Annotated in this window: 44 protein-coding genes and 1 tRNA gene; 15 read left to right on the top strand and 30 right to left on the bottom strand. The window is 40.4% G+C overall.

The genetic code is table 11. The features are described from left to right. Positions 1 to 210: 210 nt before the first annotated feature. The 4 genes from pgm (at position 211) to ACJAZP_RS14670 (ending at position 7,375) form a co-directional block, all read left to right on the top strand. The gene (pgm, locus tag ACJAZP_RS14685; RefSeq protein ID WP_415231493.1) at positions 211 to 1,863 is read left to right on the top strand and encodes a phosphoglucomutase (alpha-D-glucose-1,6-bisphosphate-dependent); all 1,653 of its coding nucleotides are present in this window, start codon (positions 211 to 213) and stop codon (positions 1,861 to 1,863) included. Between the two features lie 1,039 nt (positions 1,864 to 2,902). Beyond that, positions 2,903 to 5,434, top strand: coding sequence for a glycogen/starch/alpha-glucan phosphorylase (locus ACJAZP_RS14680; RefSeq protein WP_415231492.1), 2,532 nt, complete (start codon positions 2,903 to 2,905; stop codon positions 5,432 to 5,434). Between the two features lie 147 nt (positions 5,435 to 5,581). Beyond that, entirely contained in the window at positions 5,582 to 5,878 is a 297-nt protein-coding gene (locus ACJAZP_RS14675) for a YfcZ/YiiS family protein (protein ID WP_415231491.1), read from the top strand. Between the two features lie 177 nt (positions 5,879 to 6,055). After that, on the top strand, positions 6,056 to 7,375 hold the full coding sequence (locus ACJAZP_RS14670; RefSeq protein ID WP_415231490.1) for a DEAD/DEAH box helicase: 1,320 nt from the start codon (positions 6,056 to 6,058) through the stop codon (positions 7,373 to 7,375). A gap of 323 nt (positions 7,376 to 7,698) precedes the next feature. On the opposite strand, the gene ACJAZP_RS14665 is transcribed toward ACJAZP_RS14670, so the two are convergent. After that, positions 7,699 to 7,774, bottom strand: a tRNA-Arg gene (locus tag ACJAZP_RS14665). A gap of 283 nt (positions 7,775 to 8,057) precedes the next feature. Between ACJAZP_RS14665 and ACJAZP_RS14660 the strand changes: the two genes are divergently transcribed. Then, positions 8,058 to 9,008 (top strand): AEC family transporter, encoded by a 951-nt coding sequence (locus tag ACJAZP_RS14660; RefSeq protein ID WP_415231489.1) that lies wholly within the window; start codon positions 8,058 to 8,060, stop codon positions 9,006 to 9,008. 320 nt (positions 9,009 to 9,328) lie between these two features. On the opposite strand, the gene ACJAZP_RS14655 is transcribed toward ACJAZP_RS14660, so the two are convergent. From ACJAZP_RS14655 to ACJAZP_RS14645, 3 genes are read right to left on the bottom strand one after another with little or no spacing between them, the layout of a single operon-like run. After that, positions 9,329 to 9,958 carry a bifunctional 4-hydroxy-2-oxoglutarate aldolase/2-dehydro-3-deoxy-phosphogluconate aldolase gene (locus ACJAZP_RS14655; RefSeq protein WP_415231488.1) on the bottom strand — a complete coding sequence of 210 codons (630 nt, stop codon included), beginning with the start codon at positions 9,956 to 9,958 and terminating at the stop codon, positions 9,329 to 9,331. 31 nt (positions 9,959 to 9,989) lie between these two features. Beyond that, positions 9,990 to 10,919: a sugar kinase gene (locus tag ACJAZP_RS14650; protein ID WP_415231487.1), complete on the bottom strand. Its 930-nt coding sequence runs from the start codon at positions 10,917 to 10,919 to the stop codon at positions 9,990 to 9,992. 54 nt (positions 10,920 to 10,973) lie between these two features. Continuing rightward, positions 10,974 to 11,303: a cupin domain-containing protein gene (locus ACJAZP_RS14645; RefSeq protein ID WP_415231486.1), complete on the bottom strand. Its 330-nt coding sequence runs from the start codon at positions 11,301 to 11,303 to the stop codon at positions 10,974 to 10,976. Positions 11,304 to 12,333: 1,030 nt separating this feature from the next. Between ACJAZP_RS14645 and ACJAZP_RS14640 the strand changes: the two genes are divergently transcribed. Next, positions 12,334 to 13,041, top strand: a complete 708-nt coding sequence (locus ACJAZP_RS14640; protein WP_415231485.1) for a FadR/GntR family transcriptional regulator — start codon at positions 12,334 to 12,336, stop codon at positions 13,039 to 13,041. Positions 13,042 to 13,337: 296 nt separating this feature from the next. Here the strand turns inward: ACJAZP_RS14640 and ACJAZP_RS14635 are convergent, their stop codons facing one another. The 3 genes from ACJAZP_RS14635 to rrtA all read right to left on the bottom strand — a co-directional run bounded on the left by ACJAZP_RS14635 (position 13,338) and on the right by rrtA (position 16,726). Then, a complete protein-coding gene (locus tag ACJAZP_RS14635) occupies positions 13,338 to 14,675 on the bottom strand; it encodes a Na+/H+ antiporter family protein (protein ID WP_415231494.1) in 1,338 nt (445 codons plus the stop codon). Positions 14,676 to 14,786: 111 nt separating this feature from the next. After that, positions 14,787 to 15,896 carry a GGDEF domain-containing protein gene (locus tag ACJAZP_RS14630; protein WP_415231484.1) on the bottom strand — a complete coding sequence of 370 codons (1,110 nt, stop codon included), beginning with the start codon at positions 15,894 to 15,896 and terminating at the stop codon, positions 14,787 to 14,789. 251 nt (positions 15,897 to 16,147) lie between these two features. After that, positions 16,148 to 16,726 carry a rhombosortase gene (gene rrtA, locus ACJAZP_RS14625; RefSeq protein ID WP_415231483.1) on the bottom strand — a complete coding sequence of 193 codons (579 nt, stop codon included), beginning with the start codon at positions 16,724 to 16,726 and terminating at the stop codon, positions 16,148 to 16,150. Between the two features lie 29 nt (positions 16,727 to 16,755). Here rrtA and ACJAZP_RS14620 point away from each other — a divergent pair, with 29 nt between their 5' ends. Together ACJAZP_RS14620 and arfB are read left to right on the top strand one after the other, a co-directional pair. After that, on the top strand, positions 16,756 to 17,379 hold the full coding sequence (locus tag ACJAZP_RS14620) for a tRNA-uridine aminocarboxypropyltransferase (RefSeq protein ID WP_415231482.1): 624 nt from the start codon (positions 16,756 to 16,758) through the stop codon (positions 17,377 to 17,379). A 487-nt stretch (positions 17,380 to 17,866) separates the two neighbouring features. Then, entirely contained in the window at positions 17,867 to 18,280 is a 414-nt protein-coding gene (gene arfB, locus ACJAZP_RS14615) for an alternative ribosome rescue aminoacyl-tRNA hydrolase ArfB (protein WP_415231481.1), read from the top strand. Positions 18,281 to 18,648: 368 nt separating this feature from the next. Here arfB and nifB read toward each other — a convergent pair whose 3' ends face one another. Continuing rightward, on the bottom strand, positions 18,649 to 20,172 hold the full coding sequence (gene nifB / locus ACJAZP_RS14610; protein WP_415231480.1) for a nitrogenase cofactor biosynthesis protein NifB: 1,524 nt from the start codon (positions 20,170 to 20,172) through the stop codon (positions 18,649 to 18,651). A 364-nt stretch (positions 20,173 to 20,536) separates the two neighbouring features. Between nifB and nifU the strand changes: the two genes are divergently transcribed. From nifU to nifM, 5 genes are read left to right on the top strand one after another with little or no spacing between them, the layout of a single operon-like run. Beyond that, positions 20,537 to 21,481, top strand: a complete 945-nt coding sequence (gene nifU, locus ACJAZP_RS14605) for a Fe-S cluster assembly protein NifU (RefSeq protein ID WP_415231479.1) — start codon at positions 20,537 to 20,539, stop codon at positions 21,479 to 21,481. Positions 21,482 to 21,495: 14 nt separating this feature from the next. Next, positions 21,496 to 22,698 (top strand): cysteine desulfurase NifS, encoded by a 1,203-nt coding sequence (nifS, locus tag ACJAZP_RS14600; protein ID WP_415231478.1) that lies wholly within the window; start codon positions 21,496 to 21,498, stop codon positions 22,696 to 22,698. A 12-nt stretch (positions 22,699 to 22,710) separates the two neighbouring features. Then, positions 22,711 to 23,832 carry a homocitrate synthase gene (nifV, locus tag ACJAZP_RS14595; RefSeq protein ID WP_415231477.1) on the top strand — a complete coding sequence of 374 codons (1,122 nt, stop codon included), beginning with the start codon at positions 22,711 to 22,713 and terminating at the stop codon, positions 23,830 to 23,832. 16 nt (positions 23,833 to 23,848) lie between these two features. Further along, positions 23,849 to 24,340, top strand: a complete 492-nt coding sequence (locus ACJAZP_RS14590) for a nitrogen fixation protein NifZ (protein ID WP_415231476.1) — start codon at positions 23,849 to 23,851, stop codon at positions 24,338 to 24,340. Next, the gene (gene nifM / locus ACJAZP_RS14585) at positions 24,334 to 25,194 is read left to right on the top strand and encodes a nitrogen fixation protein NifM (RefSeq protein WP_415231475.1); all 861 of its coding nucleotides are present in this window, start codon (positions 24,334 to 24,336) and stop codon (positions 25,192 to 25,194) included. Before ACJAZP_RS14590 ends, nifM begins: the two co-directional genes overlap by 7 nt. 601 nt (positions 25,195 to 25,795) lie before the next feature. On the opposite strand, the gene ACJAZP_RS14580 is transcribed toward nifM, so the two are convergent. From ACJAZP_RS14580 to ACJAZP_RS14570, 3 genes are all read right to left on the bottom strand, one after another. Continuing rightward, positions 25,796 to 26,164: a 2Fe-2S iron-sulfur cluster-binding protein gene (locus ACJAZP_RS14580; RefSeq protein WP_415231474.1), complete on the bottom strand. Its 369-nt coding sequence runs from the start codon at positions 26,162 to 26,164 to the stop codon at positions 25,796 to 25,798. 891 nt (positions 26,165 to 27,055) lie between these two features. Beyond that, the gene (cowN, locus tag ACJAZP_RS14575; protein ID WP_415231473.1) at positions 27,056 to 27,337 is read right to left on the bottom strand and encodes a N(2)-fixation sustaining protein CowN; all 282 of its coding nucleotides are present in this window, start codon (positions 27,335 to 27,337) and stop codon (positions 27,056 to 27,058) included. 122 nt (positions 27,338 to 27,459) lie between these two features. Further along, the gene (locus tag ACJAZP_RS14570) at positions 27,460 to 27,996 is read right to left on the bottom strand and encodes a flavodoxin (protein ID WP_415231472.1); all 537 of its coding nucleotides are present in this window, start codon (positions 27,994 to 27,996) and stop codon (positions 27,460 to 27,462) included. A 499-nt stretch (positions 27,997 to 28,495) separates the two neighbouring features. Here ACJAZP_RS14570 and ACJAZP_RS14565 point away from each other — a divergent pair, with 499 nt between their 5' ends. Continuing rightward, positions 28,496 to 28,999, top strand: a complete 504-nt coding sequence (locus ACJAZP_RS14565) for a nitrogen fixation protein NifQ (protein WP_415231471.1) — start codon at positions 28,496 to 28,498, stop codon at positions 28,997 to 28,999. Between the two features lie 105 nt (positions 29,000 to 29,104). Here the strand turns inward: ACJAZP_RS14565 and modC are convergent, their stop codons facing one another. The 11 genes from modC to rsxA all read right to left on the bottom strand — a co-directional run bounded on the left by modC (position 29,105) and on the right by rsxA (position 38,126). Next, the gene (gene modC, locus ACJAZP_RS14560) at positions 29,105 to 30,181 is read right to left on the bottom strand and encodes a molybdenum ABC transporter ATP-binding protein (RefSeq protein ID WP_415231470.1); all 1,077 of its coding nucleotides are present in this window, start codon (positions 30,179 to 30,181) and stop codon (positions 29,105 to 29,107) included. Positions 30,182 to 30,190: 9 nt separating this feature from the next. Beyond that, the gene (gene modB, locus ACJAZP_RS14555; RefSeq protein ID WP_415231469.1) at positions 30,191 to 30,865 is read right to left on the bottom strand and encodes a molybdate ABC transporter permease subunit; all 675 of its coding nucleotides are present in this window, start codon (positions 30,863 to 30,865) and stop codon (positions 30,191 to 30,193) included. Positions 30,866 to 30,876: 11 nt separating this feature from the next. After that, positions 30,877 to 31,614 carry a molybdate ABC transporter substrate-binding protein gene (gene modA, locus ACJAZP_RS14550; protein WP_415231468.1) on the bottom strand — a complete coding sequence of 246 codons (738 nt, stop codon included), beginning with the start codon at positions 31,612 to 31,614 and terminating at the stop codon, positions 30,877 to 30,879. 371 nt (positions 31,615 to 31,985) lie between these two features. Further along, positions 31,986 to 32,825, bottom strand: a complete 840-nt coding sequence (locus ACJAZP_RS14545) for an ATP-binding protein (protein WP_415231467.1) — start codon at positions 32,823 to 32,825, stop codon at positions 31,986 to 31,988. Between the two features lie 9 nt (positions 32,826 to 32,834). Continuing rightward, on the bottom strand, positions 32,835 to 33,110 hold the full coding sequence (locus ACJAZP_RS14540) for an RnfH family protein (protein WP_415231466.1): 276 nt from the start codon (positions 33,108 to 33,110) through the stop codon (positions 32,835 to 32,837). 16 nt (positions 33,111 to 33,126) lie between these two features. Then, positions 33,127 to 33,807: an electron transport complex subunit E gene (locus ACJAZP_RS14535; RefSeq protein ID WP_415231465.1), complete on the bottom strand. Its 681-nt coding sequence runs from the start codon at positions 33,805 to 33,807 to the stop codon at positions 33,127 to 33,129. Positions 33,808 to 33,857: 50 nt separating this feature from the next. Beyond that, positions 33,858 to 34,547, bottom strand: coding sequence for an electron transport complex subunit RsxG (gene rsxG, locus ACJAZP_RS14530; RefSeq protein ID WP_415231464.1), 690 nt, complete (start codon positions 34,545 to 34,547; stop codon positions 33,858 to 33,860). Continuing rightward, positions 34,547 to 35,521: an RnfABCDGE type electron transport complex subunit D gene (locus ACJAZP_RS14525; protein WP_415231463.1), complete on the bottom strand. Its 975-nt coding sequence runs from the start codon at positions 35,519 to 35,521 to the stop codon at positions 34,547 to 34,549. Before ACJAZP_RS14525 ends, rsxG begins: the two co-directional genes overlap by 1 nt. Before the next feature lie 2 nt (positions 35,522 to 35,523). Then, on the bottom strand, positions 35,524 to 36,990 hold the full coding sequence (gene rsxC / locus ACJAZP_RS14520; RefSeq protein WP_415231462.1) for an electron transport complex subunit RsxC: 1,467 nt from the start codon (positions 36,988 to 36,990) through the stop codon (positions 35,524 to 35,526). Then, entirely contained in the window at positions 36,987 to 37,538 is a 552-nt protein-coding gene (locus ACJAZP_RS14515; RefSeq protein WP_415231461.1) for an RnfABCDGE type electron transport complex subunit B, read from the bottom strand. Before ACJAZP_RS14515 ends, rsxC begins: the two co-directional genes overlap by 4 nt. 12 nt (positions 37,539 to 37,550) lie before the next feature. Continuing rightward, positions 37,551 to 38,126 (bottom strand): electron transport complex subunit RsxA, encoded by a 576-nt coding sequence (rsxA, locus tag ACJAZP_RS14510; protein WP_415231460.1) that lies wholly within the window; start codon positions 38,124 to 38,126, stop codon positions 37,551 to 37,553. Positions 38,127 to 38,583: 457 nt separating this feature from the next. On the opposite strand from rsxA, the gene nifA reads away from it, so the two are divergent. Further along, positions 38,584 to 40,167 (top strand): nif-specific transcriptional activator NifA, encoded by a 1,584-nt coding sequence (nifA, locus tag ACJAZP_RS14505; RefSeq protein WP_415231459.1) that lies wholly within the window; start codon positions 38,584 to 38,586, stop codon positions 40,165 to 40,167. A 93-nt stretch (positions 40,168 to 40,260) separates the two neighbouring features. Here nifA and fdxB read toward each other — a convergent pair whose 3' ends face one another. The 8 genes from fdxB to ACJAZP_RS14465 form a co-directional block, all read right to left on the bottom strand. Next, the gene (gene fdxB, locus ACJAZP_RS14500; RefSeq protein WP_415231458.1) at positions 40,261 to 40,548 is read right to left on the bottom strand and encodes a ferredoxin III, nif-specific; all 288 of its coding nucleotides are present in this window, start codon (positions 40,546 to 40,548) and stop codon (positions 40,261 to 40,263) included. Between the two features lie 32 nt (positions 40,549 to 40,580). Then, positions 40,581 to 41,021 carry a NifB/NifX family molybdenum-iron cluster-binding protein gene (locus ACJAZP_RS14495; RefSeq protein ID WP_415231457.1) on the bottom strand — a complete coding sequence of 147 codons (441 nt, stop codon included), beginning with the start codon at positions 41,019 to 41,021 and terminating at the stop codon, positions 40,581 to 40,583. Continuing rightward, complete coding sequence (locus ACJAZP_RS14490; RefSeq protein WP_415231456.1) at positions 41,018 to 41,161, bottom strand: hypothetical protein; 144 nt, start codon at positions 41,159 to 41,161, stop codon at positions 41,018 to 41,020. Before ACJAZP_RS14490 ends, ACJAZP_RS14495 begins: the two co-directional genes overlap by 4 nt. Position 41,162: 1 nt before the next feature. After that, positions 41,163 to 42,533 (bottom strand): nitrogenase iron-molybdenum cofactor biosynthesis protein NifN, encoded by a 1,371-nt coding sequence (gene nifN, locus ACJAZP_RS14485; protein ID WP_415231455.1) that lies wholly within the window; start codon positions 42,531 to 42,533, stop codon positions 41,163 to 41,165. A gap of 50 nt (positions 42,534 to 42,583) precedes the next feature. Further along, the gene (gene nifE / locus ACJAZP_RS14480) at positions 42,584 to 43,948 is read right to left on the bottom strand and encodes a nitrogenase iron-molybdenum cofactor biosynthesis protein NifE (protein WP_415231454.1); all 1,365 of its coding nucleotides are present in this window, start codon (positions 43,946 to 43,948) and stop codon (positions 42,584 to 42,586) included. A 135-nt stretch (positions 43,949 to 44,083) separates the two neighbouring features. Next, entirely contained in the window at positions 44,084 to 44,497 is a 414-nt protein-coding gene (locus tag ACJAZP_RS14475; RefSeq protein ID WP_415231453.1) for a NifB/NifX family molybdenum-iron cluster-binding protein, read from the bottom strand. A gap of 21 nt (positions 44,498 to 44,518) precedes the next feature. Then, a complete protein-coding gene (nifT, locus tag ACJAZP_RS14470; protein WP_415231452.1) occupies positions 44,519 to 44,728 on the bottom strand; it encodes a putative nitrogen fixation protein NifT in 210 nt (69 codons plus the stop codon). A gap of 125 nt (positions 44,729 to 44,853) precedes the next feature. After that, positions 44,854 to 45,087 (bottom strand): nitrogenase component 1 (locus ACJAZP_RS14465; RefSeq protein ID WP_415231451.1); only part of this gene is annotated, 234 nt, incomplete at its 5' end.

The following is a 45,087-nucleotide window of genomic DNA, read 5'->3' as shown; positions in this document are numbered from 1 at the left end:
CCGTGTTTGACGAATGCTTTGAATATATTTACAAATCTGTAACCACATTTTTATTTAAACTAGTACCGTGTTTGACGAATGCTTTGAATATATTTACAAATCTGTAACCACATTTTTATTTAAACTAGTACCGTGTTTGACGAATGCTTTGAATATATTTACAAATCTGTAACCACATTTTTATTTAAACTAATCGAGGTAGACATTATTATGGCAATTCATCCCCGCGCAGGACTGCCTGCACAGGCTCAAGATTTAGTCAATATTCCGAAATTGATTTCAGCATATTATATTAACCTTCCCGATGTGAGTGTAGCAAGTGAGCAAGTTGCCTTTGGTACATCAGGGCATCGCGGCAGTTCATTTAATAATGCATTCACAGAGCTGCATATCTTGGCGATTAGCCAGGCATTAGCAGAATACCGCACAGAGCAGGGTTACACCGGACCTATGTTTATCGGTAAAGATACCCATGCGTTATCTGAACCGGCTTTTATATCTTCGGTGCAGGTTCTAGTTGCAAACGGTATTAAAGTGATTGTGCAAGCGGGTGGTGGTTACACGCCAACACCGGTTATTTCACATGCTATTCTGCAATATAATAAAGCCAATCCGGACAATTTGGCGGATGGTATTGTTATCACTCCTTCTCATAATCCACCTGAAGATGGTGGTTTTAAGTACAATCCACCCAATGGCGGCCCCGCAGACAGTGATGTCACAAAAATTATCCAAGACAGAGCCAATGAAATATTAAATGACAATTTTGATGATATTGAGCAGTGGGATTTCACCGAGGCAATGGAATCAGAGTTGGTTGAAGAATACGATTATATTCAACCCTATGTTGATGATTTAATAAATGTACTTGATTTGGATGCGATTGCAAAAGCGGGCATTAAAATTGGTGTTGATACCTTAGGCGGCTCCGGTGTTGCATACTGGCCTGTGATTGCTAAAACCTATGGTTTGAATATTGAAGTTGTTAACGATCGTGTTGATCCTACTTTTTCTTTTATGACCTTAGATAAAGATGGGAAAATCCGTATGGATTGTTCTTCTCCTTATGCCATGGCAGGTTTAATCAAATTAAAAGATCATTTTGATGTTGCCATCGCTAACGATCCTGACTACGACCGTCACGGTATTGTGACTAAAAGCTCCGGTTTATTAAACCCGAATCATTACCTTGCAGTGGCAATTAATTACCTGTTCACTCACCGCAGTGGCTGGTCTGAGAATGCCAAAGTAGGTAAAACATTAGTATCGAGCTCAATGATTGACCGTGTTGTTGCGCAATTGGGTCGTCAGATGTCTGAAGTACCCGTCGGTTTCAAATGGTTTGTTGACGGTTTATTCGATGGTTCATTTGGTTTTGGCGGCGAAGAGAGTGCCGGTGCATCTTTTTTACGTAAAGATGGTACGGTATGGAGCACCGATAAAGACGGTATTATTTTAGCGTTATTAGCCGCTGAAATTATTGCGGTGACTGGCCGTGATCCCGGTGAACATTATGCTGAATTTACAGAAAAATTCGGATCTCCTATTTATACACGTTTTGATGCTCCGGCAAGTCCTGAACAGAAGAAAGTATTAGCTAACTTAACTGCGGATATGGTTGAAGCTGAAACATTAGCCGGTGAAAAAATTACCGCTAAATTAACCCACGCTTCGGGTAATGGCGCAGCCATTGGCGGTTTAAAAGTGACCACTGAAAACGGTTGGTTTGCCGCGCGTCCATCGGGCACTGAAAACATCTATAAAATTTACTCCGAGTCATTTATTGGGGAAGAGCATATAGCATTGATCCAAAAAGAAGCTCAGGAAATAGTTGCTCAAGCCTTTGCTAAAGCAGGCTTATAATCCACTTTCTAAGAGTGAATTATAAACTTAAATAAAGTGCAGCTTTTCAAAAACGAGGGTGATAACCCTCGTTTTTTTTAATTATTTATCTCGAATAACCAACTGCTCCCGATTCTTTTTAACCTGTCTATGATCTCTCTCCTTCCCGCTTAACTGCTCTGCGTGCGAATGTCTGATACTGATCTGCTTACTATTATCGGCTATGCAATAAAAATACAAATTCATCCCTAGATTAAAAAAAGCTAAATGATGCATTAATACCAAAATAACTAAAAAGTGATCACCCTTGCTGGTTAAAATCGCCCCTAACTGCGTTGTGAATTTTATTCAGAACGTCCTGTTTTTCACCACTACGTGGTCAGCTAAAGCAGTTCAAAATTGTTCCATACGAATTTGTGAAGTGAGAACAACGCTCGAATACAACTCACGCCTTATTAGTACTGATTTTTCCTTCGCAATCATTGCTCATTTCATTGATTTTTTTGCTATAACCCTGCATTTGAAGTGATATATCGTGCTTTTTGCTGTCGCGAAATATTGTTCCATTAAATTAAAATTTAGTGAATTGCATCTGCATTCTCTATTAAAGCAAATTTTCAATGCCACTTTTTATGGGAGTAGGTGCACAAAAAAGGCTAAATAACAGCTTGACTTGTTGATTTTAATCACCGCGCGAGGTAAAAATAATTATGTGAAATTTTGAGGTCAAAGTGTTTTTTATCATCGTATCTAAAATGAAACTGATTTGATGATTCTGTCACCGTCTTTAAGGTGAAAATGCAGTCTCCATAATCAGATTCATTTTTAGGGGGCGCAAAAACAAGGAGAGCAACACTTTTAGACAACCATATTATTGTTGTTTTAGCTTTAAAGTGCATAAATCCATCACTTAAAAAATAAACAATTAAAGTAAAATCAAAAAATGAAGTAAAATTAACCAATTGAAAGTTGACTTGGTTTGTTTTTCAATTTTTAAGCTGCGTATGATTATCTTTTATAGAAATCACGCAATTATTTATAAGAAATCTAGGAATATTATATGTCGACTAAAACGAGTAAGAAAAAACACACAGCAAAAGTGGATAAAAAAGCGGCGGAAGGAAAAAAAACAATGACTAAAATAGCGCCAGCAATCGACTGCACAACAGAACAGATGCAACAAGCTATTCTGGATCGTCTGCATAAAACATTAGCAACAGAAGAAAGTAAAGCAAATAACAAAGCGTGGTGGAATGCAACTTGTTACGCCGTGAATGAATTGGTTTTCCAGAAATTAACGGACACTCAAAAGAGTCATTCCGGGCATGATACTCGAGCTGTCAATTACCTGTCACTTGAATTTTTGATGGGCCGTTTACTTTCAAATAACCTGCATAACCTGGAACTGTTCAACGTAGCACAGGATGCATTAAAAGGTTTAGGCAAAGATTTATATGAAATTTGCGAAGAAGAGCCTGATATGGCGCTCGGTAATGGTGGCCTTGGCCGCTTAGCTGCCTGTTTTATTGATTCTTTAGCAACATTAGGCTACCCGGCAATTGGCTACGGGATCCATTATGAAAATGGTCTGTTTGCTCAATCATTCCAGGATGGCCGTCAAATTGAACGTCCTGACACATGGCGTGAATACGGTAATCCTTGGGAAATTTGTCGTCCTGAATCTATTCAACATGTACCGTTATACGGTTATGTTGAAACCGTTATTGATGAACACGGTGTATCACATAAAGTCTGGCATGCGGGTCAAAAACTTAAGGGTGTGCCATGGGATGTGCCAATTGTTGGTTATGGTGCTAAAACAGTTAATATTCTGCGTTTATGGGAAAGCCGTGCCGATGAAGCCTTTGACTGGGATGTATTTAATGCCGGTGGTTATGTTGATGCGCAAATTGAAAAATCAAAAGCTGAGACTATCTCAAAAGTATTGTATCCAAATGACTCAACAGATGAAGGCAAAGAGTTACGCTTAATTCAACAATACTTTTTCTGTGCATGTTCAGTTAAAGATATTTTACGTCGCTTCAGACGTGCAGAAAATGATTGGTCAATATTGGCTGAAAAAGTGGCAATTCAATTAAATGATACCCACCCAACCATCGCCATTCCCGAGTTAATGCGTATTTTAGTTGATGAAGAACGCCTTGAGTGGGATTTTGCATGGTCACTTTGTCAGAATATTTTTGCCTACACAAATCATACTTTATTGCCAGAAGCCTTAGAAAAATGGTCTGTTCCATTATTTGAAAAAGTATTACCCCGTCATTTAGAAATTATCTATGAAATAAACCGTCGTTTCCTTGATCTGGTTGAACAGCAGTGGCCTGGAGATAACGATAAAAAAGCGACATTATCGATTATTGAAGAAAACGGTCAACGTATGGTGCGCATGGCTAATCTATGTGTAGTGACATCTCACAAAGTAAATGGTGTTGCCGCGGTTCACTCTGCATTGGTGAAAACAGATTTATTCCCTGAATTTAATGAACTGTACCCAACTAAATTAATTAATGTCACCAACGGCATCACACCACGTCGCTGGTTAAAAGCCTGTAATCCTGCACTTGCTGAATTATACGATGAAACGGTCGGTGCCGATTGGGTGGTAAACCTGGATAAATTAAAAGACGCGTTACCAAAAGCGACTGATACGGTTTTCCAAAAACGCTTTATGGATATCAAACACGACAACAAAGTTGAGTTAGTCAATATTATTAAAGAATTGACCGGTGTTGAAGTATCTGCGGATGCTATTTTTGATATTCAAATTAAACGTCTGCACGAATACAAACGTCAGCAGTTAAACCTGATTCATATTTTAACCTTGTACAAACGTTTATTGGAGAATCCGGATTACGATATGGTCCCACGGGTTTTCTTATTTGGTGCAAAAGCGGCTCCTGGTTACCATATGGCTAAACAGATCATTTATGCGCTGAACAAAGTTGCAGATAAAGTAAACGGTGATAAACGCATCAAAGATAAATTGAAAGTTGTGTTCTTGCCAAACTACCGTGTATCCCTTGCTGAAAAAATGTTCCCTGCAGCCGATATCTCTGAACAGATTTCAACAGCAGGATTAGAAGCTTCGGGTACAGGTAACATGAAGTTTGCGCTTAATGGTGCCTTAACCGTCGGTACTATGGATGGTGCAAATATCGAAATGGCCGAGGAAATCGGTGCTGAGCACATGTTCATCTTTGGTTTAAGTGTTGCTGAAGTTAAAGAGCTGAAAACAGCGGGTTATAACCCTTACGATTATTATTACAATAATCCAGAGCTGAAATCTGTATTGGATTGGTTAGACTCGGATTTCTTTACACCGGGACAACCGGGTGCGTTATCCGATATCAAACGCAGCTTGCTTGAATACGGTGATGAGTACCTTTGTTTAGCTGATTATGACTCTTACTGTCAAGCGCACGATGCAATTGATGCAACCTACAGAAATAAATCCCTATGGGCTGAGAAAGCGATTCGAAACTCCGCTGCAATGGGTAAATTTAACTCTGACAGATCCATTGAGGACTATGTAGCAAACGTTTGGCATTTGAAAAAATATCCGTTAGCGTAATCTATAAGCTTAATTAACTAAAAGGCGATATTTTTATATCGCCTTTTTTTTGCCTCTAAACAGAGGGTATTGCTCGTCAAATTTGTTGGGATTATCATTAAAGCGCGTTACAATACCCGTACAAATTATATTAGATAAGGGGTTGTTATGTCTCAAGATAAAAATGCCGATGACGTATGCGAAGCATGTGGATCATTTGTTGAATTAGGCAGTGTGATTGCCGAAGGCGATACCGTCTTAGTATTGCCATTTACCGGAAAAGACAGTGATGCGGTTAAAGCACTGGCAAAAAAATATGTTGATGCGGCAAAAACACGTTTTGAAAGCGTTATTGTTAGCGAACAGGAAACAATAGCTGCTGACGGGGTTACCTTAGAAGTGTCGCTTAATTTTGACTGTACAGCTGAAAAACTTATTTTTGAAATGGGTTTAAGCGCAATTTAAGCAATTGCTCTTGTCACCGTTCTGTTTTATAAAAAGCCAATTAGTTTGGCTTTTTTTGTATTTGTGTTTTGACATTAAAGAGATTAATTGCAGCACAATGTAAATTTTTTTTCTTCTTTTGGTGCTTAATCGTTATACTACTCAGATTATTACTAATATTGCCTTTTGGAGAGTACTTTGCTGATCGATGATTTACCCATTGACCGCCGTTTAATCATATCGTTATCCCATCTTGGATTCACTGAAACAACACAAATTCAAGCTGAAGCCGTTCCCATTGCCGTTGCGGGGAAAGATTTACTGGCATCATCAAAAACCGGGTCGGGTAAAACATTAGCGTATTTGCTGCCTGCGATGCAGCGTGTTTTAAAAACACGTGCATTAACCAAACGTGATCCGCGCGTTTTAATATTAACGCCAACACGAGAGCTTGCAAAACAGGTTTATTCGCAACTGCGTTTATTAGTTTCAAATACCAGTTTGAAATCGACCTTAGTCCTAGGAGGGGAAAACTTCAACGATCAAGTTAAAGCCTTAGATAAAGACCCACATTTTGTCGTTGGTACGCCGGGACGAATCGTCGATCATTTAAAAAAAGGGTTATTGCATTTACAAGGCTTAGAGTTGTTAATTCTGGATGAAGCCGATCGCATGTTGGATTTAGGCTTTGCCGAGCAATTAAAAGCAGTTAACTCAGCAGCGAACCACCGTTTGCGCCAAACCTTGTTATTTTCAGCCACATTAGGTCATGCCGAAGTGAATGAATTTGCCGCTGAATTATTAAAAGCGCCGGTACGTATTGCGATTGGTGAAGAAAATCAGCAGCACAGTGAAATTTCACAGCGTTTTTACCTGGCGGATAACTTAAATCAAAAAGAAAAATTGCTCTTCCATTTTATAAAAAATGAAGAAATTAAACAGGCCATCATCTTCACCGCAACGCGTCTCGATGCGCAGCGTCTCAGTACTGCACTCAGTGAAAGAGGTTATAGTACGCTGGCCTTACATGGCGATTTAACGCAAAACAACCGCAATAGCATTATGGACAGTTTTTCCCGTGGTAAAGCGCAGCTGTTAGTGACCACCGATATTGCTTCTCGCGGATTAGATTTACTCAATGTCAGCCATGTGATTAATTTCGATATCCCTAAACATACCGAAGAGTATATTCACCGCATAGGCCGGACAGGACGCGCGGGTGAGAAAGGGGATGCAATTTCAATCATTGGTCCTAAAGACTGGGTAAACTTTAAAAAAGTTGAAGAATTTGTCCAGCAACAAATAAGTTTTGACCGTGTTGATGGTATTAAACCCAAATTTAAAGGTGTTGTTGAGAAAGTTGTTAAGGCCGTAGAAATCAACCCAGTCAATCATAAAGCTGCAAAGAAACAGAGCAGTAAAACGCGTAAACCTAAAGCGGCACCTAATAAGATTTTCCATGAAGCGGAAGAGGCCGGTTTTGCGCCGATGCGTCGAAAAAAGAAAATTGAGGAATAGCGACATATTGTAAATCATTAAAAGAGTTAAATTGGAGTAATATAATGACTTCAATGCTTAGTGGTTTCTTGAACTACAAAAAAGTCAGCACACAAGCTGACTTTTTACTTTTTAAAAAGTACCGAAAATTTATCGCTGCCTTAACCTTATCGCAATCCCTCTAATTAGATTCCGAAGAAACCCATAAAAGTAAGCTGCTTATTGCAGTAAGTGGAGTTGTTAACCGATCGCCCTTAAAAATATCAACCGGGCGTGGTTGAACTTTAAATAGTTGAACTTTAAATAGGCTGGTGGGCTTTGTTGAACTTTCTTGAAAGAGAAAGTGGTGTCCCCTGCGAGATTTGAACTCACGTCTAAGACTTAGGAGGTCCTTGTTCTATCCAGCTGAACTAAGGGGACTAAATGCTAACTTTATATCTATTTTATTAACAGCTTACCTTTTCATTATCAGACTCCGTGAGAAGTGCAGTAAACTAATTGAATTATATACAATAATTAGGATAAAAAAAATCCCTAATGACAGATCATTGTAGTAAAGTCGAGTATTAGTGATGATTATTAACAGGCAACGGCCATTATTAAATGTTCTCGCTCGCTCTCGTTGAAATAAAACCGAAATATTCTGCCGATAGCTCAGAATTCAGGCATCTACTTAAAAACAGAAAATAACCAAGGAAAGCTTATGTTTTTAGAGTCGCTTATGTTCTCTTTATCCGTGACCGGGCCAATCTGCTTGCTACTTTTTCTGGGGTGGTTTCTCAGACGAATAAATTTTATTAATGAACCATTCATTGAGATCGCATCAAAATTGGTTTTTACCGTCACTTTACCAACCCTTCTTTTTCTAAACATTGTAAAATCGGAGCATGGCACAGACATTGATTTTTCATTGATTGCTTATTCTTTATTGGCGAATATTTTATTTTTTCTACTGGTCGTTCTTTTAACCAAGCTGTTTGCTCGAAACCGGGATGATCATGGTGCTATTATTCAAGGTGCTTTTCGAGCCAACCTCGCTATTATTGGCTTAGCCTACGTTGATAATATTTATGGGGACGCAGGTCTTGCGTTAGCCGCTGTTTATGTGGCATTTCATGTTGTTTTATATAATGTTTTATCGGTGTTAATACTGACCCCTAAACAGCATAAAATAACGCCCAAGATGTTCTTCGGGTTATTTAAAGCAATTTTTAAAAATCCATTAATTATTGGCATTTTATCGGGGGTTTTATTCTTTTTCTTCACCATACCGGTGCCCAAGGTAATGCTCGATGCCGGACAATATTTTGCAGATATGAGCCTGCCAATGGCGTTATTATGTGCCGGTGGTAGCCTGCATTTAAAGTCCTTGAATTCAGATGGTGTTATTATCTGGTTTGCCACTGTTTTAAAAATCATTGTGGCTCCGATATTAATGACAGGAGGGGCTTATCTGCTTGGCTTTAGAGGATTACAGTTAGGTTTGATTTTTCTGATGACAGCGGCCCCAACCGCGGCTGCAAGTTATGTTATGGCCAGAGCGATGGGCGCTAATGCAAAGCTGGCTGCGAATGTCATTGCCTGTACGACAGTCGGTTCGCTGCTCACTTATAGTATTGGTCTTTTAATACTTTATCGTTTTAATTTAATGTAATAGCAAATCTATTTTTTATATACCTTTATGGCTGTTAAAACAGATCCTAGCTAAACATTAAACCAAGTTTTAGTTTTTGCTGTTTATTTTGTAATTATAACGGCAAGAAGGCGTCGATGCTATTTAACTTTATCTAGGGGGGAAACGATACAGCCCCGTCATTTTTGCGTTAAATCATCGTATTGCGTATTGCGTATTGCATATTGTACATTGCATATTGCACGAGGACTTGTCTGAACTACGCAAAACTAACGGCACTGTTTAATATAAAAATTTAATATAAAAATCTGTTCTTAATGAAGATTACGCTGTCATTAATTCTAATCGGGGTTAACAATTGCAACGGCAGCTTTAACTAATGCCGCCAACTCATCCCATTGTTTATTATCAACTAGATTAGTCGGAACCATCCACGTTCCACCACAGGCAAGGACCGCCGGGATGGAAAGATATTGGTCAACATTATTTGCCGTAACACCACCTGTCGGCATAAATTTTACCGGATATACAGCGGTTAATGCTTTCAACATTGAAACACCACCCGATGGTTCAGCAGGAAAAAATTTTAATGTCTGCAGACCCATTTCCATTGCTTGTTCCACTAAACTTGGCGAGTTTACACCAGGAATAATTGTTACGCCGCGTTGCTGACAGTATTTAACTGTGGTTGGATTAAAGCCGGGGCTCACTATAAAATCAACACCAGCAGCAATCGACTGATCAACTTGCTCCGTTGTTAAAACCGTACCGGAGCCAATTAGCATTTTTGGGTATGCATCACGCATATTCCGAATAGCCTGTGCAGCCGCTGGAGTACGGAAAGTGATTTCCGCACAGGGCATACCATTTTCAACCAATACTTTTGCAAGCGGCGCAGCATCATTGGCATCATTGATAGCGATAACAGGGATGACCTTAAGTGCAGCTAGTTGTTCGTTTAATTTGCTCATTGAAACCTCAACGTTAATTTACTTATGTTTTTTAGAATATTTTTGGCATTGCTTCAGTTGGAATGATAGCACCACGATATTGGATAACTTGTGAGGCTACTTTATGTCCTGCTAAAGCAGATTCAGTTGCAGATCCGCCCGTTAAGCGTTTTGCTAAATAACCGCCACTAAATGAATCACCAGCCGCGGTAGTATCAACAACATTGGTGGTTACAATACAAGGCACTGAGGTTATGTTGTCACCAATAACCACTAAACATGCATCTGAGCCCATTTTTATTGCGATCTCTTTAACGCCGGCGGCTTGGGTGCGTTTAATACAGTCCTGCTTATCGATATCACCATAAAGCATTTGCTCATCATCAAATGTGAGCAGGGCGATATCTGTTAATGACAATATTTTTAAATAATTAGTAATAGCTTGCTCTTTTGAAGGCCACAGTTTGGGGCGAAAGTTATTGTCAAACATAAGCTGTCCGCCTTTAGCCTTAAAAGCTTTTAAGAAAACGAATAATTTGTCACGGCTTTGCTGCGTTAAAATTGCAAGGCTGATGCCACTGAGATAAATCGCATCAAATTCTAATAAATTGTTTAATAGTTTTTCACTTTGCGCCTGCTCTAGCAGATATTTTGCCGCGGCGTCATTTCTCCAATAATAGAAGCTACGCTCACCGGAATCATCTGTTTCTATATAATATAATCCTGGGTTTTTATCTTCTAACCGCAGTACTTTACTGGTATCAATGCCTTCTGCCTGCCAGGCATTGAGCATTTCAGTACTGAAAGAATCACAGCCTAACGCGGTAACATAAGTCGTTTGAATGTTTTTATCATTGCTCAGACGCGCTAGGTAAACTGCAGTATTTAATGTATCTCCACCAAAACTACGTTTAAGCGCTTCACCATTTTGTTGAAGCTCGATCATGCATTCGCCAATAATTGCGATTTTAAATTTAGCCATATCATTCTCAATAAAATAAGGAAAAGGTTATTGTTAAACCTTTTATAAGAGAAATTACTTAAGAAAATCTTCACGCGCAGGAGAGAAAACATCAATTAGAATACTATTATCTTCTAAAGCGATAGCCCCATGTGTGATCATTTTTTTAACAATGTAAGCATCACCTTTGTTCAATATTTTTTTAATACCGTTAACTTCTGCTTCAAAACTTCCTTCGGCAACAAAACCTATTTGGTCATGAATATCATGAGCATGCGGATGGCCTATAGCGCCTTTGTCAAAGTTTAGGTAAACAAGCATAAGGTCATCAGTGTGACCAACGATTTTACGTTTGATGCCATCGCCTAAAACTTCCCATTCTTTTTCATCGAAATTAAAGAACATATTTTTTCTCCAAATAATTATGTTTTATAAATAATTGTCCTTAAGGATAAGTTTGTAACTTTAGCTAATTCCAATTTAATGTTACTCGTCATTTTTAAGTATTTACTGGGACTGATTTATGCGCAGTACTCATTAGTTTGAAATTTGCGGTCAAAGCCAAAGTATCTATCTTTCTAATTAAAAGCTTTTACTGCATATAAAGATAAACTTACCACATAATAAACAATAGTTATATTATATGACTATTGTTTTGTTGTGACCTAGATATTTTATTTTTTTTGCTAAAGGTTTTTTTGTAATAAAGGGATTGATCACAATAAAAACCAATATTATTTGACGCTATTTCTTGGGAAAACAGTTTCACTCTTTTTTATATTAAATATTTTATCAACACCAGACTCTTAATGTTGCCTTTAAAAAGGGAACCGGGTGTCCGGTTATATCGCTTAAATAAGGAAGATGATGGTTAATAAATACTTTAAAAAAAGATGACAAAGTGATATTTACCACATTAATTGCATAAGAATATTGTATTAAAATTAGACAACCGTGTTAATGATAATACGGAAATTTGACTAAAAATACCTACTTAGTATCAAAAGTTGCATACAAGGGGCCTTTTAACGATAAGAATTAAATATGCTAAAACAGCCTATGGTGGATCGTTAAGTTTAAATAACCAATCTTGCTTCTTCTTACGTTCATGTCTTACCGGTTAGCCAAGTTTGATTGTTTTCAGAAAATTGCGGACAATTTATTAAGGAAGGCGGTTATTTTCTGTCTAGTTAACAATGAAAAATAAAAAAACAACCGGACAAGTGGAAACGCTTTATAAAAAATAAATTTTTAAAAGCTGTGATATTTAATTACCTTCTGTTCATAAAAAAAATAATGTATTATTGTCTTACATAATAAAATAATTTAACTAATAAAGTCCCGTAAAATAACACTAATATATACAATGGTAGCTGGTCTTCTCATTGATAGTAGTCGCATTTTTTGTTGTTCGATATTTCAATTAAGGGTGCCAATGTCTTCTGTTTTTACTACCATATCGGGCTCAACGCGCAGTCTGCATATGCAAGTTGCTCGAACAATTGCCCGCAGTATTTTATCCGGTGATTTAGCTCAGGGATCAACGATTCCGAATGAAATAACTTTATGTAAACAATTTGGCATTAGTCGTACAGCCTTACGAGAAGCGGTTAAATTACTCTCTTCAAAAGGTTTACTGCGATCTAAACCGAAAATTGGTACCACTGTTATTGAAAAAAATAATTGGAATTTTCTCGATCCGCAATTACTTGAGTGGATGGATGGCCTTGAAAATTCAAAAGTGTTTTACCAGCAATTTCTTGGTCTGCGCAAAGCCATTGAACCAGAAGCCTGCGCATTAGCTGCAAAAAATGCTTCGGCAGAACAGCGTATTGAACTATCAGATACTTTTCAAATAATGGAAGAAATTGCTAAAGACTTTGACCATGACCGTTGGGCAGAAGCAGACATGCATTTCCATCGTTTAATTTTCTTATCAACAGGAAATGACTTTTATATACCTTTTGGTAATGTATTAGCCACTATTTTTATGAGTTTTATTACCTACTCGTCAAAAGATGGAGGGGTATGTATTAAAGAACATCGCGCAATTTATAAGGCGATAATGGCAGGCAAAGAAGAGCAGGCACTCGAAGCATCTCGTTCTTTGCTTATAGCAGAAAAACATCGCTTACCGGTTTAAAAGAGCTGCTGATGATTTTTAGTTAATTATCTTAAAGGTGTCAGTTTGTAAATTATGACTTTAAACCATAAAAATTAAATAACAAAAATGAAATTAGAATATCGGGCTGTTTTAATTGATCTCTCTGTAGCATTGTCACCGTAGCATTGTCAGCGGAGTATTGTTTTGTCGAGGGAAACGCTATTATACTGATATCATTTTACCCTAAAAAACAATGAGATAAAAAAAGGAAAACAGCTAAGCTGCTTTCCTTTTTTTTAGTTCAATTGCGGTCAGTTTTGCTTTCTTTTAAGGCGTTACAAACTCATCGCCGCAATCCAGCCAAATACCATTAAGGGTAGGTTATAGTGGATGAATGTCGGCACCACAGTATCCCAAATATGATCATGTTGGCCATCGGCGTTTAGACCGGCTGTCGGTCCCAGAGTCGAGTCTGAAGCCGGTGAACCGGCATCACCTAAGGCCGCTGCAGTTCCGACTAATGCGATGATAGCCATCGGTGAAAAACCAAAGGAGAGGGCAAGGGGGACGTAAATAGTGGCAATAATTGGAATCGTTGAAAAAGAAGAGCCGATCCCCATGGTCACTAATAATCCCACCACCAGCATTAATATTGCTGCAAGCGGTTTATTTTGGCCAATATTTGTAGATAACATTTCAACTAAGGTGTCCACGCTGCCAGTGGCTTTCATCACCGCAGCAAAACCTGCTGCAGCAATCATAATAAAGCCTATCATGGCCATCATATGTACACCTTTGGTAAAAACATCCTGTGTTTCTTTCCAAGCGATAACCCCACCGATAGTAAATACCATAAAACCGGCTAAGCCCCCGACAATCATCGAACCGGATGAAAGCTGTACTGCTAATGTTGCCGTAATGGCAACGACTGCAATGCCGATATGGCGCTTATTTATTTGTTTTTCTACGGGGTGTTTATGTTCTTCGATCGTCACCGGCAGCTCGTCCTGAGGATAATCACGCGGTTTGCGGTAACTGAAAAATACCGCAATCAATAAACCGGTAACCATACCAAGCGCAGGTAAAATCATGGCGGTTGGTACCTGATCGGCGGTGACCTGCAGACCATTATCATGTAAATTTTTTAATAAAATATTATTTAAAAAGATACCGCCAAAACCAATCGGTAAAACCATATAGGGAGTAACCAAACCAAAGGTCAATACGCATGCAACCAAACGTCGGTCTAAACGTAATTTTCTAAATACCGTTAATAATGGCGGAATTAAAATGGGGATAAAGGCGATATGCACTGGGATTATATTCTGCGATGAAATAGTCATTAATAAAATTAAAGTTAACACCACATATTTGATCACGTAGGTTAAATGATCCGGGTGCCTGCCATGCACTTTATTAATAACTGTTTGCGCTAATAAATCGGTAATGCCTGATTTGGAAATTGCTACGGCAAAGGCACCGAGCATGGCGTAACTTAATGCGATGGTTGCACCGCCGCCAAGTCCTCCTTCAAAAGCACTGACGGTATCAGCGAGTGACAGACCGGCACTTAACCCACCAATTAATGCACTTAATGTTAAGGCCACCACTACATTAATACGCATTAATGACAAAGCCAGCATCGCGCAGACTGAGAGTACAACGGGGTTGATCATAAATTGTCCTAACTTGTTAAATAAAGTCGGCATCTTACGCGAGTATTTATTGATGGCAAATTTAATTAATGATATTAGACGCTTTTTTGTAATGGTTATTAAGAGAGATTATTTAACTATCTGTAACTTATTGTAATTTAATAGTTTTAGGTTGCATGAGTGGGAGGTTCTATTACGCCCTGCATGTTTTGCTTTGTATAAAAGCTCATCACAACTTTTATACATTTGTTTCTCTGTTAAATTGTGTTCCGCGGTGATCACTTCTAATCCGCAAGAGACGGTCAAAAAGCGGGACATTTCACTGTTGGCATGCGGGATTTTTAACTCTTCAACGGCATTGAGGATATCATCAACAATATACACTGCTTCTTTTTCATTCTGCACCTTAAATAACAGGGCAAATTCTTCACCTCCAAGTCTGAAAATAGCGTCATTTGAACGTTTTAATTTACTTTTTAACAGATTGGATACGGTGATTAAAGCCTGATCACCGATTTGATGTCCGTATGTATCATTAAAAGGTTTAAAATAATCAATATCAAGCATCGCAAAGGCCAACAAGGTGTGCGCCCGTTTCGTGGTATTAATTTCTTTTGTAAATACGTCATCAAAATGACCGCGGTTATAAAGTCCGGTTAATGCATCGATTTTATTGGTTTTTTCGAGTTCTTTTTGCGTTTCAGTTAATTGATTAAATATTTTAAATATTAAATACTCTGAAAGATAAGAGATGACAACACTTAATAGTGCCACTGAAGTAAAACGAATATAACTGATGATATTAAGAGAATGGCCAGTCCAGCTATATAACATTGATAAAACGACAAAGTAATAAACGATCGCCAGTAATAATCCTTTTTGATGACCATAGAGGATCATTGATACATAAATATAAATAAATGACCAGATTGGCAGGTAATGCTGGCCTTCGTTAATATGAATAATATACAAAAGGCAGATGCCCATAATTTGTAAGGCAATATGAGCGAGGGTATTTTTTTTTCTTCTAAATAAAAGTAAAAAAAGCGGAAAAAGCATGAATAATACACCATCGGTATAAAATAGCGGAGCTTCACCGTTGTAAAAATAGACTGCAGTATAAAAACATAACATTAAAAAAGCGAAACAAAGAATCAAATTTGCAGTGACATTTTTTCTGTAATTAATACCGTCTTTCTGTATTCCAAATTGCAGCTGGGTAGATAACCATTTACGCATTCAACATTCCATTTTCCGGTAAACATTGCATCTTTTACTGTCTGAAAGTTCTTGTCTCTGCAGAGAGTAAACTCATGATCATGTTTTTGAATTAACAACTTATAATACCCATTCCACAAGCCGGCGTTTTCAATATTGAAAGCAGATTAATTTTTTTTATAACATATTGAAATTTTGATAATTACAACAATAAAATGGAACAGAGCTAGTATTGATGAATATTAACAGATGCCAATATTATTTATTAGTAATCAATCACTTTTTTCAAGTTTATATCTTTTATATCTATAAAAGATATAAAAGATATAACCCGCGATTGCGCCGTAAAGATGCGCATTTACCAATACTTCTGCCGCAATTAAATGGACCGTACTTTGCGATGCGCCAAAAATTTGCTCATAGATAATTTTAATCACCAGACCCGCCCCGAGCAGATAACCCCAGGAATCTTTATTCTCAATATCTTTGGCAACCCCAAAGCTAAATAAACCGTGTAAAACCCCCGATAAACCGACATACCAAATTACCTCGGTATCAAAGATAAACAGGCATAAGCCAATAAATAAACTGCAGAAAATAATGATGGGGAAAATTTTTATAGTTTTAAACAGATCAACAAATAACGCTAAAGTGACAATTAATCCGACAATATTCAATACCAGGTGATTAAAATTAGTATGGCAAAATGTCGCACTAATCAGTCTCCAAATTTCTCCTTCTGCTATGCCATTATGATAATATGCGAGTTGGTTACTGGCTTCCGGGTCAAACCAATACACCATCAGAGTCAGTAATATTATCAATGACGTTTCGATAATAAGAGCGCGCATCTGTTTCCTTTATTGAGAGGTCTTTATAAATGAGTAAAAGAGCTGTTTGCAAACGCTGCTTAAAAGCTCAATCGGCGTGTATCTGCTCAGCGATACAGTTGATTGATAATCAACACTTTGTACATGTATTGCAAGATCCCGGTGAAGAAAAAAATGCGATTGGCACTGCACGGATTTTGGGGTTGTCATTAAAGCGCTCAAAAATCAGCGTGGGAACCTTGTTTGATCCTAGCTTATTTGATTTACAGAACAGCTATTTAGTTTTTCCCGATCCCTCGGCAGTGCCGGCGGAGCAGCTTAGTAGCACACAACTGAATGACCGCAGCGTTTTTATTTTACTCGATGGCAGTTGGAAAAAGGCCTACAAATTATTGATGAGTAATCCTTTTTTGCAGAACTTACCGAAGATATCAATTAATATAGATAAAAAAAGCGAATATCGTATTCGCAAATCACCACGAGCTGATGGTTTGTCAACGGTTGAAGCGGGTTATTATTTGCTTTCTCAGCTGGAAAAAAATCAACAAAAATTTATCCCCTTATTAACTACTTTTAATAAGATGATCGATTATCAAATCGCATCCATGCCGGCGGAAATATATAAAAAGCACTATCTGGATAAAAAACCAAAATCCGAAGAAATGCTTAAGTGATGTCGCAAGTTAAAAGATAATTTATAAGTGAAAGGACCGCAATGTTAAAAATATCATTAATCTTATTAAAATTTTAATTTAACTTTGTCAGTATTGTTCCTATTGAAAACAATTAGGGTGAATAAGTTCAAGCGCAGCATCAACAACGAAAGCGCTCGTATTGCTCCATTCAAAAACGCAGCGTTAGGGAAAATAATACCTTTAATTTTTAGATTTTCATAATTCTAACTTATAGATAAATCTCATTATATACACTCAGAATTCCACTATCGAGACGCGCTAAGTATTAAAATGTATAATCACGTAAAGAGTAAGGAATTTAATAATAAGTGTGGTAGTAAATACAGATGACTGAATTAGTCATCTCAAACTACGTATCAATAGCTGATTGGCAAATAGATGTTAATAATATCAGGGGTACTGGCAATGGAGGCCAACGAGTTGATCAGGTTACTTGTCAAGTAGCACCTCCGAAAGGAAAATAGTAATGATTAGAATATCAAACGCCATTATTATAGCTGAATGGCAAATAGAACTCACGGCCATCAGGGCGATGGGAGCTGGCGGTCAGAAGGTAAATAAAACTTCGTCTGCGATACATTTACGTTTTGATATTAAGCGTTCTACATTGCCAGATTTTTACAAAAATAGGTTGTTAGCTTTATCTGATAGTCGGGTTACTAAAGATGGAGTGGTTATTATCAAGGCCCAAAGTTATCGTGTTCAAGAGCAAAATAGAGATGATGCGCTTAACCGTCTAAAAGAATTAATCCTATCTGCTACTGCTATTCAGAAAGCGCGAAGAGCTACGAAGCCAACACGTAACTCACAAAGACGCAGAATGGATTCTAAGAAGAGGCAAGGCAATATCAAGGTGTTGAGAGGGAAGGTGCACGATTAAGTATTTTTTCCCATTGACTCGAATGACATGAAGTAAACTAAAGAAATCAGTATTCATGATTTTTTACCTATTCATTATATGCACTAACTTAGCCTGAATTATAGGTTTTTTAACCGAGCGAGAGCAAAGGGGCACTTCAAAAAAAAGATCACAAGATTAAGCAAATTGATACTAATCAATTTGCTTAATTACATTAGGCTCGGGACAAATTGCCATACACCTGGGAGTATCAATATCACTGCATTCGCTGCACAGGTTGGGATTAATCGTAAAGGTATGCCCTTTGACAATGATCGCACCTTCAGGGCAAACAGTCTCACAGGCATAACAACAAAAACAATTAGTTCCGATGGTTAAGGCCATTGTGTTTACGGCTCCATATTCTGTTGTTTACGCCATTTAGCACCTGCCAGTTCAGCATAGCGAGGGAATAACTCCGGCAGAACGGTATTTACTTCACGGTAGGCATAATCTACATTCGGCAAAATCCCGGCCTCTTCCAATGCTTCCCAGGGCGTGGTACCAAGACGGCAGCACAATAACAGGTCGACACCATGCAGTGCTTTTATTGTTTTGCTTAAACTTGACTCCTGATTTGAGTGTTGAGCCTCGTCAAGATCGCTTTGCTCATCACAGTCACTTGCGCCAGAGCAATAACGTTTTATTCTTCTCTCACCAATATAATGTTGCTCATTACGAATGATCAGATATAACTTAAAGCAATCGGCATGTCCAAAATGCAGATCTATTTGATCATTCATTCCGCTAGCGATAGCAACCACTAAAGAAGCTTGAGTTTCGGAGCTACCTTTACTAATAACGGCTGACTGAAAGCGGCTTCGGCCTAACATGGTTTGCGAGTAATCAACGACTGCCGGGTCAATACCTTTGATAGAAAACTCGGCATTTCTATCTTCGCCAAGCATACCTACGGCATCAGCTCGACATTGTTGGCAATGTTTCATTTGACTGACATTACCACCCGATAATTCCCGTACTTGTTCAAGCTCATCACTGCTAGGCTCTCTTTGTCCTGCCAGACCAAAAAAGGTGCCATGCTCAGGTTGGCTTATTAGGGGCATAATATTATGTAAAAACACATTATTGCGTCTGAGTTCTCGACTAAGCTCAGGTAAATGCCCGTCGTTTATTCCCGGGATCAATACCGAATTAATTTTGGTTAATATTCCCGCCATGGAAAGTGCTTTAATACCTGCTATTTGACGCTCAATTAATATTCTTCCCGCTTGCACTCCGCTATATCGTTTACCTTGATAATAAATCCATTTATAAATTTGTGCCGCAATCACTTCATCGAGTGTATTAATAGTAACAGTGACATGATCAACCCCAAGGCTCACTAATTTATCCACATGCTCTGATAGGGTTAATCCATTGGTCGAGATACAAAGTTTTATATCCGGCATTGCTTCGCGTATTAACTCTAATGTCTCAAACGTCCGTACCGGGTTAGCTAAAGGATCACCAGGCCCTGCAATGCCTATTACCGAAAGTTGTGGTATTGCTTTGGCAACGGTTTGCGCTTTAAGTAATGCCTGCGTTGGGGTAAGTAACTCCGAGACAACCCCGGGCCGAGATTCGCTGGCACAGTCGTACTTGCGATTGCAGTAATTACATTGAATATTACAAGCGGGTGCAACGGGCAGATGCATACGCGCATATTTATGATGTGCGTCACTAGAATAACAGGGGTGCTGCGCAACTTTTTGCAATTGTGACCGAGCAATGGTAACGGCTGATGGGGATACTTTGTTGAGATTAATTGCCGGAGTTAAGGTGTCGCTTTCGCATTTAGATTTGCAACTAGGGCGAGTTGCCTGTTGTTCAGCGAAATCGTTTAAGTGAGTACTGCTAGTGCTGTTTTTGTTCATAATTATCTACCTGGAAAGAATGACTTATGATCAAGAATGCAATCTTTATACCAGATACCTTATTATCTATAACATATTGATAAAAAAATACTTAAATAGTAATTCCGACATTTTAGTTGAAGTTTTTTAAAGCCTGATTAGTGGTATAGAAGACAATTGTAGCAAAATTAACACAGGACAATTTTGCGCAAAGATAAGGCCTTTGACTAATGTATCATTTGCGACAAAGCGCACATTCTACTGTGGCACAAACCGACTACCTCCACTGATAAATATCATAACCTCATGAATACAAAGGGTATTCATAATTGGTCTAAGTTTTGCAAAATACCAATCACAAGGTCAATTGATTAATGAGGCGCATATGTGGAACTATTCGGAAACAGTAAAAGATCATTTTTTTAATCCAAGAAATGCGAAAGCATTAGCCGATGCGAATGGCATTGGTGATGTGGGCTCAATTAGTTGTGGTGATGCCTTACGTTTAACCTTAAAGGTAAATGAGCAGACAGATATTATCGAAGAGGCGGGTTTTCAAACATTTGGTTGCGGTAGCGCCATTGCATCATCATCAGCATTAACAGAACTGATTATCGGTAAAACGGTTGATCAGGCTGCGCAACTGACCAACCAGGAAATTGTTGATTACCTTGGTGGTTTGCCACCCGAAAAAATGCATTGTTCGGTGATGGGGCAAGAAGCGTTAGAAGCCGCTATTGCCAATTATCGGGGCATTGAATTAACAGCCGATGACCACGAAGAAGGTAAACTTATTTGTCGTTGTTTTGCTGTTGATGAGGGCAAAATAACCCGTGCAGTTGAAAAAAATGCGTTAACAAACATTGAAGATGTTATTAACTATACCAAAGCAGGTGGCGCCTGTACGAGTTGCCATGAAAAAATAGAAAGAGTGATTGATGCCGTAATAAGCAAGAAAAAGGCTTGTGCATCGGCGACCTCTTTGGCAACTGCGTCCGTGGCGGAAATGGAGTTGAGCCGTGAAAATTCTGAAGAGTCGTCCGAGAGTCAGCAACTTACCCAAAAAGTGACGGAAATTATTGACAATTTAAGACCTTATTTGCAGGTTGACGGCGGTGATGTGAGTTTAGTTCAAGCAGGTGAAAATTTAATCATTGTCAGTTTGTCGGGTGCTTGTACGGGTTGCATGATGACAGATGTCACTCTGGGCTGGCTGCAGGATCAAATCAGTGAAAAATTGGGTAGACCGATCCCGGTTGTCAACCAGGAGCCTGCAAGTTATGAACCGGAAGAATTAAAAAACCTATCACATTTAGCGAATGTCGTTTAGCTGAGGAGACCGATATGAGAACAATTTATCTAGATAATAATGCGACAACTAAGGTTGATACCATGGCGCTTGAGGCTATGTTACCTTTTTTTAGTGAGCAGTTTGGGAATCCCTCCTCTATTCACAGTTTTGGCGATAAAGTCGGTGCGCAAATAAAGTTGGCCCGTAAACGTGTTGCCGATTTAATTGGTGCATTGCATGAAAGTGAAATTATTTTTACATCCTGTGCAACGGAATCAACCACCACCGCAATTTATTCGGCGCTAAAAGTTAACCCTAATAAAAAAGAGATTATTACCACCACGGTTGAACATCCTGCTACCTTGGAAGTCTGTGAACAACTGGCGCTGGAGGGATACAAGATCCATTATCTGGCAGTGGATAAGCAGGGGCGATTAGATGTCGAAAGCTATCGCAAGCTATTATCGGATCAGACCGCATTAGTGACCATTATGTGGGCAAATAATGAAACCGGTACGCTATTCCCGATTCCCGAGATGGCCAAATTAGCCCGTGAAAAAGGTGTTTTGTTTCACACTGATGCAGTACAGGCTGTGGGTAAAATTCCCTTAGATATTCAAGACACCGAGATTGATATGCTGTCTTTTTCCGGACATAAACTGCATGCGCCCAAAGGGATAGGTGCTTTATATGTACGTCGAGGGGTACGCTACCGCCCGTTACTTCGAGGGGGTCATCAGGAGCGTGGCCGTCGAGCGGGGACTGAAAATAGCCCCGCTATTGTCGCTTTTGGTGTTGCCGCTGAGCAGGCCGAACTGCATTTGACGACTATGTCCGGAAGGGTCAAAACCTTACGCGACAAGTTAGAAAAAGGGATTTTAGCTCAGGTTGAACATGCCTTTGTGACCGGCGATCCACAAAACCGTACTGCTAATACCTGCAATATCGCCTTTGAATATGTCGAAGGTGAAGCGATTTTAATGCTGCTTAATCAATTTGGAATTGCGGCATCAAGTGGCAGTGCCTGCACTTCAGGATCTCTCGAACCATCCCATGTAATGAAGGCGATGCAAATTCCCTATACTGCAGCGCATGGCACCATTCGTTTCTCCCTTTCCCGTTACACCAAAGAGAAAGAGATAGATAAAGTGATTGAAGTTATTCCGCAAATTATCGACAAGTTGAGATTGTTGTCTCCCTATTGGCAGGATGGCAAACCCGTTGAATTGGATTGTTTTGAGCCTGCATTTGCTTAAAAGGTTGCAGTTATGGTGATTATTAACGATACAACGCTCAGGGATGGCGAACAGACGGCCGGAGTGGCTTTCACCCGCAAAGAAAAAGTGAAGTTGGCAATCATGCTCTTTCAAGCGGGGGTGACGGATTTAGAGATTGGTATTCCGGCAATGGGCACTGAGGAGTGTTTAACCATTGCTGCGATTCGAAAAGCATTACCCAAAGCTATATTAATGGCTTGGTGTCGCGCTAAAAACGATGAAATAGCACTTGCTGCTGAGTTAAAGCTTGATTGGGTGGATATTTCTATTCCAACTTCACAACAGATGATCACTCACAAGCTCAAATGTGAACCCGCTACAATTTTGAAAAAACTAGAAGAATCAATTTATTATGCAGTTTCATTGGGGTTAAAAGTGTGTATTGGTTGTGAGGATGCATCACGGGCTGAACTTGATTTTTTAATCGCAATTGGTCAATTAGGGGAACGAGCAGGTGCGCAACGATTACGTTACGCAGATACTTTAGGTTTGCTTGAACCCTTTACAACCTATGAGAAAATTAAAATATTAAGCACCGGGCAACCTTTAGCAATTGAGATCCACTGTCATGATGATTTGGGTTTGGCGACGGCGAATACCCTCGCGGCCATTAAAGCCGGCGCAGCTTATGCGAATACCACTGTCATTGGTTTAGGCGAACGTGCGGGTAACGCACCTTTAGAAGAGGTGGTTATCGCGCTGCATCAATGTTATCAGCAGCAAACGGGCATTCGCCTAAACAGTTTTCCAGCGCTTTGTTTAGCCGTTTCCAAGGCGGCAGGTCAACCTGTCCCAAGGCAAAAAAGTTTGGTGGGTGCGCGAGTATTTACCCATGAATCCGGTATTCATATTGATGGTTTAATCAAAGATATACGTAATTATCAAGGTCTGGATCCTGGATTATTGGGACGCACTCATACCCTGGTTTTAGGTAAACACTCGGGCATGGCCGCTGTGAAAGCGGTTTTTGCCCGGTTTGGAATTGTATTAGATCAAGTGCAAACCGGAAAAATATTGTCCGCGGTGCAGGAGTTTGCTATTAACCGCAAACGCAGTCCTTCGGGGAAAGAGTTACTTAAAATAAGCAGCCGGATATTAGGCGCTATTAGCTGAATAAGGATATTTTACAATGGAAGCAATATTTGATTTTGGTGATCAGGTCAGAGTGATTAAAAATATCAGAAATGACGGCACTTTTATGGGCAGTACGCGCGGCGCCCTATTAATCCGTCGAGGTAACCTGGGGTATATTAAAGGGGTGGGCAAGTTCCTGCAGGATCAGGTTATCTATGAAGTTGATTTTATCGATCAAGGCGTTACCGTAGGTTGCCGAGAGTCGGAATTGATCGATCTAACAACACCATGGATTGATAGACTGTTTGAGCGAGGTGATCGCGTAACGGTACAGCAATCCCTTAGTAGCTGCGGAAAAATAGTGGTTACCCGCGGCGCAAGCGGGCAAGTATTAGGGATAGAGAGCAAAAAAGCACCTTTGTCCTACCGCATTTTATTTGAGCAGCAAAATGGCCTGGATAATAATTCATGGATAGTCCCGGAATCGGCACTAAAAATAGAGCAAGCAGCCGCATCGCTATTATCCGTAGGGAGAAAATCATGTTAGCAAACTACCCAATTAACTTAGCTGTCTGCCGGCAGTACCAATTAATAAAATTAGCCTGGAATGGGTACCAATGTGCTCCAGAATCACTTGATGCAGTTATATTAGATAAACTGGAAGGGCAAGTTGAAGTGGCGCAGAGATTAATGACGGTGGTACTGGCGAGTCCTGAATCAGTGGATCAGAAAGTGGCGGTACAAGAAGTTGATGTTGCCATTGAGCAGTTACAAAGTCAGTTTGATAACTCGGATGATTTTAACCTCTGCCTTGAAAAACAGAAAATGAGCAAGAAACAATTACAGCAAGTTATCTATCGGGACCTTCTCTGCGAAAAAACAATCGAAGCGCAGAGTCTGCATGTCCCTGCGGTGAAAACAAAAGAAGCGTTGGATTATTACCAAAAAAACAAAGGCAGATTTTCTCACCCTGAGCGACGTAAGGTAAGCCATATATTAATTACTATTAACGATCAATATCCTGAAAATAAAAGCACGGCGGCTAAAAAAAGAATCAATACGATACGGGATAAATTACGGGATAATATTGATGACTTTTCAAAACTTGCAATGCAAAATTCTGAATGCCCAAGCGCATTAAATAATGGCTTAATTGGCACTGTTACGCGCGGTCAGCTTTATCCGGAATTAGATAACCTTTTGTTTTTAATGCCAATACAGACGGTAAGCTCAGTTGTTGAAAGCGAAATTGGCTTACATCTATTATTATGTCATGAAATTTACCCTCCTAGTGAATTAAACCAGGCTGAAGCACTGCAGGAGATAAGCCTGCAACTTTATGAGCATCGTAAGAAAAAACAGCAAAAAAAATGGATAAGCAGTTTACTCTCGGTGAGTTAATGGTTTTATATTATGGTCTCCTCAAACTCCGGGCATAGTGAACAACCAGACTGGTTTTAAGATAAATACATTTACCGATGTTCCGGACTTCACCGTAAACCAGTCCCATTTTAATCTTCTCGATTATCTGTTTTTGCATCTCCATGTTATCTGCCAATAGCCTTCTGTGCTGCTATTCAGTATTTGCAATGATGAGCAGAATCGTAGATTGAATGTGCGTCTTTAGTCTCTGTCAAAAAACCTAAAAGAATCCCCTTTATGCTGCCGCAACTATTTTATCGATTAAAATTTATAATGACTTCTTTGCCAAAATTATAAAAACAAGCTCTACTTTTAATATTAGGATCAGCAAGCGTGCAGGCTATCCGCCTGAATAAAAACCAACCTTTTAAGCTTAAAAGGCTGGTAATTAAACTGATAAGCTATAAATCAGCATGCTAATGTATTTCACTCCGACTGTGTCGTTTCTTTGCCTTTTTTGGTAAAAAGGCAGTTTAAAATAGATGAACTTCCCAATTAACAGCATAAAAAATCTATAAACAAATATCTCTGCCCATTTTCAACTATTAATCTGAGTAATATGCAAAGGCATGCAAATTAGTTATGCGCCACCAGGTTCGCCGGTGAACTTAACCAGCAGATCTTCATCGGTGACAATCGCTTGGCAAGCTAATCGGTATTTTGGCGGCAGGTCATACACTGAAGCACGCTCAGCATCTTTCTCCGAAAGTTTACCAATGTTTTTAAGTCCTTCGCGTTCTTTATCGGTTAACATTGTCCCTTTAATATGATCACCATCAAGATGGGTAACTTCCACTAAGCAGGAGCCACAGCGACCATCCTTGCACTCATGTGGTATCTTAATGCCGTTTTCTTGTGCGAGACCTAATAGCGCGCTGCGCTTACCCGCAACAGCTATCACTTTTTTATTTTTTCTCATAATGGGTGATGAAAAATAGACAGTAGCCATATAACATTTCCTTTTGGTTGTAAAAAGTTATACCAATTTGACCCCTTGATAACAGATACAGCAAAACGTGGATCGTCTTGGCAGTTAAAATCAACGCTATTAAGCTCAACAATTTATTGCACAAGATTCGTGTTTATTGCAACGGTGAGCAGCTAAAGAACCGTCTCTGACGATTTTGTCACGTTGAAATAACACAACCCTGTAACTCATGCCCTGTTAGTGATGATTTTCCTGCCAAGAAAAAGCACCTAATGAATGCACTTGTTATAAGTTTATTGATAGGTACGTTAGTTTTTAGTTTTAGCCACACCGTATTCACAAATATTATTGGTGCTTAGAATGGATGTGGCAAATAAACGCAACTCCTATTGATCTGATTTGAATGCCAGACAAGAGGTATCAATTAAGCCAAATTGATGATGAAAATAGTTGCAATTCATAAGCCATAAATAGCAACTAATTTGCAGGTTAGATTGTTAACACTTTAAGCGGCTTAATAGCGGGATAAACAATGCCTTTATATTTTTTTATGTATATAAAACATTTGGTTATGATGTTTCATAGTCGCTGTTGGTTATTTTTATGAGGGTATTAAATGCTGCTGGTCAGTCGAGGGAAAGTAAAATATTATCGTTAAAACAACAATTTGCTTTAAAGGTTACAATTATAAAACTAAAAATGACAATATTCGCTTGTGCTGATTGTCATCTGAAAAATAATAACCGCACTTTTTCATCTCAATAGTACTTATTTAATCGAGCGCATTACGCTATTTATTTTCCCTCAAACAATTTCAGGCGATTTAATTAACTGCAACAGTGGAGGGTGAAGGGTGAAGAGGTAAGTTAAAAATATTATTATATTATTTTTAACTTAAATACTGTCTCATAACTAACAACATTCTTGCTCTATTTTATAAAGTAATACGAGTGCAGATTGATCTTCACAAAGTTCAAAGTATTCATATAAGGTATTTGTTTGATTGCCAACAAAATGTAAATCATCATGTTGTGATTTGAGCTGTTGTTGCCTTTTTATCGCAAAGTAGGTGTGCCATTCTTTGCTGCCATTACCGGCATTAATATTCATTTCTAACATCTCTATCAACTGAGCGGCGTTGGTATCACACGTGTTACCAGAAAACGACAGATAACGGTTGTTAATTTGATTCATTAGTAATTCCTTTTTGATATCCACCAGATGAATCAGAAACTTGATTCATCTGGTGGATAATTTTTATAGGAAAAAGAGCCCTGTAAAATACAGCGCTCTTTTATGCTTAAGCGAATATAAGGTTATAAACCGAGATCTGGTTTGATAATTTCCAGCCATTGTGCCAAGCGTTGCTCCGTTAAATCAGACTGGTTATCTAAATCTAAGGCAAGACCAACAAAATGATCGCCGTCTAAAGCTGTTGAGCTGTTAAATTTATATCCGCTATTTGGCCAGCGGCCAATCATAGTGGCACCTGCACCTGAAAATATATCGTGCAATTCACCCAAAGCATCGACAAATTCATCCGGGTAACCTTCCTGATCGCCGAGTCCATAAAGGGCGATGGTTTTTCCGCTAAAATCCGCCTCTTCAAGCTCAGCAGCTATCTCTTCCCAACTTTCACTTTCACACTCCACCGATAACCCGGGCAGTTCTCCCTCTCCAAGTGTAGGGGTGCCGATAATAAGGTTGTCATATTCCAACAGGTCTTCAATTGAAATACGGTTGATATTAACCGGTTTAGCGACATTGTCACTGCTCAGCATCTTATAAATTTGTTTTGCTACTTTGCGTGTTTTACCTGTATCTGTGCCGAAAATAATGCCTGTATTAGCCATGGTCATTCTCCTGTAGGTAGAGGGGGTATATTCTGCTAGTTATGTTCTTGCAGGATTTATGCCTGATTACTTTTGGCCTGATTTTCTCTAAAATCATGATTTATAAGTTTTATTTTTCGTATGGCGTTATTTTTCATGTGATCTTTGGCACAACAAAAAGAATAATTGTATGGGTTACAACAAAATGAGTTATCTGCATTTTCAGTAAACTGCCAATATGGCGGTTAGATATTATTCACTTTGGCACGGGTCCTGCTGTTGTTTTGAGGATTAACAATTGGATATATGCGCTTACAGACTTTAATGGGAGATAAATGAACAATAGGAATGATTCTTGTATATTAATTATGGATAACAGCTTAAATCCTAGCAAATAACATGACTTAGATTCAAACAATAAGTGCCGTGAAATAACAAAATAAGCTAAGGGAAAATAATGTCGCAGCCTAAAAATATAATGCAGCAGAAGAGGCTCCCATCCTTTTATTGGGACTGCATCGTGAAGACTTATTGGTCAGGTCAAAGCTCTTTTCCGACCGCATTAGGTCTGATGTCGCAAAATTATACGCAATTAAAAGAGCATTTTAAGCTGTTTAATCAACAAAAATTGAACCCGGAGGAGATTGTTCAGCGGCAACGTAAACGAGATATTTATCAGGAGCTTTTACAAATTCGCCTTCAAGAAAGGAATGAAATAAGCGCTTTACTGAGTGATTATGCCAATTCCGATATGAATTTCGCAGCGCAGATGGCGGTGGTGGTTGCAACGGCCTGCCTTGGCTCTGAACACCTCTGGAAAGATTTGGGATTGCCTGAGCGCGGAGCATTAACTTTATTAATGTCGGTGTATTTTCCCGAGTTTGCTAAAAAAAACACTCAGAATATGCGCTGGAAAAGATTTATTTATAAGCAGCTTTGTGAATTGGGCGGGGATTATATGTGCCGTGCTCCTAGTTGTGATACTTGCCGAAGTTTTGATGAATGCTTCGCTCCTGAAGATTAATCCGTTTTTATGATTAATTTCTTCGTTGAAACTAGTGCAGGATAGTCTGAAAGACCACAAATTGTTGGGATTTCTGTGCGAATAATGTCTAGAAAATATCTCTTCTTAACAAATAGCGACGGCTTTAATTTGTGCCCAAACCTGCTGTCCTATTTTAAGATTTAGTTTTTCAACGGATTTTTGGGTCACTTGTGACAAAATACGTTGTTTATTCTGCAACTGTAATACCAGTAATAGTTCAGACATTTCCGTTGCTGCTTCAATCTGCAGGATGGTGGCACTGACTTCATTCAAAATGGAAGAGTCCTTAGGTTTAGATAAACACAGGCTCACATCCGAGGCTAATATTCGGCAACGGTAACGACTCCCGACGGGCATCGGGCATCTGCTTACCCATAACTGAACCCCGTCGGCATCCAATAATGTCAGGTAGTTACTACTGTGTTTGGCGATCGTTGTTTCAATAATACTGCTCATTCCTTTAGCAAATAACTTTTGCAGTTTAACCTCCGTCATAATGGATTTTGCCTGTCCATCGGCAATCACTTTTCCCTTCTCTAATATAACAATGTGATCGGCCAGACGGGCGACTTCATCAACACTGTGGCTGACGTAGATAATTGGAATTGCAAGCTCGCTATGTAAGCGTTCTAAATAAGGTAAAATTTCAGCCTTTAAAACATTATCCAATGCCGATAAAGGTTCATCCATCAGCAATAATTTAGGTGAGGTTAATAATGCTCGCGCAATCGACACGCGTTGTTTTTCACCACCCGATAATTTGTTTGGCATACGATTTAATAAATGCGCTATTCCAAGCAGGTTGATAACCGTAGCGATGGTTATTTTACGTTTGTGCGCCGCAATCCTGTGATAACCGAAGTGTAAATTTTTAAGCACCGTTAAGTGAGAAAACAATCCCGCCTCTTGAAAAACATAACCAATTTCACGTTGATGTGGAGGAACAAAAATACCCTTTGATTCGTCTTGCCATACTTCTCCTGCAACTGAAAAAAACCCATCTTTTAAACGTTCAAGCCCGGCCATTGCCCGTAAACAGGTTGTTTTCCCTGAGCCGGAATGACCAAATAAAACACTCACCCCCTGAGCGGGTAAATGCAGATCTACCCGCAGGCGGAAATCATCGTATTGAACATTAAATTTTGCTTGTAGGTTTTGCATTTATCGTCCTTAAATTCTTGCCTGGTGTTTGTAATTAAGGGCATATATTGCCAGTAAAGCCATAAATGAAAAAACCACCATACCACCGGCAAGTAAGTGTGCTTTTCCATATTCTAGCGCTTCAACATAATTATAAATTTCAACGGATACCACTCGGGTTTTCCCCGGAATATTACCGCCAATCATCAAAACCACACCAAATTCGCCAAGCGTATGACAAAACCCCATAATTGCCGCAGCAAAAACACCTGGCCAGGCGAGCGGCATGGCCACATACCAAAAAGCATTCCAGGGTGAGGCGCGTAACGTTGCTGCCACCTCTAAAGGACGAGTCCCAATCGCGGTAAACGAATTTTGTAAGGGTTGGATTACAAAAGGCAGGGAGTGCACAATACAAGCGATAGCAATTCCGGAAAAGGTGAAGGGTAATCTGTCCAGCCCTAATGGCGTAAAAAATTGGCCTAAGGGGCCATTGGGACCTAAAGCCACCAACAGATAAAAGCCCAAGACGGTAGGGGGCAGGACTAAAGGCAGAGAAGATAGCGCACCAACAACCCCTTTCCATTTAGATTTAGTTTGAGATAACCACCACGCTAGCGGAATGGCGATCAACAATAACCACAGGGTCACCACTGAAGCTAATTTTAAGGTGGTGAAAATAACGCTGACGTCGATATCTGCCATCATATTTTCCTCTATTGATAACCGAAACCCGCAATTAAACGCTTGGCGCTATTGCTTGCTAAATATTGGATAAAAGCTTTGGCGGCCGGGTTGTCTTTAGCGGTGCGCAGCAAAACAGCATCCTGCAAAATTGGAGAATATAAATCAGTGGGAATCAGCCAATGTGATCCGCTTTGGTATTGCCCATTTTTAAAAATTTGCGATAACGCGATAAAACCTAATTCAGCATTACTGGTCGCAATAAATTGATAAGTGGCATTTAATCCTTTACCCATAACCATTTTAGATTTAAGACGTTGGTATTGACCTAATTTTTGCATTGTTTGTTGCGCTGCAAAACCATAGGGTGCAAGTCTGGGATCGGGCATCGCAAGGTAATGGAACCTATCCGAGGTTAATATCTGCCCGCTTGAATCAATAAGATCCTCCTGTGCTGACCATAAAACCAGCAGGCCTTTTGCATAGGTAAATGGTTGACTTGCTAAATTGGCCTCCACTAATTTTTTAGGATGTTTTGTATCAGCAGATAGAAATATATCAAAGGGTGCTCCGTTGACTATTTGTGCATAGAGTTGCCCGGTGCTGCCGGTGCTGAGCTGTATTTCATGTGTTGTCGCTTGTTTAAAATCGAGCGCAATACTTTTCATCGGCTTATAAAAATTATTGGCAACGGCAATCATTACATTATCCGCATAACAAAGATTCGAAAATACCATTGTCAATAGCACTGCATATTGTGAAAATTTCATCTTTAACCTCACTTCGGGATTTTGAGAAATGCTGTAAACTATAAATACTGTAAACTATAAATACTGTAAACTATAAATGCAGGATATATGCCTGTTTTATCGCCGCATAAAAATATATTTAACATATTGATTTAAATTACTTTTTTTATATTTAATTTAAGACGAAAGAGGGGATTGTAGGGGTTGTAACAAAAAGGTTTATGCGGGTTGTAAATCAGTAAATAAAATGCGCCTAAAAGCGATACTAGGCATGCTATGACGGGCTTGAGTTTGTTGAAATTTAATGGCGCAGGTGACTGGTTAGGTACCTGCTTTATCTGGGATTATGATAGCCATTGAGATTTTTTTCTTCGCTCTCTCAACTTTATCAACTACAGAGGATAACCCTGTTTGTTGATGGTGATGGTTTCAATGGGGATTTTTCTTTTAGCCTGCAATACCGCTTTATCAACCAGAGAGGATAATCCTGCGCAGCAGGGGACATCCATTCTTAATACGGTGATGCTGTTTAGCTTGCCGTAGCGGATCATTATACTGAGTTTTTCAATATAACTTTCCTGATTAGGATCGAGTTTGGGGCAGGCCATGGCTAATTTTTTACCCGTAAGATAGCGCTGATGAAAATCCGCTGCGCTAAAAGCACAACAATCAGCCGCGAGCAGCAAATCTGTATTATAAAATTCGCTGTTTGTTGGATTAATCAGATGTAACTGTATTGGCCAGTTACTTAGTTGACTGCTTGTTGCGTCACTTGGAGCCGGGCTTTTTTCAGCTACACTTTTTTCAGTCAAACTAAGAGACTCAGTGCCAGGGCATGCAGCGGTTTTTTTACTTTTTGGTTTTAAATTACCTAGCGGTACAGGAATATTTTCCTCCTGTAATACCTGCAGTGCGATTCCGTGATATTTTAGTTCATTATGTTCCAGCAGATGTTGCAGATGTTGCAGATGTGCCTGTATCACATTTTTACCACCTTTGATGATATTAATCATCACCTGCCGTTCATCATAGGGAGTTGCTTCACGCAGTATGACTTTTAGTGCGCCAGTAGGGCAGTGACCCAGGCAGGCGCCTAGACCATCGCACATAAGATCGCTAATAAGATGCGCCTTATTATCAATAATTTGCAAAGCTCCCTCATGGCATGTTGGTACGCAGTCACCACAGCCGTTGCAGGATGCCTGGTCTATTTCAATAATGTGTCTTAACATAGCTTACTCCTAATCATCATCATCATCATCATCGTCGTCATCGTCATCAGATATTTGAGAACTTATCGGTTGATAAATTTCGACCCGATTACCCTCTTCTAAGGTTTTGTTTTTCGGACATACTTTACCAAAAATGCCTATTTTTAGCGTGCTTAGGTCGAGATCACTGAATGTCTCTGGTAGTCTTGACTGCTGCACTGCTTGTTCTGCAGTGACGGGCGCGGTTAAATCCAGTTCCTGCCAGAAACTGTCACTACCGGCTGCGTAGGCGATACTTATTTTCATTTTGTTACTCCTGCGATTAACTTGTTGTGCATGAAAAGTCACTCTGAACCGCTTTCGGGTCATGCGCTTGATCTAAGATACGTTTACCAGCAAGTATCAGGCCAAGCACGATAAATCCACCAGATGGCAGCAGCACTAATAACAGACCACGGTATTCAGGTAATAGCGTTAGTTCGATAACAGAAAAATGTTCACCCAGTAATAAACTGGCATTAGCAAACAAAGTACCGCTGCCAACAATTTCTCTAATTCCGCCAAGTATCACCAAGGCAAGAGTGAAACCGGCACCGGTTGCCAAGCCATCAACCATAGCGGGCAAGCTGGGGTTTTTTGATGCGTAGGATTCAGCCCGGCCCAAAATGGCACAGTTAGTAACAATCAACGGAATAAATAATCCGAGGACTTTGTGCAATTCATGAAACCAGGCATTCATTGCAAGATCTGCAACTGTTACTAAGCTGGCAATTAACAACACAAAAATGGGGATACGTACTTTAGGGGTTAAAAATGGGCGGATTAGTGAGACCAGTAGACTGGAAAAAAACATCACCGCCGTGGTAATTAGCCCCATACCCAAGCCGTTAGTTGCACCGCTCGTCACTGCTAATAATGGGCAGAGTGCGAGCATCTGTACAAATACGACGTTGTTATCCCATAGGCCATTTTTAATCATCTCTTTATAATTATACTGCTGCATATTAACTCCTTTTACAGGGATTGATTGATATTCAGATGTTACAAATTTACTTATCTTTTGGCTTCTGTCGTTGTCTGTTTTACTACGGCTGCTGCAGTTGGTGTGCTGCTAAGTGCTTTTTTATTGCCACTTGTCTCCAGAAAATAATTTTTCTGCTCTTTGAACAGTTGCAGTGTGTTGAAAACACCTTGTACAACCGCTCTTGGGGTGATGGTTGCGCCTGTAAATGCATCAAACTGCCCACCGTCTTTCTTGACCGCCCAGCCTGACGGTTGGGGATTGATAAGCGATAATCCGTTAAAGCTTAATATCCAGTCGGATTTAACCCGCTCAATTTGATCTCCCAGTCCCGGTGTTTCGGTATGGCTGAGTACACGAACGCCGCTCAGTTCACCATCGGCAGTGATCGCGATCAACAACGAAATATCACCCGAATAACCTGCAGCTTTAGTAAATAAAACCAGCGCGCTGATTTTATCTTTAAGTTTTGCGCGGTAAAAAAACACATCCTGACCATCTGCGCTCAGCTGATACTTATTATCAAGAGGCTGATTATCATAAAAACTTTCCGGTAAAACTTGATTTAGCAGTTTAGTTAAATCCTCTTTTTGACGTGCAGCGATCGGCCCGGCGGTAACGGCGTTAGTTAAGGCCAGTATGCTGCAAATTAATAATGTGACGACACCCATTAAGATAGCCGGGTAGTAAAGTGTGTTTTTTAATTTATCGGTGATTAACATTATTTATTCTCCCCGTAGCTGCGATGCTTAGTCGACATTTCAATCAGCGGACTCAGCGCATTCATCAGTAAAATTGCAAAAGCGACGCCTTCAGGATAAGTACCGAAGATACGAATTAAAAATATTAATAAACCACAGCCTAAGCCGTACCATATTCTGCCTTTCGGAGAAGTAGGGCTGGTAACGGGATCGGTTGCTATAAAAAAGGCCGCTAACATTAATCCGCCACTAGATGCCTGTGCAGCAGGAGATAAAATTGTTTCTGGAGACAGCCCCCATGCAATCGTTGACGGCAATATACAGCCAACGAGTAAAGCCAATGAGATGCGCCAATCAATGACTTTTTTCCAGGTCATCCAGAGGCCGCCAAGCAGCAATAAGAGAGGAGATTCGCCCAGGCTGCCCGGGTTGATGCCAAGTAACATAGGCAGTAGACCCAGATGGCTTTCACTGCTGCCACTTTCCATTACTGTTCCTAATAAGGTTGCACCGCTAAAACCATCAACCGCAGTCAGTACTGGTAGCAGGGGAATAATAGGATCCGGACTGGGCCAGGTAGTCATCTCAACAGGGAAGCAGATCAGCAGTACCACACGGGCTAACATTGCGGGATTAAACAGGTTTTGCCCCAGTCCGCCATAAACCTGTTTGCCCAGAACGACCGCGATGGCCGCGCCAAATGCACCAAGGTACCAGGGGAAATGGGGGGGTAAACTCATGATCAGCAAGAGAGAGGTAAGGATAGTACTGCTATCGGTCAAACTGCCGAGCGGATTTTTTTGGATTTTTTGGCACAACCACTCGGTAAACAATGCTGCAATAACAGATGCAAATAGCAGTTGTAATGCTGTTTCACCAAATAAATACAGGCCCAACACAAGTGCGGGTAGTAACGCCCAGATAACTTGTCTCATAAGGCGGCTAACGGTCATTCCTGAGTGGATGTGCGGGGCGCTTAAGATCAATGTGGGCATATTTATAACTCCTGCTCAATGCTGGGTGACGTTTTTCTCGATCTTTTTGCCGCTTTTTTGGCTTCTTTCGCTGCGGCTTTTTTATCTGCTTCGACCGACAATCGTTCACTACGTTGTTGATTTAACCGGCGAGCCAGTTGTGCTTTATTCTCCATTTTCATTCGAAGACTCAGTTCATCTTTCGCGTAGGTAAAATATTGGGTCAGCGGTAAAGATGCCGGACAAATGAAAGCGCAGGAACCGCAGAGTAAGCAGGCGCTTAATCCCTGTTTGCTGGCACCCTGCAGATCATCATTTTCTATCAATTCAGCCATTCTGTTGGGCATTAACCCCATCGGACAGGCCGCAATGCAGCGTCCGCAACTTACGCAGGGGCTGCTGTTATATTCTGGAATTTCATCCTCTTCAAGCAGTAAAATACCACTTGTCCCTTTAATGATTGGGCTGTGCATGTTGCTGATAGTGTGTCCCATCATCGGTCCGCCAATCACAATTCGACTGACTTTGCTTTTTAAACCACCACAGCGCGCCACTAATTCAGAAATTAAACTACCGATTGGCGCCTCGATATTCATGGGTTGTTCAAGAGCTCTTCCGCTTAAAGTGACCACCCTATGGGTTTGCGGTTGGCCAAAGCGAATGGCATTAAATACAGCGGCGCAAGTTGCTACATTTTGTACCACAACACCCACGTCTGTTGAGCGTTTACCTTTAGGTACTTCAACTTGACACAGGGCTTTGATAAACTGTTTAGCCGACCCCATAGGATAATGAGTAGGTAGGGATTTTACCTCTATATTGTCGTCTTCACTGGCGGCATCCGTAAGGATTTGCAGCGCTTGCGGTTTATTATCCTCAATACCGATAATAGCTTTCGCTGCCCCCGTTACCTCTAGCAGATAACGGATCCCGCCAATTACCTGCACACTCTGCTGGCGCATGACCTGATCGTCGCAGGTTAAGTAAGGTTCACATTCACATCCATTAATCAGTAAAGTGTCTATTTTTTTATTAAAACCCGAACGTAATTTAGTCGCAGTAGGGAAAACTGCCCCCCCCATACCAACAATACCCGCCGCCTCAATAATATTAAGCAACTCTTCGCGGCCTTTTTTGTGATGATCAATCTTAACTGCGCTATCATTATTTTGCGGATCGCACAGCAGGTGGATCATTATTTCCTCTCCACCACCGGGGATAGCCGCTCGATGTTTGCCAATTTTATCGACAATACCAGACTGCGGGGCATGAATATTGGCGCTACTGCCATGCCCAACCGCAATAAGCTGCCCGGCGATAACACTCTCGCCTGCTTTGACAATCACTTTTGCCGGCATGCCGATATGTTGTTTAAGCGATATAAATAAACGCCTCGGTGGATCCAGGCGTACAATTTCACTGTTGCTGCTTAACTGTTTTTGTCCGTCAGGGTGTACGCCGCCGCGCATTAATGACTTGAAAAAAATCATGATTTAAGCTCCCGAGGGTTATGCAGGGGTTTAGGCCATGCCCAACCCGTAGTGAAAATAGGATCCGTTTTATAAATAATGGCATCCTGTGGGCAGGCACTAAGGCAGATTCCACAACCGGTGCAGATTTCGCTCAATACCCCATGCAGCTGTTTATTGGCGCCAACAATCGCATCAAAGGGACATTTTTTAAAACAGCGTGTACAGCCGTCACATAAACTTGCTTGTATCTCTACCACTTGAGGAAGCGTTTTTTCCTGATTACTTTTGTTCAATAGAGGAACACCTAACAATTTAGAGAGTTGTTGCGCTAAAGCCTGTCCGCCCGGCGGACAGCAATCCGGGCCTAGTTTTCCCTCACTGAGGGCAATGGCGGCCTGCGCGCAACCTGGATAACCACACTGGCCGCATTGTCCATTGGGTAAAAGTTCATTAACGGCGTTGACTAGCGGATCCTCTTCTTTGGCAAAAAATAGACTTGCCAGGCTTAAAGCAAACCCTATGATCATCGCCAGTAGCGGAATACTTAATAAGCTTATAATTTCCATGTTGTGCTCCTTCTAAGCAAGTCCGGCAAATCCTGAAAAAGCCATTGCTAATATTCCTGCGGTAATAAAACTGATCGGCGCGCCTTCCATTGCAGACGGGATGCGGCACAGGGCCATACGTTCTCTTAATCCGGCAAAAATGACGATCACTAACGTAAAACCAGCTGCAGAACCAAAACCGTAGAGCATCGCTTCAACAAAACCTAACTGCTCTCTAATGGTTAATAAAGCAACCCCGAGAATGGCGCAGTTGGTGGTAATAAGCGGTAAAAAAATGCCTAATATTTTGTGCAGCTCGGGGCTTTGATAAGCAACCATCATGTCTGTGAGTTGCACTAGAACGGCGATCACCAAAAGAAAACTCAGTAGCCGTAAAAAACCGAGTCCCAGTGGCAGCAGTAAATAATGATCTAAGATCCAGGCGGCAGAGCAGGACAACGTCAGTACAAAAGTGGTGGCTATACCCATTCCCATAGCAGAACCAACCTTATTAGAAACCCCCATAAATGGGCACAGTCCTAAAAACTGTGCGAGGACCACGTTATTCACCAAACTGGTGGTCAGTAGCAATAATAGGTATTCACTCATCCATTTCTCCTTCTTTACAAGCGAAACTGTTTAACACTTAGAAAATTAAAAATATGCGCTTTGTTACGTACGCTTAATTTAAGTTACTGCGATATTTGTGCCAAAAAATAGTGCTTGGCTTAATGCACCAAGGTGGCTTTTTTTGTCTAAAAATTGCCCTATAAAGGGGCGTATGGTGAATAGGGGGGGATTTATGAAGTAAAACAAAAATCTTTAATTTTGCTAAAGCCCTTTTAAAATAGTGGTTATTTTGATGTAGATCATTTGTTTGTTTTGTTTTTGTTTTTTTGAGATATATATCACATTTATGGCATGTTAGTTGCGTTGTCCCTTATGACTCAATAAAAAATTAAGGTTGATGCGACAGTTAAGACAATTGTTGCTTTTGTGACAGAGAACGTAGTGTTTCAGTCTTTATCTGCCTTATTAGCAGATGAAAGATCTAACGGGGTAGTTTATGACAAATTTAATGAATAATGATTCAGTACAGCATTTTGGGGCTGAGCAGCAGTTAAATGCATTGCACAAAATCAGTGTTATTTTGAGTCTATCTCTTAATATGGAGGAAACATTACAGCAGATGTTGTGTTGTTTGCATGAGTTAGCCGGTATGCAGTTCGGCATGGTGACTTTATATAATGATGACCGCCAAGGTTTGTTGGTGCAGGCATTACATGGTGCAAATCCGGAGGTGATTAGAGATGCCTCTAGAATTAAGTATCGTGCCAATGAGGGGATTCTAGGCTCCGTTCAGGCAAAAGGTGAAACACAAGTAATTGTAAAGCTTTCTAAGGATCCGCGTTTTTTAGACAGGCTTAGTTTGTACGATTATGACTTACCGCTAATCTGTGTGCCGATAGGGAAGAATGAAAGTCGTGCGGGCGTATTGGTTGCTCAACCGATGAACTCAGATTTAAGTGAATTGGCTGTGAAAACGCGTTTTTTAGAAATGGTTGCCAACTTAATACTGCAGACGCTGCATTTATCGGATACGGTACAAAAAGAAAAACAAGAGTTACAAAATTCTAATGAGATTTTGCAGCGCACGGTTAAAAATCCGCAATGTTTTCCTGCCATGGTTGGTGATACAGCTGTAATGCGAGAAATATTCGAAACCGTCAGGCAGGTGGCAAAATGGGATACTACCGTATTGATTCGTGGCGAAAGTGGAACGGGTAAAGAGTTAATTGCCGGTGCTATTGCGTATAATTCCCCCCGTTCTGATTGCCCTTTTATTAAGCTTAACTGTGCTGCATTACCCGATAATTTATTAGAAAGTGAATTATTTGGCCATGAAAAAGGAGCTTTTACCGGTGCGGTAAAAATGCGCAAAGGGCGTTTTGAACTGGCTGATGGTGGTACTCTGTTTCTCGATGAAATTGGTGAAATTAGTGCCAGTTTTCAGGCTAAATTATTGCGTATTTTACAGGAGGGAGAGTTCGAACGAGTTGGTGGGCAGGAAACTATTAAAGTCAATGTTAGGATTATTACAGCAACCAATAGACCGTTAGAGTTGGACGTTCAAAACGGTAATTTTCGTGAAGATTTATATTACCGTTTAAATGTTATGCCAATTATGCTGCCGTCTTTACGAGAAAGATTGGAAGATTTACCTGAATTATCCCGATTTTTGCTTACTAAATTATCCAAGCGACAGAATCGTACGTTAAAAATAAGTGATGGGGCAATCAGACTTTTAATGGGGCATCATTGGCCTGGTAATATTCGTGAATTAGAAAACTGTCTTGAACGAGCTGCCATTATGAGTGAGTCGGGTTTAATTGATCGGGATGTACTGGTGATCACGCCAAGTCACACGGCTCCCGGCAACGCTGCACTGCAAGTTATTCACCATGGGGTAGTGCTACCATGTGCTAATTTAGGTGGTGATAGTGAGGAGATGGATGAGCGCCAGCGGGTGATTGCGGCATTAGAGCAATCCGGTTGGGTGCAGGCTAAAGCAGCACGTATTCTTAATATGAGCCCGAGGCAAATAGCTTACCGTATTCAGACGATGAACATTCATGTCCGCAGGATTTAAGTTTAAGTTTAAGGTTATTATTGACGGTTTTATGGTGAGAGCAACGTCTTGTTATTACAAGTTAGAGCAAGACGTTGATTTATATTATTACCATTAAAGCGTTTGTGCTGCGAACTCAAAACATTGTTTTGAACATGATTTAGCGCAAGCGCCGCAACCAATACAGTTGTCGGCGTTGGCAAGACTCATGACCATGCGCAGATCATCATCGTAATCACCAAGATCATCTTCATCAACTTCAATTTCTTCCGGGGCAAAAACATCACGGGTGCAGACGTTATAACAACGTCCGCAACCAATGCAGTTTTCCTGTGCCAGACTTTCGACAAATTGCGGTGTCCAGTTTCCACCAGACTTTGTTAACCCTGTTAACTCTGCCATTTTGTTTCCTTATTTAAATGTAAAAATAGTTTTTAATTTTGTTCATCCCATTCACCATCTGCTAATTTTTCAAAATAATCAGCGTCTTGTTTTTTTCTTCTTTGCCTTAGTTGTCTCTGCGCGATTTGCCCCGGCCAGTTGTTTTGAATGCCCATTAAAAGGTTAGCAATCGGTTCACTTGTAGATTGAATAATCACCCGTGTACCCTGTGCCAACAGTTGTCGGCGAACCGGATTACCGCAAGCGAGACAATAAACGGCAAAACAATCCTCTAATGCCAACAACCGATCGCTTATTTTTTGTTGCTGATGGCCTTCTTCACGACTCAGGAGAACAGTATTAAGATGCTCGCTGTCTGAGCGGGTTAATGCATAAATACAGAGGCTAAAACAGGTCCCAAAATGTTCATCTAAATCAATATTATTGCTGCTGGCAAAAGCTATTTTTAATTTTTGCTGCGATGTGTTGGTCATATCATGCTTCCGTCATCTTGATTTGGGTTAAATCCTGCATAAATACTGAGGCTAAAACAGGTTCTAACATGTTCATCTAAATCAATATTATTGCTGCTGGCAAAAGCTATTTTTAATACTTGCGCCGATGCGTTGCTCATATCATGCCTCCGTCATCTTAATTTGCTTTAAATCCTGTTTAAATTTGGAGTGATAAACCGGAATGCTATGCACCTCGTGATGTAATAAATTAGCTAATTCAAAGAGGGTATTGCGGATCCCTGTGTAGCCGATGAAACTTTTAGCAAAACAACCAAATTGATCATGAACCGGAATACCAATCCGCAATAAGGGGATACCTATCTGTTTGGCAAACCCACTGGCATGGGAGTTGGCGAGCAACAAGTCGACATTTTCCTGAATAGCTTGCTGTTGTAAATCATAGAGATCGCCAATCTGCACTTTGTCAACGGGTAATGAGATTAACTGCGGTTGATTGCAGGGCGCAATAATAGCCGCTAAGGTTATGTTTACGCTGCTAAACATGGCGCTAAATGCATTCAGGTGATCCGCTTCCATGGCGAATGCTGCTTTTTTCCCCCCCAGCTGACTGTGGGTATCAATAAGCGCATCACAGAGTTGACCTCGAGCTCGTATGATCGCGGCAGGGGTCTTGCGACCGCTGATTTTACCAAGTAAACTTACCAAACGATCCGATTCCTCCAGTGTATGCAGGTGTGGAAATATTTCGGTCGGAATTTGAGTACGTTGCGCTAACATATCGGCCGCACGCTCTAATGAACGTCCAAAAACCAAGGTGATTAAACCTTGTCCCATTGTTTTTATCTGCTCTACCGTAGCTCCCCCTTGAGATAAAGCGGTAAAGTCCTGTTCAGCCAGATGACCATCAAGAGATAAACTAAGATCCGGCACTACGACGGGTGTCAGACCGAATGCTTCCACATAACTTTTTAATAACTCAATATCACCTGTATTAAGCATATGGCTGGCTAAAATGTTGACACGTTTACGACGTGCACTGGAGGGCGGTTTGTTCGCGACAAGGTGTTCAATCATTGCTTCAACCGCAACGGCATAACCGGTTTCCAGTGAGCCGTAAAAATCGGGCGTATTGACTGGAATAATAACCGTATTTTTATATTTAGGATTTGCTTGTTGAAAGAGTTTGAGCGAATGCTGAATGTCGGATCCTTGCGCCTCGGTCAAACCAGAGGTAAGTAAACCTATTACTTTGGGATGATGTTTTTGAGCGATATTAGTGAATGCCTGAATCAGGTTATCATCGGATCCCATTACCGTGGAAATAGGATCCATTGCAGTGGACTGCATTGGAATGGGCTCATGAAAATGTTGTATCAAAAACACTTTAGCAAAGGCACTACAGCCTTGCGCTGCATGCATTAAAGGGATGGTTTTATCCAGACCTAAAAAAGCCAGTGCAGCACCGATTGGCTGGCCAACTTTTAATGGTTGTTCCGCCAGCGGTTTTTTATTGGGAATTATCTGTGCCATATCATGTTCCTACTTTCGAAAGAGAGAATATAAAATTTTTAAAATCATGGTTATGACCAGGGCGCCGGTTGACGCACTTGTTGCCAAACTGGACTTTCAATCGTCAGGCATAATTGTTGGGCTAGGGTTAACATGCCTTTAAAACCAGCAAAAGCATGCTCGCGCTCCTGGTTTACTTCAACAAAGGGCATTCTCGCTTTATAAGCTGTGTACATATTACGACCGCCGGCAATCATCACGTCCGCCTTGTACTGATAAGCAACATCGAGCAGATTTCGCGGACTTGTTTCATCAAGTAAAATGGCATTATCACCCATTAACTCGCGAATTCTGGCCTTGTCCTCTTCGGTACTTTTTCGTGTGCCACTGGCAACGACTTCCATACCAAGATCTTGTAATGCAGAAACAATCGACCAGGATTTAACGCCGCCGGTATAAAGCAAAGCCTTTTTGCCTTTTAATCGTTCTATGTAAGGGGTTAGTGCTTCATTAAGCTTGCTTAGCTCTGCGTTTATTAGCTGTTCAGTGCGAGTGGTTAATGAAGGGTCATCAATCAGTTTGGCAAATTGACGCAGGGCATCACAAATATCCCGAATTCCATAGAAACTGCCCTCAAACCAGGGAATCTGATATTTGTCTTCCAGTTTTCGTGCCACATTAATCTGCGCTCTGGAACAAACCAGCATTAATGCCTGTGCATGATGCATAGTCTGCAGCTCTTTAAAGCGGCAGTCACCGGATAAATTGGCGAGTACTCGTAAACCTAATTGATCCAATAAAGGCAGAATATGCCATAACTCTCCGGCAATATTATATTCCCCCACTAATGCGATATCGTGGACAATACCCCCGGCAAATTCAGGTTTAGGAGCAGGTGTTGCCGTGCCAATAACTTTATCAACCATTAATTCGCCGGCGATACGATTACCGAGGTTTTTATTGCCATAAAACCCTGCCGCATCGATGGCAATCACGGGCATATTTATTTTCTTTTGTGCGCTTCGACAAACAGATTCAATATCGTCTCCTTCCATCGCGGGAACACAAGTATTGTAAATAAAAACGGCTGCCGGTTGGTGTTTTTCGGCCACTTGTAATATCGCATGATAAAGGCGTTTTTCACCACGGCCCATAATCACATCCTGCTCATTTAAGTCAGTGCTAAAACCTAAACGAAATAGTTCCGGGCCAGAACTTTGTGTACCACGTTTATCCCAGGAACTGCCGGCACAACCTATCGGTCCATGGACTATGTGAGCGACGTCAGCGATAGGAAGCAAGGTTATCTGCGCGCCATCAAAACAACAACCGCCTGCAGTCGCACCGGGTGTTGCGGGTGCACAACCTGATTTTGATTTTTTATTATGGCTGCAGGCCGGTTCATTCTGCAGCTCAGTGATTTCTGATTGTCGCATATTATCTCCAAAATATAACGTCTGTTATATTTCTACTGCAAACTTCATTCCTGATTTAACCTATTGATATTTAACAGTTTGATTGTGTTGCATTTACCACAATGAACGACAGCTGACAAAACCTGCTTTTATTGATTACTCTAATGCCGAGAATCGCTCACTCAGGTAATCAGACTGGCCCATCAGTTTTGCCAGCCATGGCGGTAATGCACCAGCGCTTACGCGTTGTTGAAGCTCTAAAAGCTGATCGACAATAGTCGGGGTATCTTTGCTTTTCAGTGGGTGAATGCCTGCGTTGATCACCTTTGCTGCTGCCGGACCGCCAATAGAAGCGCAAAACATCAGTTGGCAATCTTTGATTATTTGTGCACGGAAAGCATTTTTTTCACTGCCTCGCCCACCTTCTGCATTGCGCATTTCAATATACTGAATCTGCTGTGCATCAAGGCTGTAGATATAAAATTTTTCACAGGAGCCAAAATGGCCATCAACGGTTTTGCCATCTGTTGAGGCCACTGCTATTTGTAGTTTTGGGGTATTTGTTGTCATGTTTTTCTCCTTTACATGCTATTAACCACGGCGCATTCTGATTGTTATTGGTAAGCGGGGAACTGCAGATAAAGGTTCAAAATAATAACTATCTCCAGTGCTTAAAGTGAGTTTGCCACCCCAGCGATCCTGTTCTTCAAACTCCAGTGACGTAACCTGTGCTTCCAGATCTTTTTTAGCGATGTAACCCGTTAGGATCCCGTTTTGTTCTCTTAACATTATGTTAGGCATAACTGCTCCTTGGATTAAATGACTGGATCTATTAATGAGTCCTTTTTTAGCAAAAAAGCTTGCTGAAATAAGCTGTTTTGCTAAAAATAAAAGGTTGGAGAATTGACCTCCAACCTTGAAAGGTTTTATCGTATTAAATCAAAACCGAAATCTGTTTCGCCATATTTGCTGGTTTGTTGATCCAGCTTGGCTAAAATTTCGTTGACTAGCGTGGTTAAAATCTGCATTGCACCTTCATAACCCCAAGTAGTCTGGTGATGTAGATGATGACGGTCAAAAATTGGGAAGCCAATACGGATTAACGGCACTTTAAACTCTTCACCTTTGGCCAACGTATCGCGTTCGATAAATTTACCGTA

It is taken from the genome of Psychromonas sp. (genome assembly GCF_047632955.1).
Taxonomy (GTDB): Bacteria; Pseudomonadota; Gammaproteobacteria; order Enterobacterales; family Psychromonadaceae; genus Psychromonas.
This window is presented reverse-complemented; position numbering and strand designations above follow the sequence as displayed.

What these genes read in the sequence shown, in the direction of transcription:
- pgm (WP_415231493.1), top strand. Translation starts at nt 211, where the DNA reads ATGGCAATTCATCCCCGCGCAGGACTGCCTGCACAGGCTCAAGATTTA.
- ACJAZP_RS14680 (WP_415231492.1), top strand. Translation starts at nt 2,903, where the DNA reads ATGTCGACTAAAACGAGTAAGAAAAAACACACAGCAAAAGTGGATAAA.
- ACJAZP_RS14675 (WP_415231491.1), top strand. Translation starts at nt 5,582, where the DNA reads ATGTCTCAAGATAAAAATGCCGATGACGTATGCGAAGCATGTGGATCA.
- ACJAZP_RS14660 (WP_415231489.1), top strand. Translation starts at nt 8,058, where the DNA reads ATGTTTTTAGAGTCGCTTATGTTCTCTTTATCCGTGACCGGGCCAATC.
- ACJAZP_RS14655 (WP_415231488.1), bottom strand. Translation starts at nt 9,958, where the DNA reads ATGAGCAAATTAAACGAACAACTAGCTGCACTTAAGGTCATCCCTGTT.
- ACJAZP_RS14650 (WP_415231487.1), bottom strand. Translation starts at nt 10,919, where the DNA reads ATGGCTAAATTTAAAATCGCAATTATTGGCGAATGCATGATCGAGCTT.
- ACJAZP_RS14645 (WP_415231486.1), bottom strand. Translation starts at nt 11,303, where the DNA reads ATGTTCTTTAATTTCGATGAAAAAGAATGGGAAGTTTTAGGCGATGGC.
- ACJAZP_RS14640 (WP_415231485.1), top strand. Translation starts at nt 12,334, where the DNA reads ATGTCTTCTGTTTTTACTACCATATCGGGCTCAACGCGCAGTCTGCAT.
- ACJAZP_RS14630 (WP_415231484.1), bottom strand. Translation starts at nt 15,896, where the DNA reads ATGCGTAAATGGTTATCTACCCAGCTGCAATTTGGAATACAGAAAGAC.
- rrtA (WP_415231483.1), bottom strand. Translation starts at nt 16,726, where the DNA reads ATGCGCGCTCTTATTATCGAAACGTCATTGATAATATTACTGACTCTG.
- ACJAZP_RS14620 (WP_415231482.1), top strand. Translation starts at nt 16,756, where the DNA reads ATGAGTAAAAGAGCTGTTTGCAAACGCTGCTTAAAAGCTCAATCGGCG.
- arfB (WP_415231481.1), top strand. Translation starts at nt 17,867, where the DNA reads ATGATTAGAATATCAAACGCCATTATTATAGCTGAATGGCAAATAGAA.
- nifB (WP_415231480.1), bottom strand. Translation starts at nt 20,172, where the DNA reads ATGAACAAAAACAGCACTAGCAGTACTCACTTAAACGATTTCGCTGAA.
- nifU (WP_415231479.1), top strand. Translation starts at nt 20,537, where the DNA reads ATGTGGAACTATTCGGAAACAGTAAAAGATCATTTTTTTAATCCAAGA.
- nifS (WP_415231478.1), top strand. Translation starts at nt 21,496, where the DNA reads ATGAGAACAATTTATCTAGATAATAATGCGACAACTAAGGTTGATACC.
- nifV (WP_415231477.1), top strand. Translation starts at nt 22,711, where the DNA reads ATGGTGATTATTAACGATACAACGCTCAGGGATGGCGAACAGACGGCC.
- ACJAZP_RS14590 (WP_415231476.1), top strand. Translation starts at nt 23,849, where the DNA reads ATGGAAGCAATATTTGATTTTGGTGATCAGGTCAGAGTGATTAAAAAT.
- nifM (WP_415231475.1), top strand. Translation starts at nt 24,334, where the DNA reads ATGTTAGCAAACTACCCAATTAACTTAGCTGTCTGCCGGCAGTACCAA.
- ACJAZP_RS14580 (WP_415231474.1), bottom strand. Translation starts at nt 26,164, where the DNA reads ATGGCTACTGTCTATTTTTCATCACCCATTATGAGAAAAAATAAAAAA.
- cowN (WP_415231473.1), bottom strand. Translation starts at nt 27,337, where the DNA reads ATGAATCAAATTAACAACCGTTATCTGTCGTTTTCTGGTAACACGTGT.
- ACJAZP_RS14570 (WP_415231472.1), bottom strand. Translation starts at nt 27,996, where the DNA reads ATGGCTAATACAGGCATTATTTTCGGCACAGATACAGGTAAAACACGC.
- modC (WP_415231470.1), bottom strand. Translation starts at nt 30,181, where the DNA reads ATGCAAAACCTACAAGCAAAATTTAATGTTCAATACGATGATTTCCGC.
- modB (WP_415231469.1), bottom strand. Translation starts at nt 30,865, where the DNA reads ATGGCAGATATCGACGTCAGCGTTATTTTCACCACCTTAAAATTAGCT.
- modA (WP_415231468.1), bottom strand. Translation starts at nt 31,614, where the DNA reads ATGAAATTTTCACAATATGCAGTGCTATTGACAATGGTATTTTCGAAT.
- ACJAZP_RS14545 (WP_415231467.1), bottom strand. Translation starts at nt 32,825, where the DNA reads ATGTTAAGACACATTATTGAAATAGACCAGGCATCCTGCAACGGCTGT.
- ACJAZP_RS14540 (WP_415231466.1), bottom strand. Translation starts at nt 33,110, where the DNA reads ATGAAAATAAGTATCGCCTACGCAGCCGGTAGTGACAGTTTCTGGCAG.
- ACJAZP_RS14535 (WP_415231465.1), bottom strand. Translation starts at nt 33,807, where the DNA reads ATGCAGCAGTATAATTATAAAGAGATGATTAAAAATGGCCTATGGGAT.
- rsxG (WP_415231464.1), bottom strand. Translation starts at nt 34,547, where the DNA reads ATGTTAATCACCGATAAATTAAAAAACACACTTTACTACCCGGCTATC.
- ACJAZP_RS14525 (WP_415231463.1), bottom strand. Translation starts at nt 35,521, where the DNA reads ATGCCCACATTGATCTTAAGCGCCCCGCACATCCACTCAGGAATGACC.
- rsxC (WP_415231462.1), bottom strand. Translation starts at nt 36,990, where the DNA reads ATGATTTTTTTCAAGTCATTAATGCGCGGCGGCGTACACCCTGACGGA.
- ACJAZP_RS14515 (WP_415231461.1), bottom strand. Translation starts at nt 37,538, where the DNA reads ATGGAAATTATAAGCTTATTAAGTATTCCGCTACTGGCGATGATCATA.
- rsxA (WP_415231460.1), bottom strand. Translation starts at nt 38,126, where the DNA reads ATGAGTGAATACCTATTATTGCTACTGACCACCAGTTTGGTGAATAAC.
- nifA (WP_415231459.1), top strand. Translation starts at nt 38,584, where the DNA reads ATGACAAATTTAATGAATAATGATTCAGTACAGCATTTTGGGGCTGAG.
- fdxB (WP_415231458.1), bottom strand. Translation starts at nt 40,548, where the DNA reads ATGGCAGAGTTAACAGGGTTAACAAAGTCTGGTGGAAACTGGACACCG.
- ACJAZP_RS14495 (WP_415231457.1), bottom strand. Translation starts at nt 41,021, where the DNA reads ATGACCAACACATCGCAGCAAAAATTAAAAATAGCTTTTGCCAGCAGC.
- ACJAZP_RS14490 (WP_415231456.1), bottom strand. Translation starts at nt 41,161, where the DNA reads ATGAGCAACGCATCGGCGCAAGTATTAAAAATAGCTTTTGCCAGCAGC.
- nifN (WP_415231455.1), bottom strand. Translation starts at nt 42,533, where the DNA reads ATGGCACAGATAATTCCCAATAAAAAACCGCTGGCGGAACAACCATTA.
- nifE (WP_415231454.1), bottom strand. Translation starts at nt 43,948, where the DNA reads ATGCGACAATCAGAAATCACTGAGCTGCAGAATGAACCGGCCTGCAGC.
- ACJAZP_RS14475 (WP_415231453.1), bottom strand. Translation starts at nt 44,497, where the DNA reads ATGACAACAAATACCCCAAAACTACAAATAGCAGTGGCCTCAACAGAT.
- nifT (WP_415231452.1), bottom strand. Translation starts at nt 44,728, where the DNA reads ATGCCTAACATAATGTTAAGAGAACAAAACGGGATCCTAACGGGTTAC.